Consider the following 56,613-nt stretch of genomic DNA (forward strand, 5'->3'; position numbering starts at 1 on the left):
TTCAAACGCAGAATCCACATGGCCGGCAGCGCGTAAAGGCGGGCACACAGGCGGCTGTTGTCCGGATTGAATGGCCGGCAGATACCTACCAGCACACCCAGCACACCGGCGAGCATAAAGTGCAGGCTCATCAACAACATACGCAACAGATAAAGCATCGACACGGCCTATCGAGACAAAAGGTGGCGCAGTGTACGGATGTGCACTGGATTCGGCAATTACCCCGGTAGAGGTAGGAGATGGCCGATGTTTTAGTGCATGTTTCAACATCTGCCGACACTGGCGGGCTAGAGCGGCTGAAGATCATTCGGTTTGAAGTGTAAGAAAAAGCCCGACTCAAGGTCGGGCTCTGGCGTATCAGATGTAAGGGTTTAGCTCAGGATATGCCCTTGGTCCTGGATGATTGCCTCGTCCAAGGCCTCCAGCAGTTCCTTACGCACCTTCAACTTGGTGTGCTTGTGGGCGTTCATATTAAGCTTCTTCAACTGACGCGCTGCTTCCAGCGCCGCTGCCTGCAACTCCTCCGGCGCGACCACCTTATCGAGGAAGCCCGCTTGCAGTGCACCCTGTGGGTCGAACATCTCGGCATTGATTACCGAGCGGTGAAACGCCGACTTGCGTAGCCGATCCCGCGCCAGCTCGATACCCGCGTGGTGCATGGTCATGCCAATCGCCACCTCATTCAGACCGATGCTGAACGGGCCTTCTACCCCAATCCGATAATCCGCTGACAACAGCAAAAACGCGCCCTTGGCCACCGCATGCCCAGGGCACGCCACAATCACCGGAAACGGGTGCGACAACAAACGACGCGCCAACGTCGAACCCGACGTCACCAGGCCGATTGCTTCTTTAGGGCCGGCAGTCATCACCTTCAAATCATAACCACCCGACAAAATCCCCGGCGTGCCGGTGATCACCACCACCGCCCGGTCCTTCTCCGCCTGGTCCAGCGCTTCATTAAAGGCACTGACCACTGCAGGAGAAATGGCATTCACCTTGCCGTTGCTCAAGGTCAGGGTCGCGATACCGTCTTCGAGGTGGTAGGCAATCAACTCACTCATGACGCGGTTCCTTGTAGGATTTGTTATAGAAGGCATGTTAATAGACGTGCATGCGCAGACGTTACCCACCACGCCCGCCCCGGTAAAGCACTGTGACTGACTGGCCAGTCAGACTTTTCCCGCACACAGGCGGCTGGAATGCCTGGGGCAGGGCGCAATGGCTGCCCCAGACGCGCGCCGCCGATGCCTGAGAATGGCACAATCACCACCCCTTGCCGGATGCGTCCAGCCATAACCGGCTAACCGCATGAAAATTCTGAAAAAAACCTTTGCCATCAGAAAGGCTTTCGACTACATTAGCGCGCCTCGACAGACTGAACTGGTTTGACGAGATACGGTGAAGTGTCCGAGTGGCTTAAGGAGCACGCCTGGAAAGTGTGTATACAAGAAATTGTATCGAGAGTTCGAATCTCTCCTTCACCGCCACATTCTGAAAACGCAAACCCCTGATTTTCCTAGAGGAAGTCGGGGGTTTGTGGTTTTTGGCGTCTGAAAAATTGCCATATGGGACCAATATGGGACTGGAGACTAATTTTTCGTGGTCAAAAGCCCTTCTATCTATTCCTTCACCATGCTTATGATTGGAAAATTCTCGGAGGGAGTATTGATCGATGCTGATGCATGAAGCAGGTGAAGTAGTACAGGTCGCGGGAGCTGAAAATGCTAACAAAAAGCTGCAGGAAGGCTGGACCTTGCTTGCTGTAACGTCCGCTGGCAATGGGAGTTCAAACGAAAAGACTTTTGTCTGGTACGTTCTCGGCAAGAGACCGGAGATGGGATCTAGTTATTTTGATCAATAGACATTTTTAGGCGTTATGAATGGGGCCTTTGATACGATGTCGCGTGGTGAATAAAAAAGCCGCCCTGGTTTAGGGCGGCTTTTCATTAGCTATTGATGAACTCGACTAAGTTCTCGAGCTGCTGCTTAAGCTCAGGGCAGAATCCCCCCTGAAACTGTACCGTACCCGTATTGAAAACATTCACAATGAAACCGTTGTACTTCGGTTCGGCAAAGAGATAGGCGATACCCGTTTGCTTCTCACTCGGAGTTACGCTGTATTTTTCAGTGATTTCTGTTTTTAATTTCTCGATGTTGTTACAGATTAAAGCCATATCTTCTTCCTTAGCAGGAGCTCAATTCGGGCGTTCTTGCCCTTCTTCAAGATATGGGTAATACATTTTTTTTCAAGTGGCCAAATGATATTGTCTGTTTGTACCAGCGCTCCCTCGCGTGTTTACCTAAGATTTATTGGATGATTTTCGGAGACTTTCAGCTCTTTGACGCCTGTGACAGCTCCAGTGCCAACTCCAGCATCCCCACCACATCTGGTCCGTCTTCGTTTATCCACGTCCCATAGTGTTGGCGGATCATGTTTCCATTGGTATGCCCCATTTGTTCGGCAATCCAATCGATTGATGCGATCCCTGTGGTTAGGAGCTGACTGGCGTACGTGTGGCGGCACTGGCCAGGCCCGCGATAGCGAACGCCAGCCGCAAGCAAATGAGTCTTGAAAAACCTATCACGCACCACGAAGTCGCTGACGTGCGGCAGGCCGCTTTTCGTATTCAGGAAGACGAAGTGCAGTTTGTGCTTCCGTACTGTCTTGTTGTCCCGCTCAACAATGTCGACGGATTCTGCTTTTCTGTTGCGGTTAAGGGCATCGATCTTCTGCAGCGCATCCCAAGCGGGTGCGAGCATGCGAACCTTGCGAGTCGATCTGCGGGTTTTCGTCACACGGTAAGCCCCCCGTACCTTGGATCGACGGAACGTAACCGTGCCTTGCTCCAGGTCGACATCCTCCCAGGCTAAGGCGATAGTTTCGGATACACGGGGGCCTGCCCATATCATGAACTGAATCATCAACAGCTCTTGCGTACGGTTAGTGTGGGTTTCGAGGATCTGTTTTATTTCGGCCCTGGTGAACGGGTCGGGTGCCTCGGGATCTGGTAGCCGCACCATCAAACCCTCAGTCGGGTCGTGCGCTACTTTCATTCTGGTGCGATACAGCCTAAACACTTGGCGTACGTTGCTGATTATGTCGCGGATGGTCTTGTTTTTGAGCGTTTTCGACAGGCTTCCCTGTATCCATTCCTGCAGGTCCAGGTGGTCGATGTTGTTGATCTGTATTTTCCCCCAGCGCGGTCTTACGTGGACCTCCGCCTTGTTGGCGTAGCCTCGATAGCTCGACGCGGCAACGCTGTTGGCTTTGATCTTTAACCACAAGTCCAGGTAGTGACCGAAGGTGTTTTCCACCAACTTGACCGAGTTGGGAAAGTGCCGTGCGTAATCGAACGTGCCGGTCTGGATTTCGTATTCAATGATGTCGGCCAGGCGCCGTGCCTGGGCCACGATTGCGGGTGTGTTGCCACCTGGGATTGTTTCCCTGCATTTCTCCCCGTTGTACTGAAAATAGATTCTCACGGATTTCCCGCGAGCTTCGACCCCACTCATGTAAACCCCTAACGCTGTGCTTGTGTATCGACAGTCTGACGATCGGAAACAAAAAGGCCCGTTTCCGGGCCAAGTATCTGGTAGCGCATTTTCTGGTGGACGCTGCTTACCGTTTAGGCTTGTGGCTACGTAGATGGGCGTTCTGCAGTTGGCGCAGCCGGCTGCATTTCAAGTGATTGCCCTGGGCTCGCCAATTGCCGCATTGGTCGCAAACGCTGGTGTAATCAATGTTCCAGGGAAAGCGCCGTGCTGGTGCTGCAGGACTATCAGACATTGCGTGATACGCCCCGGGTTGCCGGCTTGGCGAGTAGTTGGGCGACGACGGCGGCATCCGTTTCGCTAAGTTCGCCCAGGGTGCTGGCCATCTGGCTGAGGCTTTCAAGGCGGGTTCGTGATTCCGGGGTTTTGTGTACCAGGTAACCAATGACGGCCGCGCCGATAATCGCGGTGGCCACCAGGTGGCGTGCCGGTGTGGTAGCCTTCGCGCCGCTGCTTAGGTTCTGTGCTTGCATGGTATTGCCCTCTGTTGCGGTTAGGTGTCGGGGAGCTGCAACTCCTCGACACTGCTTCTTTTAAGGTCAGTCCTTACGGGCCAGGTGGATCACCAGGCCGTCAAAATCCGGCTCATGCTCAACGCATGACTGCCACTCCAACACCCTCAAAATCTGTTGCCTGCTGCAGTCGTCCACTAGGATTTCGCGCTGGCCACCGGCTGCCCTAACTTCCAGGATCTCCAACAAACCATCCTCCCCATATGCACCGGCCTGGATGATCGGTGCGCTCTCGCCGGTGAATTCCAGGCGGTCCTGCACGGACTGCAGCTTGCTTGTTTTGCCGTCGCCGGCATTGCCCATAAATACTTGGATCTGCATCGGTCTTGCTCTCCTTTACGCCTTGAATGTCCAGCACTTCACTGTGGTCGGCCGGGGTTGTGAACACGGGTTACGGCCGTTGAACGCAGCACGTACAGCGCTGTGTACGGCCTTGTTGCTGTCCAGAAACTTGCGGGAACGGGACTCTTTGAGCAGGTCGCGCAACGTGGCCACGTCGGCCAGCTTCTGTTTGTGTTCGGCGGCACGCTCACAGAATTCGTTGAGGTTGATAGCAATCACGGTGGGGTCGCTGCTGTGGTCGACCACCGGGTCTTCGCTCAAGGATTCGAGGTAGTCGTAAACCTCCCAAAACTCGGCCACGGCTGCATGGTCGGAGCTGATCGACGCCTGGCGCTCGATGGCCATCCGCACGATCTGGCGCTGTGTGGCGGCGACCTGAGGGTCACTCAATTTCAGTACCAGGCGAATGCCGTCCAGCAGCGAGAGCATTTGCGCGTGGTTTTTGCTGATGCGCTCCACGCGGATGTAGCCGCGCAGGTCATAGCCGCAACTGGTGCAATTGCCCTGGTCACTGGCATAGGCCGTGCTGCAGGCGAAGCAATGGGAGTGCAAACGACGCAGCTTCGATTCGTGTTCAGGCATGCGCTGGGCGAACAGCTCAAGCACCGCGGATTCCTTGCTCACGGCCCGCAACAGGAAGTGACTGAGGGTGCCGCCGTCCAGGGCGTTGAGTTGATCAGCAGCAGCACGGCTTTCCGGCGTGACGGTCGGGCGTACAAAGTGCAACTTCACAATCCGCGTCATGATCGCTTCGTGGGCGACCACGGCCGCGTTCTGGCTGATCGCGATCGTTCCCCTGAATGGAGGCTCATACGTTTCGTTGCCGGCCGTCTTGACGCCTTTGGTTGCCAGGGTGCCGCCGCCGTAGAAGTCTTTCAGCTCGTCCCATTCGAAGGTTTTAGCGTGTGCCCGATCATCGCCATGGCGATCCGCTTCCAGGAACACCACTGGCATGCCGGAGACCTGGCCCATCAGGCGAGAGCGCCCAGCCTTGGTGGATTTCATAGGGTCAAATCCTTCATAGCCTTCGCGGCCGAGTAGTTTCCAAAGGAGGTTCAAGAGGGTGGTTTTGCCGGCGCCGGCCTCACCTGTGGCTTCCAGGAAAGGGAAGGACTGATAGCGGGCGCGGATCTGTTCGCAGAACAACGAGCCAAAGAAGAACACCAGCGCGACGAAGCCCTGGGCGCCGAAGCATGTCCACAGCAATTGCACCCACTTCTCGTCAAAGCCCTTTGCTTCGCGCTGCAGCTTGATAGGGACGCCTTTCTGCAGGGTCTTCAGGCGCAGCTTGCCGAACTCGAAATAGTCTTCGCTGTTGACCTTGTAGGTGGTGCCGTCCTTGATCGCGATGTCACCGTAGACGTAGCAGGCGTATTCCTTGCTGTAGCCCACGTAGTCGATCGTTGAGACAGTTTTGATGCCGAATAGCTGATCTTTCATGAGCTTGTCGAGCTGCTGGCCACTGCCTGTGAACATGGCACCTGCCGCCATGCCGAGCAGTCGCTTTTTGAACTCGCTCGCGGCCGACAACTGGCCGCTGGTGAAGGTGTTTTTCACACTTTCGGAATCGTGGGGGAAGTCCACACGCATGTAGTACCAGGACTCGTCTGTTACCTCGTTTCGCTGGAAATACAGTGCCTGGGGGTAGCAGTTTGCGATCTCCACGACGCTGCCGGATTGCTGCAGCGCTTTTTCGCGCTGTTGCGCCTGGTTCAGCAACTGGTCGTCGTGATTCTCGCTGTCCTCGATGTCGGACATGGCTCGGTTGAATTTCTCCATGTCCAACTTGAACCAGTACAGGCGGCTCCCGAAGCCCAGGTGAAATTCCCCGCGCTTGTTCCAGTCGTACATGAGCAATGCCTTTTCCGCCGCGCTCTCGGCCAGCAGCAGCGCCCCCTGGTGGCGGGCCTGCTTTAGGTCGGTGGCGATCTGGTCGGCGCGTTTGGTTTCGTCTTGGATGAAGCCCCAGCGCTGATGAAGGTCGTTCCAATCTGACTTGCGACCGTCGCGTTGCGGGATCTGCGCTGACTCGCAGACGAAGCCCAGGGCACGTGCGTCGCGGACCCAACGCCTGGTGTAAGCGTTTGCGCTTGGCTCGTTATCCAAAGCCCAAACCAGCTTGGGCAGCTTCCCGCCTTCCCGGGTTTTAATCAGTGCCTTGAGCGAGTCACTAGGGAATGCGTTGGAGGACATTGCAGACACGGCCGCGATGTCGTGGTGCACCAGGGCGATGGCGTCGAAGATCCCTTCGACAATCCAGATCTCTTTGGCTTCCAGCAGGTCGACGCAGGGCGGGCACCACCAGACGCCGCGATAGCTGTCCTTGGACTTGAAGCGGGCCTTCATTTTGCCGAAGCGGTGCGGCTGATCGATCAGGCGTTCCCACCAACCGCCTTTTTCCAGGGCGAACCGCACAGTGGCGCTGCCGGCGTTGTGTTCAACCGAATAGAACGTTTCCTGGGTGAACCACCCCTGGATCAGCTCAAACCGAAACCGGACTGATCGATGCCCTGACCGGCTTCTTCAAGCGTTTCGCTGCAGGTGCGCTGCCCACCGAAACCACTCCACCCCAAACAGAGAGCAAACCCCCAATGGATGAAGCTACAGCAACGGCTCTGACGGCCCTGGTGGCGCAGCTGCTGGTTGTCGCTGCCGGCCTTCAAGCCGTCATTGAGCCCGCCGCCGCAGATGCACCTGAGCCTGATCAGGACCTGATTGATGACGTCAGCACGGCCGTGGACGACATCGTGGCCACCGCCGAGCAAGAGCGCGAATTCCGCCGCCAGAGCAAGGGCAACCAGTCCGTACTTGCCAAGCTGGATGAGCTGCAGAAGCAGTTCAGCGCCCTGCAGAACAACTCCACCGGTCGCCAGTTGCCGCGCAATCCTGGCCCGGTAACCACCGTCAAAAAGCGGGTGCTCTAACATGGCCTATTCACTGAGCGCCTTCGGCGCCCAAATGTTCGCGGAGCTACAACTCGCCATCGCGGAAAGCTATGGCGTCGACCTGGCTACCAAGATGTTCAGCGTCGACCCGACCATTGCCCAGGAGTTGAACGACGCCATCACGGCCAAATCGGACTTCTTGGAGCGGATCAACGTCATCCCGGTGACCGAGATCAAAGGTCAGAAGGTCTTCATTGGCGTGTCGGGTCCGGTCACAGGCCGCACCAACACCAAGACCACCGATCGCGAAGCCAAAGATGCGTCGTCGCTGGATCAGGACACCTACGAGCTGTCGTCGACCGAGTCCGATGTGGGCCTGCCTTACGCCAAGATCGACGCCTGGGCCAAGTTCCCGGACTTCCATCAGCGTTACTCCGCAGCGGTGCAGAAACAGATCGCGCTGGACCGCATTATGGTCGGCTTCCACGGCACCCATGCTGCCGTGCAGACCGACATCGAAAAATACCCGATGCTGCAGGACGTCAACAAAGGCTGGCTGCAACAGGCACGTGAACAGATCCCAGCCCAGGTCCTCAAGGAAGGCAAGGTCGCCGGCAAAGTCACTCTCGGCGCCGGTGGCGATTACGCCAACCTCGATGCCCTGGTGCATGACACCAAGCAATTGGTTGATGAGCGCCTGCGCGATGCCGGCGACCTGATCGCGATCATCGGCACCGACCTGCTGGCCGCTGACAAGGCCAAGCTGTATTCGAAGCAGGGCGACACCCCGACCGAAAAAGAGCGCATCGAAGAGGCCCAGGTGATCGCCACGTATGGCGGCTTGCCGAGCTTTAGCGTGCCGTTTTTCCCGGTCAACGGTGTGGTCGTCACCAGTTGGGACAACCTGTCGATCTACTTCCAGGACTCCAGCTGGCGCAAGCAGACCGTCGACAATCCAAAGCGCTCCCGCGTTGAGGACTACAACAGCCGCAATGAAGGTTATGTGATCGAGCAGCTGGAAAAGTTCGCCATGACCGAAAACGTGGAGCTTGTGGCGTGAGTCTGGCCCTGGCGCACAAGCGGCGCACCATCGCGCTGGGAGGCGCCGCCATTACGGCGGCTGCCGTCTCCGCAGCGCTTCCTTACTCGCCGGCGGAAGCCCTGAGCAGCCCCGCCAATGCACGCAAGCACCTGCTGCTGCAGGAAGCGGCATTGGACCAGGACCTGGCGCGCATCAGCGCAATCAATGGCCTGGCTGGGCGCCAGGCGCTTAAGCGCGACGAGCTGCTGCCCAAGTACCAGGAATACGTCCAGCGCTATTGCGAGTCGGGTTTGGTCTTCCCAAATCGCGTTGCGGTGCAGGTGTTGGTCTGGCTGTTCGATACCGCCCAGTTCGAAGACGCCCTGGAGCTGGCCGACGTCCTGATCGAGCAGGGCCAGCAGATGCCGGAGCGCTTCAAGCGCCGCGACATCCAGACCTTTGTCGCTGACGCCGTGTGTGAGTGGGCCTACGCCGAATACAAAGCCAATCGCAGCCCGGAGCCTTACCTCTCGGACCTGCTGCCGCTGGTTGATGGTGAGTGGCAACTGACGGAGCAGATCCCGAGCAAGTACCACAAGTTGATCGGCATACGCGCCATGGAGGCCGAGCAGTGGGAAACCGCGCTCAAGCACCTGGAGCGCTCGACGGAGCTGTACGCCCAAGCCGGCAACGACACCCGTATCAAAAGGGTCCGCAAGGCCCTGGAAAAACAAGCGGCTGATACCCCGGCCACCGAATAACCGACTACCCCCCCCAGCGTGGACCTGTGGAAGTGAGCCGCCCATTTATGGACCGTCCCACTGAAAACAGGCTCCCCGCCCTATTTGAGCGGTCAGCATGAGCTTTTCAGGTAAACCCACCACCCTGGTGGAACTGGCGATCGAGAATGACGGCTTTTGGCCGAACCTCGATGTGGCCGAGTTTCAGAAGGGCTATCGCCTGCCGGCGGAATACCTGGTGGAACTGCTGACGGCTGAATTGACCACGGCGATGACCGAGGTCAACAGCGACTTGGCCACGTGCAAAGCGCGTTGGCAGAACCAAGGTGTCACCACCTTGGAATCTGCTGACCCTATGGTGCTGCCCGAGCGCACATTTCAAGCAGCGACGTACAAACGTGCCGTTTACTGCAGGGCCAAAGCCAGCCTTTTGCCCCAGTTCGCAACCATCATCCGCCGCGAAAGCGCCGAAAACCTGGGCAAGGAATTGCCCGATCGCCCGGAAACCTTCCTGGCATTCAGCCAACAGGCCGTGCGCTCGTTGCAGGGCCGTGGCCGCATCACGGCGGCGTTGCTATGAACAAGCTCCGCGCCCTGACCACCTACCTGATCGGCCTCGACCTGGTGCTGCCCGAGCAGATCGACAGCTGGGCCGAGCAGGTCAACTTAGATTTGATCTGGAAAGACACCACCCAGGGCCTGCACATGGGCGATATGCGTTATCGCGCCGTAGTCGTGATCGAGCGATTTGCCGGCAACCCGGCGCTGTTGATGGCGCTCCTGGGCGGCTGGCTGGAAACCAACGATCCCGATCGGGACGACGACCTGCCGGCGCCGACGTTCGCCGTCGACCAGGTCACCCCGGACGAAGCAGATCTGGAACTGACCCTGGAGTTTGTCGAGGCGCAGCACTTGACCGAAGACCCCAACGGCTTGGTCGAGGCGTTCGGCAAGAAGTGGGGCCTGGTCGACTTCGACCTGTGGGTGGCTGTTCTGGTCGTGCCCCAGTTGCACGGTAATGACCTGGGCGTACTGGCTGGGCGCCTGGCCAACGCTGCCGTCAGCATTGCTGACAGTCCTATGCGCGTGGCCAGCGGCGCGGTATTGGCCCTGGGCAGTGTGCCCAAAGACAAAGAAGGCCTGCCCCTGCCATCGGCCGTCCGATCGGAACTCGACAAGGCGCGCTTCTCTGTCTCGCAAACCTACCCCGACTACCCGGGCGTGTTCTGGGGCGACGGCAACATGCTCGAGCCCACCATCGAGAACATGGGTACGGCCAAGTGGCTGGAAGACGAAAACTGGAAACGCATGGAATTTGCCGTCGCAAGCGGCATTGCCCGTGCGTTGAACGGATAGGAACCACATGGCCGATCGTAGCGCCCGCCTGGACTTCATCCTGGCCCTGACCGACAAGGTCACCGCGCCCCTGGGCAAGGTGAAGATGGGCTTTTCCGAGCTGACCGAGCAAAGCGAAAAGAACATCAAGACCATGGGCATGGGCCTGGCCGGTGTGACGGGCGCTTTTGTCGGCATCAACGAATCACTGCAGCCCGCTCTGGAGATGAACCGCGCCCTGGGCGAGGTCAAATCCCTGGGTGTGGCCGAAGGTGCGCTGACGGCGTTGAACCAAAAGGCCCTCGAATTCTCGGTGAACTATGGCGAGAACGCCCGGGATTTTGTCGCATCGGCCTACAGCATTGAGGGCGCTATCAAGGGCCTGACCGGCAGCCAGCTAGCCACCTTCACCAACACCAGCAACCTGTTGGCCAAGGCCACCAAATCCGACGCCGAGACCATGGGCGCCTACGTGGGCACCATGTACAACCTGTTTAAAGGCCAGGCTGACGCCATGGGCAAGGGCGAATGGGTTGAAAAGCTTGGCGGGCAGACGGCCCTGGCGGTGCAGTTGTACCGACATCGGCGTCAACACCATGGACAGCGCTGCAGCCGCGCAGCGCGCCCAGCAGACCATCAATGCGGCCATTCCAAGCCTGTCACCGGTACGCCCCAACGCCGTGCCCCAGGGCGGGCTGCTGACGAGCATCCAGAACAACAACAGCAGCCAGAGCAGGGGCATGCATGTGGAGAAAGTCGAGATCCATAACAGCAAGCCTATGACCTCTCTGGAGATGGAAAACATGGTTGCCATGTCGGTGGGCGGATGAGCGAGTACATCGATCTTTTGATTGTTAGCAATGACCTGGTGCTGGATCCGTCGCGTCAGCCGCTGCTGATTGATGACCGGGCCAGCATTGCCCAGGACATCGCTCACATGATCCGCGACAGCGGCCTGTTGGTCACCCTGGTGGCCGAGCGCGATCGGCTCAAGCAACGCGACTGTATCCAGCAGTTGGAACTGTTGGTGGAGGCCGACGAGCGCCTGGTACCGGGCACGGCGCAGATCACCCAACTGCAGCCTGGCCAGTACCTGGTCACGGCAACAACCCTGAAGTTCGGCAATATCGAGGTGACTTTGTGAGTGACGTAGATTTCAAGCAGGCGCTGGCCGACGCCGGCATTCCAACCACCGAGGCGGGGCTCCTGCAGGCGTGGGAAAAAGAGGTAGACGCCCAGGGCAGCAAATTGAGCAACACCAGCGCCTATTCGCCGTTCTGGCGGGTGGTGCGCGCCCTGGTGACCAAGCCGGTGCTATGGATCCTGGATTTTTTCGTGGCCACGGTGCTGCCCAACTTTTTCGTCAAGACCGCTGTAGACGCCTGGCTCGATATGCTGGCCTGGGCCGTCAACGTCGAGCGTAAGGGTGCTACCAAGGCCAAGGGCTTTTTGCTGTTCACCCGCGAAGCCGCCGGCGGCGCCCTGGAAGTGCCGGCCGGAACGCTGGTGCAGTCCGCATCAATCAACGGCCATATCTACCAGGTGGTGACCACGGCGGTGGGTATCTTCGCCGATGGGTTGATGCAGCTGCAGATCCCGGTCGAGGCGGTCGACACCGGCGCCGGTTTCAACCTGGCCCCGGGTTATTACGCGATCTTGCCGGTACCGGTGCCGGGCATTGCTCAGGTGGTGAACACCGACGGCTGGTTGACTACACCTGGTGCAGATCCTGAGCCCAACGACGAGCTGCGTTTGCGCACCCGCAACCAGTTTTCAGCGGTCAACCAGTGGCACACCGATGCGGTGTACCGCGCCATGATTTCGGCCTTCCCGGGTGTGCGCCCGGATGGCGTGTATTTCCAACATGGCGCGCCACGTGGTCCGGGCAGTGCAAACGCCTTTGTCCTGTTTGACGCGGACGTGCCGGCGGCGACGTACCTGGCGCAAATCAACGCGCATATCCGCGACCAGGGCAACCATGGCCACGGCGATGACCTGTCGGTGATGGTCATGCCTGAAACCCAGCACGCTGTGAAGTTGGAAATCTGGCCACGGTCGACATTGACCACTGAACAGCGTGCAACCCTCAAAGACAACGCCGCGCTGTTCGTGCGTGCGGCGTTTCGTGACAGCACCGCCACGGACTTCCAGCCGACCCTGACCTATCCCCAGTCGCGGTTTTCATTCAGCCGATTAGGTGAAGAACTTCACCAGCAATTCGCCGGCATCGAGTCTCTGCGCTTTGCCACGGCCGACATCATCAGCGAGCTGAACATTCCACGGATCCAGAGCCTGGAGGTGTTGTTGCGTGATTAAGATCAACTTGCCGTTCTGGCTCGATGGCGTCGAGCTGACCAAGCTCAAGGCTGCCGCCCAATCCTGGTGGGAACGCGTCGAGGGCTGGTTGCGCTGGCCGCTTCTGCAGATGGACGCCGACACCTGCCACATCACCGTGCTGGACCTACTGGCCTGGCAGCGCGATATCACCCGCTTCAAGGGCGAGCCTGAGGGCTTGTATCGACTTCGCGTCAAGCACGCCTTTATCAATGCCGTCGACGCCGGGAGCACAGCCGGCATGAAACGCATCCTGGTGCGCCTGGGCGTCGGTTACGTTGAGATCGAGGAGCGTCAGCCCGATCGGGATTGGGACGTGGTGTTGCTGCGTTTTTCCGACTCCCAGCTGTCGCAAAACCCTGAGCTGCTGCGCGTGCTGATCCAGCAATACGGCCGCACCTGCCGACGTTATGACTTCTCGACCATCACCCCGGTGACGGTGACCACCGCCATTGTCCATTTTCACGACGATCAGCAAACGCTGGTCGCCAGCCTGTAGGAGCCCCCATGGGAGCCAGCATTACCCTTGCAGGTGAAAGCCTGATTGCGCAGAAACAAGCCGCCGGCGCGGGGCTGAAAGTCACCAAGTTTATTTTTGCCAACTTGCCAGGGCTAGACCCCAGCAGCCCGGTTGATCGTGCCGCCGCCAAGCCCGCAGCGGCGCAGATTGTTTACACCTACGTGATCCCCGACGACAACGCCGGCTACGTGAACCCTAACCAGGTGGTCTACAGCTCGCAGATTGGATCGGATGTCGGTGACTGGGACTTCAACTGGATCGGCCTGGAAACTACCGAAGGCACGCTGTTCGCCGTGGCTTATGTGCCGATCCAGCAGAAGCGCCGCAACATCCCGCCGCTGCAGATCGGTAACAACCTGACCCGCAACTTCCTGGTGGTGTTCGACGGCGCGCAGGTACTGACCGGTATCACCATTGATGCCAACACCTGGCAGCACGACTTCACTGTACGCCTGGCCGGCATCGATGAGCGCGAGCGTCAGAGCAACCGCGATATTTTCGGCCGGGCCTGTTTCTTCGGCAGCTCGCTGCAGGTGGAAAAGCTTGGAAATGCGTACCAGCTCAAGCCGGGTACGGCTTACGTCGAGGGCATCCGTCTTGCGCGTTCGGCAGTGCTGGCCATCGTGCCGCCGGCACTGCCCACCACCGCGTGGTTGGATGTGTCGCTGCAGCGCGAATTAAACGACGTCGTCGCCACCTGGCAGGTGGTGTTTGGCGCGGGCAAAGTCGATTACACCGACAGCGCCGGCGCGCGGCATTACTGCGTGGCCATCGCTGACCTGGTTAACAGCAACACGCTCACGGATCGCCGATCGGTTGAAGCAATTGATGGACCATTGGTGACGCACTTTGCGGCCCGCGTTGGCGACTATCCCGATCTGCGCGCCCGGTCCACCACTAAAGAGGATGTGGATCTAGGCAACCTGCCCAAGACGACTCGCTGAACGCCTGGCTGGTGCAGTTCACCCTGTCGGAGAAACTGTCCAACCCAGAGCGGGTGGAGAACCGCCGCGCCGGCAACAAGGTTACGTCGCAGTCCGGCCCAGGTTCGGCCGTCGGCGGCGCCGCTGGTGGCGGTAGCGACGGCACCGGCAATCCCGAGGAGCTGAGCGGCTTTGAACGAACCTTGAAAAAGGTCGACAACTGGTTGGCTCCAACACCATGAAACTGCACCAAGTACTCACGATCAGCGGCACGCCTTACCCATTGATCAAGGGCGAAGTGCGGCTGGATATCAAGAGCCCCGGCCGGGCGACTTTCGCCGTACAGGCAAGCGCCCCGGTCAAAGGCCTGGTGACGCTCGATGTCGGCTACAACGACAGTCCTCTGCAGCGCCACTTCATTGGCTTTGTCGAGCGGTCGACGGCAATCAACAGCGTGCAGCAGATCCTGATCTGCCGCGAACTGGCGGCGATTCTGTCGCAGCCCATGCCGCTGAACCTGCGTCACGTCGACCTGCAGGGCGTGTTGGCCGAGGTCAGCGACAAGACTGGCCTGCGCTTCCGCGTGCCCGACAAGCCCTACGCAAAGGTCAAGGCCCCATTCTTTTATAGCCTGGCCGCCGGTTACCTGGCCATGGACAGCCTGGCCAGCGTGTTCAACATCCCCGACTTCATCTGGCAGCAGCAGGGCGATGGCGAAGTGTTCGTGGGCAGTTGGGTCGACAGCTTCTTTGGCATCCGCCCGCCGCTGCAGCTGCCCGTCGAACTGTTCGACGGTTACCAGGGCAACCAGAGCGCAATGATCGCGGCCCTTCCAGGACTGCGACCAGGTGCAACCATCAACCAGGGCGAAAGGATCACCAGCGTGACCCTTGCCGGCAACCAAATGGCGATCAAATGGACGACGCAATCCGTCGCAGCGTAGAGCGGCAATTCCCCGAACTCACCGGCGGCTACCACCTGCCACGCTTAGGCCGAGTGGTGGCCGTACCCGATGCGCCGACGGCGCCCGGGCTGTGCGACGACTTCCGGCCGCGCTTTGGCGTCGACGTGGAAGTGCTGCTACCCGATGGCGAGCCAGATCCCGCGCTGCCCATTCTGACTGGCCTGCCACTACCGGCGCCGATGGGGGGGCAAGAGGCGGGCATGTTCGGCTTCCCGGAGGAGGGCACCACCGTTGTGGTCAGCTTTGCATACGGCCTGCCACATAAACCCTTTATCACGCAGATCCTGCCCCACGGCCTGAGCTTGCCCCGGGTGCCGAAGGGTGACCAGGTGTGGCAGCACAGCGAGGCTTGTCAGCAGCGCGTCGACGCCGACGGCAACTGGCTACGCCAAACGGATGGCAAGATCCAGGACAAGGCGATCGAACGGGAAGTGGAGGCGATGCAGAACACTGAGAGCTTCCAGAGCCACACCAGGACGGTGGACGACCATTCAACCGAGTCGGTGGGTGGGATAAAGAAGGTCGAGGCGCTGGGTGCGCTCAAGTTGCTGTCGGGCGGATCTGCGAGCCTGGCGGCGGTAGATGATTTACACCAGGCCACGGGACGGGATTTGAACCTGGTGGTGGGGCAGAAGCACAACGCCAGGGTGGGTGGCGATATGGAGGAGCAGATTCAGGGCCTGCGTCGGAGTGTGGCGCAGGTCAGTCAGCGCCTGCAGGCGCCGAAAACGTGGGTTGGCTCCGAGGAGCTAAACATTCTGCAGGTAGTGCTGGACACGCTCCAATTACTATCGGAGATAAACGAGCAGATCGCAACTCATGCGCACGGCCCTACGCCGCCACCAAACAATGCGAGTGCGTTCTCTTTATTTGCATTAAGAACAAGTTCAGCAGCCCTCTTGGTTAGTGAGATCACGCTCTAAGTCTCCGGGCTGAATAGGCTTGAATTTAGCTATATCGTCGCGATGAATCTGCTCGATGTACTTAGATCCTTTCATTGATAAAAACCCATCGGTGGTTTCAAAGTAAGATATTGACCAAGCGAAGCGAGTGAAATCTGGAGACCTATAACCAGCGGCACTGCAGAGGTCGAGGTACCAGATCAAAGCGTAACGATAAACTGCAATAAGGTCGGCAGCGCTATCGCCTACAGTCCACCCCACATCTCCGAACCAGTCATAGGTCGAACTCTTGTCTTTTAGCGCTGCTAAAACATCCCGAAAAGAAAATCGCCTCATGATTTTTCTTAGCGCTGGGCATGTTTTGCCTAGATATAGATCCAGTGCATTGTCATACTCCTTTTCTTCAAAAAAGAGGTGAATATACTTGCGTGCATCTGAAAGCATGCTTTCGACTTCTTTGAATCGGTCGAGATTCAGCCTTGGTACGCCCTCTTCCGGCCTGCCATCGAAAAATATGAGATAAAGTTCGGGGTGCACATTGTGGGCCACTTCGAAGCGCTCCAGATAATTATGTTTTCCAGTTTTATCGAGATGAGCATAGAAATCATTCTTGTGAGAATAATATGATGTAAGCCTTATCTGAGCAGCTGTTTGCTCAGTTGAATGAAAGCTCGCAACGATTGCCGCTGCGGGGATAGCAACTGACAGCAATGCGAGTGGCAGTGTACTTATCGAGATAAAAGTTTGAAGACCTGGGCCTGTAAGAAGCAAGTCATAACCTTGCCATGCAATCAGACCAAATCCGATGAAATAAAATACCGGGATAAAAATACTTAGCCAGAATCCCGATTGGTGTAGCAAGCTTTCATTTGGCTTAAATCTGTAAAATTCCAGCAATTTCAAGCTTCGGCGACCACGCATACGTGCCAAGATAAATAACCCGGCAACAGGTATTAGTAAAGGAAAAATCAATACTGCAATTAATTTTGCAATTTCCAACTTGATAACTCCTTAAGGGCAGGGCGCCGGAAACTGAAGGATAACTTATTCATATATGGATAGCATTGTGAGATTAGGCCAGCCTGCACCACCAGGTTTGCGCATAGGCGCAGCCGTCGATTATCTCAAACCTGCTTAGTACGAACCCCGCTGTGGGCATAACGGATAGCTTTGCGTCGTATAGCGGCGGCAGCGGCTTGGGCTGCATCGGCATATCCGGGTGGATCTCAGCCAGATTCGTAGCCCGTCCCATTCGGTCGTCTTGCGCGCAGATCACTCGCACATCTCCCTTCATTGCTTGGTACCGGCGACGCTCTTCCGGTGACAGGTCCACACCTCGGACCCGCATGGGTGTAACCAACATCCGCATGACCTTGCTCCCGCTCACCAATGGTCTTGATGCTGAATCATCTGCATACACCAGCGGTTCTTCCGCCAACGCCACCATTTCGGCTAGGGTGCCTGCATCGATCGCGTGAGCATCGCGCAGCGCATAGGCTTGGTGCAAAAGCTCCGGTGATGCTTCTGGGGTGCCGGCAGAAGTGTTTAAACGTCCTGTAGGAGCTCGTACCACTCTGGTACGGTAATCAGCTGTATCTGATGCGCGACCATGTAATGTGCCCTTCTTCTTTCTGTATGTGTATACAGTCTTTCAGAAGTGGCTTGTTTGTATCGGCGTCTCCGACCAGGTGCGGCGCCTTTCGCGGGAAATCTGCACGCTTGGAAAAAAAACTGACCAGAGAATCACTTATCCCCCTCCCGCCGACGAGTCCTACCTATGTTTTTTGTGCAAAGGCCAATGTTGTGCAATCAGGCACACAGGCCAAGCCTGCTATAGGCTCGCAGGTGTGGATGTGCATTGCACGGTTTGCAAGGCTTTGTAGAAAAATGTCAAACAATTGCATAGTGTGCCAAGAAGCGTGATGGTGTGGGATATCCGTCAGAGCCCCGGCGCGCGTGATTCACAGGACGAAAAACTGGTAAAACAGAGTGTTTTTAAAATCATAACTGCTCCAATCGAAGCATTGTGAGTTGCTTCGGGAAAATGCTATTCGAGAGCTAGAGATCAAGCGGGGCAGTGCATACAGGCTTATTACAGAGCAATCAGCATTTCACAGTATTTCCGACTGTCCCAATGTTCCGATGGCTCTCACATGGCCCCTAAATGACGGGCCACACTTGTTTATTCATGTTCCCACTTCTCCGTGATTTCTGGTTCTGGTGTGCCGATTTTTTCACACCAAGCTTTCCATCGAATATCCCAGGTATGAACTTCTCCCATATTTTCTGTGTCTGGTTGAGGGAGGGAGAATTGACCAATTATTTCCATGTGTGTTTCGTCTGAGAATAGGACGTGAAACATCATTTCACCCTCTAGTGGTCGGTATTAATTTAGACTCGTAATAAGTTTGTTATGTTGTATATGCATACTATGAAGCTGATTGCAGATAGAAAAATTGGAGTGATAAGGTCAACCGAGCTTTTTGATATAGTAGCGGTGCGAGCAATTGTTGAGGCGAATGCTAGAGCTTGATTTTTTTTCGGAATGACGAACGTAAGGTTGTTAAGGGTTTCTACAGTGTGGGGTCTACCTAGTTGTTCTGTAGCTTTTCTATAGGTTAGTTTTATGGCACCGTTAGAATAGTTTTCAACCTCTGTGAATGAAACTCTAAACTTTTTGGGTTTTTCTGTAAGATGTATTTGGCGAAGGTTTAGTGGTGGTAGTGCTTTAATTAAGTAAGAGGGTTGCTTGCCAGTGTTTAGGTATCTTTTTATCTGTTTGTTAATTAATTTATATGTGCTCTTCAGGCGAAGTTGTGCATAATCTTTCTTCATTCTTTTTGTGTCTGTGGTTATCTGGTCGGAGTATATGTATCTCAGGAAAAAATAAATAAGTAGGGTGGATAACGACAGCCAGAGTTTAATTGGGCTTATGTTCCCTATTTTGATGATGCTGAGAAAAGAGCCGGATGGTTCGATTTTGAAATCAAACATAACTATAGAAATAATTATGCAGCATATTAACATTACGTTTCTTCGTAGTTTGTCCGGGCTGTCGTCCATGTTTTTCTCTATGGTTATATTTGATTTTCATATAAGTTATAACAATTTTAGCACGTGGTGGCAATATGTAACTACGGGTGTTCTCATTCAGCTATCGGGGCGCAGAGAGCTGATGCGCATTTGAATATCTATGGAGTCGCCTGACCTGGTCCTGATCCCTTGAGGCGCGCCAAACCTTGCTTTATATGCCCGGCGTTCTCACCAATCGCCTCTAAGGCCCCACGGACGTTTTCGCCTGTCTCTACCGAGCCCTGTTGCTCGAGGCGAAGCGTGAGTTCCATCAAGGCTGCTTCTAGGGCCAACTGATTTTGATACATTCTCTCAAGCATATCTGATAGCGAATATTCATGTGCCATACGAAGGCTCCTGTTCTTTACAACTCAGACTAGCCACCATTTCCAGGGCCTGCACATTTGACGGCTATTTTGGAACCAGAGCTGGGAAAAAGGTAATTTTGGTTAGGAAGGGTGTTAAACCTACTACAGCCCGCGTATTTCCTGGGTTTGACACATTACCCTAAGGGGTAATATTTGGTAATAGCAGAGGTAATATTTGCCGACGTGCCCGGTTTTGCTGGGGATTGAGCACATCAGGAATTACCCGATGAAAAGGTAATTACCTAACCTATGAATTACCAAATTATTACCTTTCTAAATATCGATCAAGCCATTGAAATTAAAGGGGTTTATGCTTTTTTATAAAGTGTATTACCAATATTACCTTTTTCCCATGCCTCAACATAAATCGGAAGACATGCCGTTTTTCAACCCATTCAACCCTCACGCACTAACTTGGTGCAAAACTCATGGGACCGCCATGGGACTGAGAATGCAGTTATTTGGGAGGGGGGGCATCGCTACAGCCCGCGTAAACCGGGTACTTGCATAATGAAAGTTCCTTTTCGGGTAGTTTCGAATCTCTCCTTCACCGCCACATTCGAAACGACAAGACCCCTGAAAACGTAAAAGTTTTCAGGGGTTTTGTGTTTTCAGGGGGCCAAAAAAGCCCATTTGGGAATATCCATGGGAACACGGGCTGCTGGAGTGGCCGTCTTCATTGATCCCAACTTGCTTCATTCCTCGGGCCTGGCGCTGAGACGCAACGTCTCACGTTCTCGTGGCTACCTCGTGCGCCCTGACCTGCAGCGTCTCATCTGAACCCGACTCCCGCCATCCTTGAGTACCCATCCCACCGCTCTAACAAAGGGTTATCCAGGTGTTTTTGCGGATCTGGCACCCACCTTGCTCTAGCTCCAGCACCCAGCCCGACTGGTCAACCAATAATAAAAAGAAGTGCCCGATGTCCTGCTCAATCGACTGGTTTTGGCCGCTGTGCAATAGCACTGTGGCCCCTGCCGGCGGACGGTTGCGGGGCGCCAGGACCAACCGTCTCAAGGAGATGTCGCGATGACCCTTTCGATCAAACCGCAACGCAGCATGCGTGCCGCTGTCTGGCACGGCCGCAACGATATTCGCGTCGAGGACGTTCCGCTGCCGATTTCTCCGCCTGCTGGTTGGGTGCAGATCCGGGTGCAATGGTGCGGGATTTGCGGGTCCGATTTGCATGAGTACGTGGCGGGGCCGGTGTTCATACCGGTTGACGCTCCGCACCCGCTGACCGGGATTAAGGGCCAGTGCATTCTCGGTCATGAGTTTTGTGGCGAGATCGTCGAACTCGGTGACGGCGTGCAGGGCTTCAGTGTCGGCGAGCCGGTGGCGGCCGATGCGTGCCAACATTGCGGCACGTGCTACTACTGCACTCACGGGCTGTACAACATTTGCGAGAACCTGGCGTTCACTGGGTTGATGAACAATGGTGCCTTCGCCGAACTGGTCAATGTGCCAGCCAACCTGCTGTACAAGTTGCCGGCGAACTTTCCGGCTGAAGCAGGGGCACTGATCGAGCCGCTGGCGGTGGGCATGCACGCGGTGAAAAAAGCCGGAAGCCTGCTCGGGCAACACGTGGTGGTGGTCGGTGCCGGCACCATTGGCCTGTGTACCATCATGTGTGCCAAGGCGGCGGGTGCGGCTCAGGTGATCGCTCTGGAAATGTCCGCAGCGCGCAAGGCCAAGGCCCTGGAAGTGGGGGCGACGCATGTGCTCGATCCCAACCAATGCGACGTTCTGGCTGAGGTACGACGCTTGACGGGTGGGCTCGGGGCGGATGTCAGTTTCGAATGCATCGGTAACAAACACACGGCCAAGCTCGCGATCGATTTGATCCGCAAGGCCGGCAAGTGCGTACTGGTGGGGATTTTCGAGGAGCCCAGCGAGTTCAACTTTTTCGAGTTGGTGGCCACGGAAAAGCAGGTACTGGGGGCACTGGCCTACAACGGTGAGTTCGCTGACGTGATCGCTTTTATCGCGGATGGCCGGCTCGACATCACGCCGCTGGTGACTGGGCGCATTCAGTTGGAACAGATCGTGGGTCAGGGCTTCGAGGAGCTGGTCAACAACAAGGAGCACAATGTGAAAATCATCGTGTCACCCGCTCGAGTCTGAAACGAGTGATGGGCGGCCTAATGCATTAAATCCACATTCAAAAAACCAAAACACCGGGCAATGCCCGGTGTTTTTTTATGCGTGCCGCTTTACTGTGCAGTTTTCAGCTTAACCACATCACCCGAAATCTTGGTGGTGTAACCGCTCAGCACCCACGCCCAAAACCATTTTTCCTGGATCTGAGTGTTGATCAGCGCATCGCCGCCTTTTGCCTTGATGGCAGCATCCTGGGCGCGAACGAAACGGCTGTTCTGGCCGATCGGGATGATGCCGAACAGCATGATGCCAGTGGCGCTGGCTTCGCTGTGACCCAGCACGGTGTATTGGCTGCTGTCGTATTGCGGGGATTTGATGGCGGTGCCGGTGCAACCTGCGAGGGCGAGACCAAGAACGGCTGCGGCAACTGCTTTACTGACGTACTTCACGGTGTAACTCCATGGACGAAATATCGAGATCCAATTCTCGAGGGGGCGCTACTCTAATTGCTCGGGCAACATATTGAAATCAATCGCCTGAAGATTTCATGTTCCGATACCTGCCTGTCATCGGGAAAACAGTCAGGAGAACAATGTGAAAGTCATCGTTTCACCCGCTCGACTTACGGCCTCCGTGACAAACCCAAACCTTAATGCCTATGCCGATGATGCACATCCGGAAAGTGCGCATGGCTGTGCTTCATCGGAGTGTGCACATGTACATGGCTATGCGGCATCGTGGGATCCCACTCAAACCCATGTTCATGCTGATGGTGCTCATCATGCACATGCCGATGCCCATGTTCCGTGGCCTCATGCTGATGATCGTGCGAGTGCCGCTCCGTCAGGTGCAGCCACACGCCAACGGCCATCAGCGCCGACGCAATCCAGAATGCCGCCGACACCGACTCACCCAACACCAGCAACGCAATCACTGCACCCAGGAACGGCGCCGTGGAGAAATAAGCCCCCGTACGCGCACTGCCCAGACCGCGTAGCGCCAGCACAAACATAACCAGGCTGATGCCGTAGCCCAGGAGCCCAACCAGCAAGATAGGCGCGAGCTGCGCCGCACCTGGAATCTGTGCCCCCAGATAAAGCGCGAGGCTGCAGTTCACCAGTCCAGCAACCAACCCTTTGGCGCCCGCGATAAATAGCGCGTCAGACGCGGACACCTTGCGCGTCAGGTTGTTATCAATCCCCCAGCACAGGCACGCAACGGCAACCGCAAACGGCCCCGTCCAATCGTGGTCCGTGCCGCCGCCGTCGGACCATGACAACACCACGCCGCCCAACACAATGGCGATCATCCCCAGGACGATACGTCGATCCGCGTTTTCCCTGAACACGAGCCAGGCGATAACGGCGGTCAGCACCGATTCAAGGTTGAGCATCAAGGAGGCGGTCGCTCCGGCAGTGCGTGTCAGGCCAAACATCAACGCAACCGGCCCGAGGATGCCGCCAAACCCAATGGCACCCAGCAACCAGGGCCACTCCGAGGACGTCAGCCCGGAAGGTTTCCAGCCGCGATCACGGATAAGGCGTAAGGCGGCGAGTCCTAGGCCGCTGCCGAGGTATAGCAACCCTGCGAGCAGGATGGGAGAGAGGCCCAGGCCGAGGCTTTTGGCGAGTGGGGTGCTGGCGCCGAAAAGGGCAGCTGCCGCAAGTGCGTAAACAATGCTGAGGTTCATGGGGCGCCTCCGAAAGTCAGGCCCATGGTACGCCGCTCGTTCAGGGTGTCCCTTGCGTGTTCAATAACGGCCCCACCGACCCAAACGGATAGCTGCCCATCCCAATCCGCAACGGTGCTATCGGGCTCGCCGCCGCACCCATCAGCAGTACGTTGTCGATAACAATGGTTTCTCCCGGCGCCCGGTTATCCGCCGCGACAATCAGGTAGTAAGTGCCGCTGTTTTTCACCGTGCCCTTCAACACCTGGCTGATGACTCCCACTATGCCGGTCGCATTGCCAAAGCCTTCCGCCTGCACATTGCTCTGGTCGTCCATCAGGATCAAATAAGGGTTCAGGGCGTATTTGCTGAACCCCAGGCACGCATTGACGCACCAGGAGTTAACGTCGATATGGAAGGGTGTGTCTTTGGTTAAGGCAACGCTGAACAATCGATAGTTCGAGGGTATCCCGTTGATCAGGATGCGCGGCTCGGCGGCGGTGATTTTCCACTGGGGCGGCCGCCAGCCTGGGTCGACCGGCATGGGCACCGCATGGGTGTTATGCATGGCCTCGGCGGGCGTTTGCGCTAACGGCGTGGTGCTGTTTTTGACTTGCTCTTCAAACAGTGTCGCCGGGTTGCTTGCACAGGCGGTGATCAACAAATAGCAGAGTGATAAAAACAGCATCCGCATGAGTACTTCCTTGTAGATAGATGGATAAACGGGACGGATTTGTTTGAGGTTTTACTCTATCGCGGTGTGATGGCAAAGGGCTTACAAATGCTGGTCATGAATTCTAAGACTTGTTAAGGTCGCCGCCTTTCCAACACGCCATTCAGAGGGATCTAAATGCATCCGGTGCTTCGCAAGACATTCGGCGGGCTTTCTGCCCAGTACTACATTCGCAATTTTCTGTTCGGGCTGATTTTTCCCGTGCTGATATATACCGCGCTTACCCACTCGAAAACCGGAGTGTTCACAATGGGTGCTCTGTTTTATTGCGTGGTCAACAGCGTGCTTTACCCCTACGCACGCTTCGTTTACGAAAGCATCATGGATTACATCTTTGGCAACAACGTGTTCTTCGTGAATGCGATTCTGATGCTGACCGTCAAGGTGTTCACCATGGCGATCTGCTGGAGCATGGCTATTTTCATTGCGCCGGTTGGGCTGGCTTACTTGTACTTCCACCACAGCAGTGCGGCGAATCGGGCCTGATTCAGCCCTGCGCAAGGCAGTAGATCTGGTAGCTGGCCAGACTGCGATTACGGTGTGACAGTCAACTATGATGTTGAGTGATGGTCCGTCATCGCAACATAGGTATCTACACATCTTTAGCCATCCCCCGGCGTAGCAGCTGTCGAGCCCCGGCGAGGCTGCGTCAGGGGGGGGGCAGACAGGCAGCAAACGCAGCCTCGCTGGGGCTCGACAGCTGCTACGCACCATCAATACCTATGGTCATCGCAGGCAAGCCAGCGCCTACCTTTGGCCTGCGCTATGTCAGATATGCAGCCACGCCAGGCTGCCCAGCACCACGGCTATGCCACCGGCCGTATACGACAGGCGTTTAAGCCATTCCTTACGCGTCAACAAGGTAATCGCCGCCAACGAAATCGCGATCTGAATCGCAGTCATCGCCTGGGCCCAGCGATGATGCTGGTGCAGCGCCTGATCTGACTTTTCATCCCATTGCTTTGACGTGGCTTCAAGCTTTTCGGCCTGCTTGCGCACGTCGTCCTTCTGGCCCTTGTAGCGCTCGATCTCTTCCTTGTAATGCACCGCGTCCACACCTGGAATGTGCGTGGCGAGTTCAGCGAGGTTTTGTCGGCTGGATTTGGCCTGGTAGTAATTCCACTGGTTGGCGGCTTCGGTCTTGAAGATGGCGGCGTTGTTTTTGTCCATCGCCGCTTCGCTTTCGGTGGAGCCGGCCTGGTAGCTGAGCATGGCGCCAAGGGTGGCCATGAGGGCGGTCATCACGGCGATGCGACTGGCGAAATTGTCCCCGCGGCCGTGGGCATGTTCGGTGGTGTGTTCGATGTGTTTTTCGTGGGGGCTGGGGACTTCGAAGGCTTCGGACATGGCGGCGTCTGTGAAGGGAATGAGGGAGTCTGATTCTTCACCAGCGAAGCTGTCTCAAGCCTGTACGTAACGCCGGATCAACCGCGCATACACCGCGATATTGATCATCAGCACCAGCGCGCCCAGCCCCAACTGGATCTGTGGGGTCAGCCCGGCGGGGTAGATGAGTGTGAGGATGTAATGCTCGATGAACCCACCGCCATAACCGTCCTGCCCGGCGAGATGACGAAACAGGTTTTCCCAACGGGTTAATGGGCAAGGCAGGTGAAACACCTCGACGGCCACGCCCCATGCAGCAGCGGGCAAGTGCAACCACATCACACTACGCCACTTAAGCGCGAGCAGGCCTCCGAACAGAACAAAGAGGATAAAGCACAGGTGAAACAGCACCAGGCTGTCGGCGGCTAGGCGGTAGAGCATCGCGGACACTTCGAAAGGGGAGGTGGATAGTCTAAAGGGTTGCTAGCTGACAAGCGTGGCCGTTATTGTGCTGAATCCTTTTAGTCCTTCCTCCAGGGTTCTGTAGTGATGAATGCACCGCGTAGCGCAGTCGGTCCGATCAAGGCCGTGATTTTCGATATGGACGGGTTGTTGCTGGACACTGAAGGCATCTACACCGAAGTCACGCAGATCATCGCCGAACGCTACGGCCGTACCTACGACTGGAGCATCAAGCAGCACATCATCGGGCGTGGCGCTCAGGATTTGGCCGACTACGTGGTCAAGGCGCTGGATTTGCCGATCACACCGGCCGAGTTTCTCGAGATCCGTGAACCGCTGATGAGCGAGCGCTTCCCCAAGGCCTTGGGCATGCCCGGCGCCGAAGCATTGGTGCGGCATTTGAAGGCACACAATATCCCGATCGCTGTGGGCACCAGTTCGTCGCGCAATTCGTTCGGCCACAAAACCACGTTGCACCGCGAGTGGTTTGGCCTGTTCGACACCATCGTCACCGCTGACGACCCGGAAGTCGGCGCGGCCAAACCTGCGCCGGACATTTTCCTCACCGCTGCCCGCCGCCTGGGCGTCGCGCCCGAGGATTGCCTGGTATTCGAAGATTCGCCCTTCGGCGTGACCGCCGCGAAGGCTGCCCACATGACTGCCATCGCCGTGCCGGATGAAGCCATGGCCGACAGCAAGTACCACCACGCCGACCAGATCATTCGCAAGCTCGCGGATTTCGACCTGGCCGCCTACGGCCTGCCGCCGCTCCCCTGACCAAAACGCGGTCAAAAAAATGTGGGAGCTGGCTTGCCTGCGATAGCGGTGTACCAGTCGATGTATCCAGTGACTGGCACCCTGCTTTCGCGAGCAAGTCGAATCGTCGCACCGCCGCTCCCACATTTGGTTTGCAGTGTTCCAACAATCTAGGCGCTGAAGCCACCATCGATAGTCAAGCTTGCACCGGTGATGTACCCAGCCTCCGGCCCTGCGAGGTAGGCCACAAAGCTGGCAATCTCCTCGACATGCCCATACCTGCCCACCGCCATCAACCCAATCAAGCTCTCGGCAAAATCACTGTTCGCCGGGTTCATATCAGTATCCACCGGCCCAGGCTGCACGTTATTGATGGTAATCCCACGAGGCCCCAGGTCTCGCGCCAACCCTTTGGTCAAACCGACCAGCGCCGCCTTGCTCATTGCATACGGGCCACCCCCGCCAAATGGCATGCGCTCGGCGTTGGTGCTGCCAATGTTGATCACCCGGCCACCTTCACCCATGTGCTTGGCGGCTTCCTGGGTCGCGATAAACACACTGCGTACGTTGATGGCCAAGGTCTGGTCAAAATCTTCCAGCTTGAAGTCTTCCAGCGGCGCGATGGCCAGCACGCCGGCGTTGTTCACCAGGATATCCAGGCTCCCGAAGGCTTCGACAGTGGCGTTGACGGCGTTGCGGATCGCGTCGGCATCGGCGCTGTCGGCATGAATCGCCAGGGCTTTGCCGCCTTCGCTGATCACGCTGTTCTGCAATGCTTCGGCCTTGGCGGCCGAGCTGACGTAGGTAAAGGCAACCGCTGCACCCTGTGCGGCGAGGCGCTTGACGATGGCGGCGCCGATGCCGCGGGAACCGCCTTGAATCAAGGCGACTTTACCGCTGAGGTCTTGTGTGGTCATGTCGATCTCCTAGCTGTTCAAGGCGGGATGCCTTGTTGTTGGAACCGAGTATCGACCTCACCCGTCACTGTCGGTAGACCGTGATTGCTATAGTCTGTGTAAGCCAAAAGTTTAGAGTGGATGGAATGGAAAGCTTTGGCAGTATCGAATGCTTTGTGCGCAGCGCCGAAGGGGGCAGCTTTGCAGAGGCGGCGCGGCACCTGAGCCTGACCCCTGCAGCGGTAGGTAAAAGCGTTGCCAAGCTGGAAGCGCGTCTCGGTGTGCGTCTGTTCCAGCGCAGCACCCGACGCTTGACCCTGACCGAGGCCGGCAAACTGTTTCTCGAAGAAGTCAGCGGTAGCCTCACCACCATCCAGAACGCCGTGGCCAACCTGGCCAGCGCCGAAGGCCGGCCGGTGGGCACGCTCAAGGTCAGCATGGGCCCGGTGTTCGGTAATCGCTATGTGGTGCCGCTGCTGGGAGCGTTCATGCGGCGCTTTCCGGACATCAGCCCGGACTGGCATTTCGATAACCGCCAGGTTGACCTGATCGGACAAGGCTTTGACGCGGCCATCGGCGGTGGCTTTGAGCTGCCCCAGGGCGTCGTGGCCCGTAAGCTCACGCCCGCGCACCGAGTGTTGGTGGCCTCACCGGATTACCTGTCGCAACGACCGCCGGTAGACACGCCTGAAGACTTGGCACGTTGCACGGGAATCCTGATCCGCTCACCACAAACCGGTCGCATCCGCTCCTGGCAGTTGACCAGCAGTGAAAGAGAGCAACGCCCGTTGGTGCTCAAGCCAAGGATGACCATGAGTGACTCCGAAGCCGCCTGCTGCGCCAGCGCCCAGGGCCTGGGCATTGCCTTGGTGAGTATGCCGATGGCTGTGCCGTTCCTCGACAGTGGCGCTGTGGTGCGAGTATTGCCCGACTGGTATGTCGACGACGGCAACATCTCCATTTACTACGCCGAACACAAACTGCTGCCCGGCAAGACCCGGGCGTTTGTGGACTTCATCATTGAGCAGTTCGCCGAGCAGCAACTGAGCCAGCGATTCAGTGCCATTTGATTGCACTCACACACCGCGTCGCGGCCATCGCAGGCAAGCCAGCTCCCACCTTGAAATGCATTCCCCTGTGGGAGCTGGCTTGCCTGCGATGGCCACACCTCGGTCTACCGGCCGAACTGGCCCGGCCAGCCAATGACCTTCTTCGGCCGCGGCGTCGCATACGTCCTGATCTTCGACGTCGACAACCCCAACCGTACCAAGGACTCAGCAATGGTCACCGCTGCAGTCACGCCATCCACCACCGGCACCCCGGTGCGCTGGCGAATCTGCTCATCCAGCCCGGCCATGCCGCCACACCCCAGGCAGATCACCTCGGCCTTGTCCTCGCGGATGGCCAGTTCGGCCTGACGCACGATAGCCTCCATCGCCGCCAACGGGTCTTCTTCCAGCTCCAGCACCGCCATGCCACTGGCCCGCACCGAGGCGCAACGCTGGTACAGACCTGCGAGTTTCAGGCGGTCTTCGATCAGCGGCACAGTACGGTCCAGCGTGGTGACCACCGAATAGGCGTGGCCCAGGAACATCGCGGTGCTGGCGGCGGCTTCGGTGATGTCCACCACCGGCACGTTGAGCAACTCCTGCAAACCTTCGCGGCCGTGTTCGCCGTAGCCGGCCTGGATCACCGCGTCGAACGGCTGGTCGTAGGCCATCACCCGGTCCATCACCGCGATGGCCGCCAGGTAGCTTTCAAAATTGCCCTCTACCGACTCCGCGCCGAAGTAGGGCGTGAGCCCGACAATCTCGGTGCCCGGCGCGGCCACGGCTCGTGCCTGCTGGGCGATGGTTTCAGTGATGGATTCGGTGGTGTTGACGTTGACCACGAGGATACGCATGGAATGTCCTTGATTAGTGACTGACGTTATCGACTGCAATGCTTTCGCCGCTGACATCGGCGTAGAACGGCTGGCGCTTGGCGATCAGCCCATACAGCAGCGCTGCAATACCGGCGCCAAACATCCAGGAAAACGGTGAGACGCTGGCGAAACCGGGCAGCAGGGCCAGGAGAATGGCGATCACTGCCGCAGGAACAAACGCCGCCACCGCACGTAAATTGACCCCGTGGCTGTAGTAATAAACACCACGGGGGTCTTCGCTATACAACTGCGGCACATCCACCTGGCTTTTACGGATCAACCAGTAATCGACCATGATCACCCCGTACAACGGCCCCAGCAGTGCGCCCAAGCCAGACAGGAAATACACGATCACCAGCGGGCTGTTGTAGAGATTCCACGGCAGGATCAATACGGCCACGGTGGCGCTGATCAACCCGGCGCGACGGAAGTTCAGGTACTTGGGCGCCAGGTTGCTCAGCACAAAGGCGGGCGCGACAAAGTTGGCCATGATGTTCACCGCCACGGTGACGATCAGGAACGCCAGGCAACCGAGTACCAGAAACACGGTATCAGGGATGGCTGCGATGATCTCGGTCGGGCTTTCGATCACCCGGCCATTGAGCTGGAATTGCCCGCCGCACAGCAGCACCGTGATTGCGGCGAACACCAGGATATTCACCGGCAGGCCCCAGAAGTTGCCGACCTGGATGGTCTTGCGGCATGGCGAGGAGCGGGCGAAGTCGCAGAAGTTGAGAATCAACGTGCCGTAGATCGACAGCCACAGCGCGCCGCCGGCAAAGATATTGCGCCACATCTCGCCACCGCTCAGCGGTTCACGGATCGACCAGGCGATGTTGCCGCCAGTTTGGAAATACATCCAACCGGCCAGTGAAGCCACCGTCAGCAGAATCACCGGCCCGGCGAAGCCTTCATAGCGGCGCACCATTTCCATGCCGTAGGCCAGGATCACCAGCTGCACCAGCCAGATCGCCACAAAACACGCCCAGCCGAGGGAGGACAGACCGAGGATAGAGTTGTGGTCATAGTCGGCAAAGCCTGGATGAATCGCCGTCAGCAATACGCGGAAAACCACGGAGGCCAGGTAGGTCTGGATACCAAACCAGGCAATCGCTATCACCGCGCGGATCAACGCCGGAATCTGTGCGCCATGAATGCCGAAACTGATGCGGCTGATCACTGGAAACGGTACGCCGGTCTTCTGCCCCATATAGCCCGACAAGTTCATGAAGAAGTACACCAGCGCCGCACCGATGCCGAGGGACAACAAGATCTGCCAGCCGCCCAGGCCCAATGCATACAAGCCAATGGCGAACGAATAGTTGGCGATGTTGTGTACGTCGTTGGTCCATAACGCAAAGATGCTGTAGCGCCCCCAACGCCGGCCTTCGACCTTGGTGGGCGCCAGGTCCTTGTTATGCAGGCGCGGGCTGAGTAACAGCGGGCCCGGCCGTGTGGCCTCGGGGTTCAGGGAGGAGGGCGGATCCAGTGCGATGTTATTCGAGAGGCTAGTACGCATTCCGGCAGGCTCCAGCACATCAGCAGTCGGGCCGCGGATGGCAAAGTGTATGTAGGTTTTGTATTTATTGTATACAAAGCGTATTTCACCTTAAGCCACATGCGTGCCAGTTTTCGATCTATGAAAACGGCGGATAATTTCCTTTTTGTAGAATTTTGAAATAACTAGCTGAATTAAAAGCGATATAAATTGACCGTTTGAACAGCTATTTATTTTTCTGTGGGAAAGCGACGGATCGCGATGGGAAACAGAGGGCGAGTAGAGGTGTTACGTTATGGTGCGGATCAAGGAGGATCGCACACATATATGGCACCGATGGTTACATCTTTGTGTACATTTTAGGGGTCAACACAAAACAAATGTGGGAGCGGGCTTGCTCGCGAATGCAGTGTGTCATTCACCGAATAAGTGACTGATACACTGCATTCGCGAGCAAGCCCGCTCCCACATTTTCATATCGCGCCAGGCATCAAGCCTTACTGATGATATTCCCCGCATGCAACCCACATTCCTTCTGCGTAGCCTCTTCCCACCACCAACGCCCCTCGCGTTCATGCTGGTTCGGCAACACCGGACGCGTGCAAGGTTCGCAGCCAATGCTGATGAAACCACGCTCATGCAAGCTGTTATACGGCAGCTCCAGCATGCGGATGTAACCCCAAACCTCCTCACTGGTCATTTGCGCCAGCGGGTTGAACTTGTACAAGGTGCGCTCCGGCGTAGAGAACGCCGTGTCGATTTCCAGTGCCGCCACCTGGCTCCGTGTACCCGGGCTCTGGTCGCGGCGCTGGCCGGTGGCCCAGGCATTTACGCCGGAGAGCTTGCGACGCAGCGGCTCGATCTTGCGCACGCCGCAGCATTCGCCATGGCCGTCCTTGTAAAAGCTGAACAGGCCCTTCTCTTTAACGAAGGGCTCCAGCTTGCTCTGGTCCGGTGAAATCAACTCGATGTCGATCTTGTAGAAGTCGCGCACCTGCTCGATAAACCGGTAGGTCTCCGGGTGCAGGCGGCCGGTGTCGAGGCTGAACACCTTGACGTTCTTGTTCAGCTTCCAGGCCATGTCTACCAGCACCACGTCCTCGGCGCCGCTGAAGGAGATCCACAGGTCATCACCGAACTGGCTGAACGCCAGCTTGAGAATGTCCTGCGCAGACTTGTTGGCGTAAGTCGTGGCGAGTTCAACGACGTCGAAGGCTTGGTTCATCAGGACGGTTTCCTACAGGTCAGTGGCGCTGAGCGCTCTATAGGGGAGCGATGGTATCAAAATCCGCCCTGCGTTGCGGCGGCGAGCGTGAGTCGCTAGAGTTCGGCAGTCCTTTTGCCCGCTCAATCAACAACATCTAAATGGGAGTGTCTTGTGGAAATTGCCTGCCTTGACCTGGAAGGGGTACTGGTTCCGGAAATCTGGATCGCCTTCGCCGAAAAAACCGGTATTGAATCCCTGCGGGCCACCACCCGGGACATTCCCGACTACGACGTGCTGATGAAGCAACGCCTGCGCATCCTCGACGAACACGGGCTCAAGCTCGCCGACATCCAGGAAGTGATCGCCACCCTCAAGCCGCTGGACGGCGCTATCGAGTTCGTCAACTGGCTGCGCGAGCGCTTCCAGGTGGTGATCCTGTCAGACACCTTCTACGAGTTCTCCCAGCCGCTGATGCGCCAACTGGGTTTCCCGACCCTGCTCTGCCACCGCCTCATCACCGACGAAACCGACCGCGTGGTGAGTTATCAACTGCGCCAGAAAGACCCCAAGCGCCAGTCGGTATTGGCCTTCAAGAGCCTGTACTACCGCGTGATCGCCGCCGGCGATTCCTACAACGACACCACCATGCTGGGCGAGGCCGACCGTGGGATCTTGTTCCATGCGCCGGAGAACGTGATTCGCGAGTTCCCGCAGTTTCCGGCGGTGCATACGTTTGAGGACTTGAAGAAAGAGTTCATCAAGGCCTCGAATCGGCAGTTGAGCTTGTAGGTCCTTCAGCGCGGCTGATGGCCTCTTCGCAGGCAAGCCAGCTCCCACATTTGAATGATGTGAACCCGATCAAATGTGGGAGCCGGGCTTGCCCGCGATGGGCATAGGTATCTACACATTTTCAATGTGAAATTGCGTAGCAGAGGGCTCCCTCAAGATGTGTGGATACTTATGCCGCGATGAGGCCAGCACGTTCACCGCCTAAACCCCTGCCAGCAAGCTCTCATAAGGAATGCGCAACCCCTCGTGCAAGCGCTTGATCATCGACAAGCTGAGCTTGCGCTTGTGGTTCAACACCTCTGACACCCGCCCACTGGTGCCGATAAAGGGTTCCAGATCGCGGGCGGTCATGCCCAGTTGCTCCATGCGAAATTTGATCGCCTCCACCGGGTCCGAAGGGGGCATTGGATAATGTTCGGCCTCATATTTTTCGATGAGTATTGCGAGGACTTCCAGCTCGTCACCTTCGGGTGAGCCGACTTCCGCTCCCCATATTTGCTCCACACGAGCGAGGGCTGCAGTTAGATCCTCTTGGGAATGAATCGGTTTGATGTTCATCACACGGTCTCCGCGTTGATCTGATCGTACTGCGCGTGAGTTCCTACGAAGCGTATGAACCCAAGCTGTCGCTGATAATCGATCGCCATGATTACTCGGTACTTGTTGCCACCGACGTTGAAGACAACCCTGCCACTTTTAAGAATGCTTGCTGTTCTAAGCTCTGCTTTGAGCGCTTGCGGCGTTGGGTACGTTGCTTTCTCCATATGGCGATACAGCTCGACCAGGGGTGTTTTTGCGTCGGAATAGGCGCAGTGGCTTTCCCAAAATATGCGTAGGGTGGAGAGAGCGATTATCCGCATCGCTGAAACCTCCCAATTTGGGAGATGATAGGTGCGGTTGGTTTGAGATGCAATCTCGGAAATAATTTCTGACGAGTAAGCAGTCGTTTCATGTGATCCCTCACAGACGGCCAGTGGACGGTCGGGGCTGGACGCTATCTACCAGCGCAAACTCCGTCCATAGACGTTCTGATTCAGGCTTTTTCCTGCCGACCAGCGCTGCACCCGAAACCTGGAGGGGCTTGGTTATTACAGGCCTTCCAAAGTGCGTAACAACACCCGCACCTTCGTCAGCGACTCCTGATATTCCGCCTCCCACTGCGAATCCGCCACGATCCCGCCGCCGCCCCAGCAGCAGACCTGACCCTCCTTGACCAGTAAGCTACGGATGGCGATGGAACTGTCCATCTCCCCCCTAACATCCAGATACACCAAAGAACCGCAGTACAGTCCGCGTCGAGTAGGCTCCAGCTCGTCGATGATCTGCATCGCACGGATCTTCGGTGCGCCGGTGATCGAGCCGCCGGGAAAGCTGCCCGCGATCAGGTCGAGAGCGTCTTTGTCGTCGGCCAACTCGCCGATAACGCTGCTCACCAGATGGTGGACGTTGGGGTAGCTTTCCAGGTTGAACAGCTCCGGCACGCTCACCGAGCCGGTGCGGCAGGTACGGCCGAGGTCGTTGCGCAGCAGGTCGACGATCATCAGGTTTTCGGCGCGGTCCTTGGGGCTGGCCAGCAGTTCGGCGGCGTTGGCGGCGTCTTCTTCGGGCGTCAGGCCACGGGGGCGGGTGCCTTTGATGGGGCGGGTTTCGACGCGACGCTTGCTGATATGCACGAAGCGCTCGGGCGACAGGCTCAGTACCGCGCCGTCGTCCGGCAGGCTCTGGAACCCGGAGAACGGTGTCGGGCAGGCTTCTCGCAGGGCGCAGTAGGCGACCCATGGATCGCCCATGCACGGTGCACGGAAACGCTGGGCGAAGTTGACCTGGTAGCAGTCGCCGGCCTGAATGTAATCCTGGATGCGCACGATGGCCTGACGGTAAGCCTCGGCGGTGAGGTCCGGGGCCATGGGGCCGTGAAGTTTGAAGGACGCGGGCGCGTCGATAGCGCCAGTGCTGAATAGCGCAATCAACCGTTGCTGCTCGCTATCGGCCAGTGCCGGATGAAACACCAACTGGCTGGTCTGCGTGTGGTGATCGCTGACCAGCGCCCAGGCATACAGCCCAAAGCGCGCATCCGGCAGGTGCAGGTCGTCTGTTGCAAGGTGCGGCATCTGCTCAAGGTGCCGACCAAAGTCATAGCTCAGGTAGCCGATCAGGCCTCCGGCAAATGGCAGCTCATACTCGACAGGCAAATCCGCCTCACCCAGCTGCGTGAGATTTTCCCGCAACCGTTGCAGGAAATCGCCACCGCTTTCATCAGGCGACACCGTCAACGTCGCTTGCGGCCAAGCGCTGAGAAGGTCATACCGCCCGCGTTCAGCCGCTGGCCGGCCACTGTCCAGCAGTACGGCACCAGGCGCGTGGCGAATGACCGCGAAATACTCGGCGGGGTTGGCCCGGTAGGGCAGCGGGTGTACGGAACAGGTCGACATGCGGGGTGGATCAGCTGTTGGCGTGGGGGAGGGGATTGTAGTCCCCACGAAGGGTTTGATCCTAGAGCGCAGTCTAAATGTGGGAGCGCTTAGCCTTCTACAGGCGGAATATGCCCAAACATCTCCTGCGCAAACTTAACCCGCTCCTCAGGAGTTTCTGTCACGCCGGCTGCCTTCAGTTCTTCCAGCCGCGCCTCCACCGCATGGGTGCGCAAGGTCAAACCACAGTCGTTGGCGATCTGGATATTCAGCCCCGGTCGCGCATTCAGTTCCAGGATCAGCGGGCCTTTCTCCTGGTCCAGCACCATGTCCACGCCGATGTAACCCAGCCCGCACAGCTCATAGCAGCCGGCTGCGAGCTTCATGAAACCGTCCCAGTTGGGCAGTTGCACGCCATCCACCGCATTGGTGGTGTCTGGGTGTTTGGTGATGATGTTGTTCAGCCAGGTGCCGCGCAGGGTCAGGCCCGTGGCCAAGTCCACCCCCACACCGATGGCGCCCTGGTGCAGGTTGGCCTTGCCGCCCGATTGGCGGGTCGGCAAGCGCAGCATGGCCATCACCGGGTAACCCATCAATACGATGATGCGAATGTCCGGCACACCTTCATAGCTGATGCTCTTGAAGATCTGGTCGGGCACCACGCGGTATTCGATCAGCGCACGATCACGGTGGCCGCCCAACGAATACAGGCCGGTGAGGATGCTGGAAATCTGATGTTCGATTTCTTCATGGCTGATGATCTTGCCGGACACCGTGCGATAGCGCCCTTCAAAGCGGTCCGCCACCACCAGGATGCCGTCGCCGCCGGCGCCCTGGGCCGGCTTGATCACGAAGTCGCTGCGCCCTTTGAGGATCTCGTCGAGCTTGTCGATTTCCTTCTCGGTGGAGATCACCCCGTACATTTCCGGCACATGGATGCCGGCCGCCAGCGCGCGTTCCTTGGTGATGATCTTGTCATCCACAATCGGGTACAGGCTGCGCTTGTTGTACTTGAGCACGTAGTCGGCATTCCGCCGGTTGATGCCCATGATCCCCCGCGCTTCCAGCGCTTTCCAGGTCTTCCAGAATCCGAACATTACTGATCAGCCTTCAAGAAGGCCTTGAATCGCACCAGCTCGGTCAAGCGGTAGCCGCGATACCGACCCATGGCCAGCATGAAGCCCACCAAAATCAGCAGGATCGCCGGGAAGGTGAACACAAAGTAGATCAGTTCCGGCACGCTCATGATCAGGTGTGCCAGGGATGCGGCGAACAGCGTACCAATCGCCACTTTCAGCGCATGGTTGGCGCCGCGCTCTTCCCAAGTGATGGACAGGCGTTCGATGGTCATGGTCAAAATCACCATCGGGAACAGCGCCACCGACAGCCCGCGCTCCAGCCCCAGTTTGTGGCTGAACAGGCTGATGGCCGCGATCAGCACCACCACAAAGGTCAACACCACCGACAACCTCGGCAGCATCTGCAGCTTCAAGTGTTCCAGGTACGACCTGAGCGACAAGCCCAGCGCCGTGATGATCGTAAACAGCACAATCCCGAAGCCCAGCTGCGTCTCGCGGAACGCCAGGGCGATCAGCACCGGGGTGAATGTGCCCAAGGTCTGCAGGCCGATCAGGTTGCGCAGGATCAAAATCACCAACACGCCAATCGGGATCATCACCATGATCATGAAGGTCTGCTGGGTTTGCAGCGGCAGGCCGTAGAGCGAGTACTCGAGGAAGTTGGCGTCGGTGTTCTCGTCGGTCAGCTTGGCCAGGCGAATCGCGTTCATTTCGCTGTTGTTCAAGCTGAAGGTCACCATGGCCTTCTTGCCGCCATCGACAGTGATCAGGTTTTCATCGCCTGTCCACCACAGCAGGCGGTCGGCGGGCAGGCCTTGTTCGCCGGTCTCCGGGTTGAAGTACAACCAGTCATTGCCGTTGAAGCTGCGCAGCCACAGTTCCGGGCTTTGCGGCTGGTCGGCGACCAGGCGGATGGTGTGGACTTTTTCCACCGGCACGTGGGCAATGGACAGCAGCAATTCGACGATCTTGGCTTTGTGCGGCGTCGACGGATCGCCCGCGAGCAGCAGTTTCACGTTGTCGTCGTTGAGGTTGTTGGTGCGCTTGATGGCTTCAGTAATAAAGGTCTCGACGTCGGCCGAGTGCTGGCGGATCGGCGCAAGCAGGGCTTCGGCGGCGATTTTCTCCGGGCCTTCGACGGCAATGCTGTCGCGGAAGGTGGGGCCCTTGACCTTGACCTTTTCGCCGCTGTAGCGCTTGGTCAGGACCAGGCGGTAATACAGGGTCTGGTTACCCTTGGCGCGGCGTGCCGACCAGGTGACCTTGCGGTTGCCGTCGGTGCGGTTGACGCTCACGCCGTAATTATTCGAGATGAAACTCTCGTTGAGGCTGACGAAGTCGCGGCTCAAGGGCGGCACGAACATCTGGATTTTCACGGGATCTTTCGGGTTGGCGACGAACTCGACCTTGGCGTCGATGTTCCACAAGTCGTCGGTGGCGTCCTCGGTAACGGGGATCCCCAGCACGAAGATCTGATAGGCGGTGACCGAAATACCCAGCACCACCAGGATGGCGATCAGGATTTTCAGGTGCAGGGTCAGAGAGCGCATTCGTTTTACTCGGCGGTATGAGCGTCGGCGGCGCAAGCGGGTTTGCCCGCTGCGTATTTAAGACTGGGGTCGACCAGCGCATCAAAGCGTTTCAGCGCTTCGGAGCCAATCAGCAGCGGGTATTGGAATGCGCTGCGGTCAGTCAAGTTCACTTCGATGCTGCGTAAAGCGGTGCCCATGCAGATATCCAGGGCTATCACTGGACGGGCGGTGTAGTTCTTGTCCTCATCGGGGTCGTAGTCACCGGCGCGGCGCTTGATCTTGCTGACGCGGGCCAGGGGGCGTTCGATGGGGTGGGAATGGGCGGTGTCGATGGCCAGGTAGAAGCGAACCCAGGATTCGCCGTTGCGCTTGAAGCGCTTGATGTCGCGGGCGCTGAGGGACGCGGTCTTGGCACCGGTGTCCAGTTTGGCGGCGACTTCCAGGTTAATGCCGGCCAATTGGGCGTATTCGTTGAGGCCATACACGGTCTTCTCGGCAGCGGTGCCAAGGCCTGGCATGAACAATAGGCAGAACAGGGGGAAGGGCTTGAGTCTCATAAATCCTGAGGCGGTGCAGTGCGATGTTTGATTCAAGGCGACTGGCATTACTGCGCAAGCTCCCTCGTGCGCCGTTTCATCTAGTGATGTCAGGCAAATACGGCGAGCATTCTAACATGATGCTTTTTTGGCGCCAGCGCTGGCAGGCGGCCATGCCCTGCACGAGTTCAGCAGCGGTTATTAGACGATTGTCGACAATGTTGATTTATTCTTTGACTATCTTGGTCTGATTGGCTAGTTTTTGCGGCATTGCTTTTAAAGGTGTCGACAATATGCTGGATCAGCTGGAATCCCCAGTGGTGGCGCAAGACGATTCCCAGACCATGTCCGAGAACGTCTTCCGACGTATCCAGGCCGCCATCGTCAAGGGTGAGATCGCCCCCGGCAGCAAGATCTCCGAGCCGGAACTGGCACGCACCTACGGCATCAGCCGAGGTCCGCTGCGCGAGGCGATCCACCGCCTGGAAGGCCAGCGCCTGCTGGTGCGTGTGCCCCACGTCGGCGCGCGGGTGGTGTCGTTGAGCCATGCCGAGCTGATCGAACTCTATGAAATCCGCGAATCCCTCGAAGGCATGGCCTGTCGCCTGGCCGCCGAGCGCATGACCGATGCGGAAATCGAAGAGCTGCGCCAGGTGCTGCACACCCACGAACGCGATGAAGCCTTCCAGGCCGGCCTCGGCTATTACCAGCAGGAAGGCGACTTCGATTTTCATTACCGGATCATTCAAGGCGCCGGCAACCGCACCCTGACCCAAATGCTCTGCGGCGAGCTGTACCAACTGGTGCGCATGTACCGCATCCAGTTTTCCGCCACCCCCAATCGTCCACGCCAGGCCTTTGCCGAGCACCACCGCATTCTTGACGCGATTGCCGATCGCGACGGTGAACTGGCCGAACTGTTGATGCGCCGGCATATCGGCGCTTCCAAACGCAACATTGCCCGTCACTTCCCAGGCGGTGCTACTGATAGAGGTGAGTCATGAGTTCTAACAATAAAAGCACCCCCGGCCAGCGTTTCCGTGACGCCGTCGCCAGTGAGCACCCCTTGCAGGTGGTCGGCGCGATCAACGCCAATCACGCGCTGCTGGCCAAGCGTGCCGGTTTCAAGGCGATCTACCTGTCGGGTGGCGGGGTGGCTGCCGGCTCCCTCGGCGTGCCGGACCTGGGCATCACCGGCCTGGATGACGTACTCACCGACGTACGCCGCATCACCGATGTGTGCGACCTGCCGCTGCTAGTGGACGTGGACACCGGTTTCGGCTCCTCGGCGTTCAACGTGGCGCGTACCGTCAAGTCGATGATCAAGTTTGGCGCGGCTGCCATCCATATCGAAGACCAGGTCGGCGCCAAGCGCTGCGGCCATCGCCCGAACAAAGAAATCGTGTCCCAGCAGGAAATGGTCGACCGCATCAAGGCCGCCGTGGATGCGCGCACCGATGACAGCTTCGTGATCATGGCGCGCACCGATGCCCTGGCCGTCGAGGGATTGGAATCCGCCCTGGAACGCGCCGCCGCCTGCATCGAAGCCGGCGCCGACATGGTGTTTCCGGAGGCCATTACCGAATTGGAGATGTACAAGCTCTTCGCGTCAAAGGTAAAGGCCCCGATCCTGGCCAACATCACCGAATTCGGCGCCACGCCGCTGTACACCACCGAACAGTTGAAATCTGCCGATGTTTCCATCGTGCTGTACCCGCTCTCGGCCTTCCGCGCCATGAACAAGGCCGCCGAAAACGTCTACACCGCGATCCGTCGCGACGGCACCCAGCAGAACGTGATCGACACCATGCAAACCCGCATGGAGCTTTACGATCGCATCGACTACCACACCTTCGAGCAGAAGCTCGACGCGCTGTTCGCAGCCAAGAAGTAACGAACGGCCTCCCTAATAAATTCAAGATTGGAGAAAGAACATGGCTGAAGCAAAAGTACTCAGTGGCGCCGGCCTGCGTGGCCAGGTGGCCGGGCAGACCGCACTGTCCACCGTCGGCCAAGCCGGCGCCGGCCTGACCTATCGCGGCTACGACGTGCGTGAACTGGCCGCCGATGCGCAGTTTGAAGAAGTCGCCTACCTGCTGCTGTATGGCGAGCTGCCGACAAAGACCGAACTGGCCGCCTACAGTGCCAAGCTGAGCAAGCTGCGCGACCTGCCGCACGCATTGAAGGAAGTACTGGAACGCATCCCCGCCGACGCCCACCCGATGGACGTGATGCGCACCGGTTGCTCGTTCCTCGGCAATATCGAGCCAGAGAAAGACTTCAGCGTGCAGCGCGACGTTACCGATCGTCTGCTGGCGGCCTTCCCGGCGATCATGTGCTACTGGTATCGCTTCAGCCACGACGGCAAGCGTATCGACTGCGTGACCGACGAGCCGACCATCGGCGGCCACTTCCTGCACCTGTTGCACGGCGAAAAGCCGAGCGAGTTGCACGAGAAGGTCATGAACGTGTCGCTGATTCTCTACGCCGAGCACGAATTCAATGCTTCGACCTTCACCGCACGGGTGTGTGCGTCGACCCTGTCCGACCTCTATTCCTGCGTCACCGCCGCCATCGGTTCCCTGCGCGGTCCTCTGCATGGCGGCGCCAACGAAGCGGCGATGGAGATGATCGAGCGGTTCTCGTCGGCTGAAGAAGCCGTCGAAGGCACCCTCGGCATGCTGGCGCGCAAGGACAAGATCATGGGCTTCGGCCACGCGATCTACAAAGACAACGACCCGCGCAATGAAGTGATCAAGGGCTGGTCGAAAAAACTCGCTGACGAGGTAGGGGACAAGGTGTTGTTCCCGGTCTCCGAAGCCATCGACAAAACCATGTGGGAACAGAAGAAGCTGTTTCCCAACGCCGATTTCTACCATGCCTCGGCGTATCACTTCATGGGCATCCCGACCAAGCTGTTCACCCCGATCTTCGTGTGCTCGCGCCTGACTGGCTGGGCCGCGCATGTCTTCGAGCAGCGCGCCAACAACCGCATCATCCGTCCAAGCGCCGAATACACCGGCGTTGAGCAGCGCAAGTTCGTGCCAATCGAACGTCGCTGAATGGGATGAACCTGAGGCACCGGTTTTCATGGTTGGAACCGGGTCAATGTGGGAGCCGGGCTTGCCCGCGATAGCGGTATTACTGTCGACACATGTGTTGAATGACAGTCAGTCATCGCGGGCAAGCCCGGCTCCCACAGGGACCGAGTTCATCCAGACCCCTGCAGCAGGTTCGTGCCGCCTAACTACCGTGACCGAGTCCTGACGATGAACACTGAATTTCGCAAACCACTCCCCGGCAGCCGCCTGGATTTCTTCGACGCTCGTGCGGCTGTCGAGGCAATTACCCCTGGCGCCTACGCCACCTTGCCCTACACCTCCCGCGTCCTCGCAGAAAACCTCGTGCGTCGTTGCGACCCGGCCACCCTCAACGCGTCCCTGAGCCAACTGATCGAACGCAAGCGCGACCTCGACTTCCCGTGGTTCCCGGCGCGTGTGGTGTGCCACGACATTCTCGGCCAGACCGCCTTGGTCGACCTCGCTGGCCTGCGCGATGCTATCGCCCTGCAAGGCGGTGACCCGGCGCAGGTCAATCCGGTGGTGCCGACCCAATTGATCGTCGACCATTCCCTGGCCGTCGAAGCCGGTGGTTCTGACCCGGACGCGTTCGAGAAAAACCGCGCCATCGAAGACCGTCGCAACGAAGACCGTTTCCACTTTATCGAGTGGACCAAGAAGGCGTTCAAGAACGTCGATGTGATCCCGCCGGGCAACGGCATCATGCACCAGATCAACCTGGAGAAAATGTCCCCGGTGATTCAGGTGCGGGACGGCGTTGCGTTCCCCGACACGTGCGTCGGCACCGATAGCCACACGCCACACGTAGACGCGTTGGGCGTAATCGCCATCGGCGTCGGTGGTCTCGAAGCTGAAAGCGTGATGCTTGGCCGCGCCTCGTGGATGCGCCTGCCGGAAAGTGTTGGCGTGGAGCTCACCGGCAAGCTGCAACCTGGCATCACCGCCACCGATATGGTGCTGGCGCTGACCGAGTTCCTGCGCAAGCAAAAAGTGGTCGGCGCCTGGCTGGAGTTCTTCGGCGAGGGTGCCTCAAATCTCACCTTGGGCGACCGTGCGACCATCTCCAACATGGCCCCGGAATACGGCGCTACGGCGGCGATGTTCTATATCGATCAGCAGACCATCGCGTACCTCAAGCTCACCGGTCGCGAAGACGAACAAGTCACCTTGGTTGAGCAATACGCCCGCCACACTGGCCTATGGGCCGATGACCTCAAAGGCGCGCAATACGAGCGTGGTCTCACCTTCGACCTGTCCAGCGTCGTGCGCAACATGGCCGGCCCGAGCAACCCGCACGCACGCGTCGCTACCCGTGACCTGGCGGCCAAAGGCATCTCTGGCCAGTGGGACGAAGTGCCGGGGCAAATGCCCGACGGCGCGGTAATCATCGCCGCTATCACCAGTTGCACCAACACCAGCAACCCGCGCAACGTCATCGCCGCAGGCCTCTTGGCGCGCAACGCCAACAAACTGGGGCTGGTGCGCAAACCGTGGGTCAAATCGTCCCTGGCTCCTGGTTCGAAAACCGTGGCCATGTACCTCGACGAAGCCGGCTTGACCACTGAATTGGAGCAGCTTGGTTTTGGTGTCGTGGCCTTCGCCTGCACCACCTGCAACGGTATGTCCGGCGCACTCGACCCGGTGATCCAGCAGGAAATCATCGACCGCGACCTGTACGCGACCGCCGTGCTCTCGGGCAACCGCAACTTCGACGGGCGTATTCACCCGTACGCCAAGCAAGCTTTCCTGGCCTCGCCGCCGCTGGTAGTGGCTTACGCGATTGCCGGCACTATTCGTTTCGACATCGAAAAAGACGTGCTCGGTCTCGACGCCAACGGCAAGGAAATCCGCCTGCAGGACATCTGGCCGAGCGACGAAGAGATCGACGCGGTGGTCAAGGCCTCGGTCAAGCCGGAGCAGTTCCGCAAGGTCTACATTCCGATGTTCGCGATCCACGAAGACACCGGCCCGAAAGTCGCGCCGTTGTACGATTGGCGCCCACAAAGCACCTACATCCGCCGCCCGCCGTATTGGGAAGGCGCACTGGCCGGCGCCCGCCCGCTCAAGGGCATGCGCCCGCTGGCGGTGCTGCCGGACAACATCACCACTGACCACCTGTCGCCGTCCAACGCGATCATGCTCGACAGCGCCGCCGGCGAATACCTCGCGAAAATGGGCTTGCCGGAAGTCGACTTCAACTCCTACGCCACGCATCGCGGCGACCACCTGACAGCGCAACGCGCGACCTTTGCCAACCCGAAACTGTTCAACGAAATGGTCGTTGAAAACGGCAAGGTCAAGCAGGGTTCCCTGGCGCGGATCGAGCCGGAAGGCCAGGTCACGCGGATGTGGGAAGCCATCGAAACCTACATGGAACGCAAGCAGCCGCTGATCATCATCGCCGGCGCCGACTACGGCCAGGGCTCGTCCCGCGACTGGGCGGCCAAAGGCGTGCGACTGGCCGGTGTGGAAGCGATTGCCGCCGAAGGCTTCGAGCGTATCCACCGCACTAACCTGGTGGGCATGGGCGTGTTGCCGCTGGAGTTCCTGCCGGGCACGGATCGCCATACGCTGAAGATCGATGGCAGCGAGACCTATGACGTTGTTGGTGCGCGCACCCCGCGTGCCACGCTGACATTGGTGATCAACCGCAAGAATGGCGAACGTGTCGAAGTGCCGGTGACCTGCCGCCTGGACACCGCCGAAGAAGTGTCGATCTACGAGGCGGGCGGCGTGTTGCAGCGTTTTGCCCAGGACTTCCTGGAATCGGCGGCGACTGCCTGAGGGGGAACCATGGCACACGTAGCGCAAATCAAGATCCCCGCCACCTACATGCGTGGCGGCACCAGCAAGGGTGTATTTTTCAGCCTCCAGGACCTGCCCGAAGCGGCGCAAGTACCGGGCGCCGCACGGGATGCCCTGTTGCTGCGGGTGATCGGCAGCCCCGACCCGTATGACAAGCAGATCGACGGTATGGGCGGTGCCACGTCGAGCACCAGCAAAACCGTAATCCTGGCCAAAAGCACCCGCGCCGAGCATGACGTGGACTACCTGTTCGGCCAGGTCTCCATCGACAAACCCTTCGTCGATTGGAGCGGCAACTGCGGCAACCTGTCGGCGGCGGTCGGCGCCTTCGCCATCAGCGCCGGCTTGGTTGACCCCGCCCGCGTGCCCCGTAACGGCGTGGCCGTGGTGCGCGTGTGGCAGGCGAATATCGGCAAGACCATCATCGCCCATGTACCGATCACGGACGGCGCGGTGCAGGAAACCGGCGATTTCGAACTGGACGGCGTGACCTTCCCGGCAGCCGAAGTGCAGTTGGAGTTCATGGACCCCGCGGCGGAAGAAGAGGGCGGTGGTGGCTCGATGTTCCCCACTGGCAACCTGGTAGATGACCTGGAAGTCCCCGGTGTCGGCACCTTCAAGGCGACGCTGATCAATGCCGGCATCCCGACGATTTTCATCAACGCTGAAGACCTCGGCTACACCGGTACCGAGCTGCAAGGCGCAATCAACAGCGATCCGAAAGCGTTGGCCATGTTCGAAACCGTGCGGGGCTACGGCGCGTTGCGCATGGGCCTGATCAAACACCTGGACGAAGCCGCGCAGCGCCAGCACACGCCGAAGGTGGCGTTTGTGGCCAAGCCTTCGGATTACGTGGCTTCCAGCGGAAAGGCGATCAAGGCCGACGATGTGGACTTGCTGGTGCGCGCGCTGTCCATGGGCAAGCTGCACCACGCGATGATGGGCACGGCGGCAGTGGCGATTGGCACTGCAGCGGCCATTTCCGGGACCTTGGTCAACCTCGCAGCCGGTGGTATCGAGCGTAACGCCGTGCGGTTTGGGCATCCGTCCGGCACCTTGCGTGTTGGGGCCGAAGCCACTCAAGTGAATGGCGAATGGATTGTTAAGAAAGCCATCATGAGCCGCAGCGCACGCGTCTTGATGGAAGGTTTCGTCCGCGTGCCCGGCGATTCTTTCTAACTGCCTGCACCGCTCCCACATGGTTTAGTGGTGCATTTCGCATATAGGCAGGCGCCAGACCTGCCGTAACCCGATCAACCGTGACCCGAGGACTACCCCCCACCCATTTTTTGGAGTACTGCCATGAGCGCCAACGTCGACCAGAACAACCGCCCCGACTACGACCAGGTCCTGCAGGACATCGCCGACTACGTCCTCAACTGCCGGATCGACTCGCAGGACGCATTGGACACCGCCCGTCATTGCTTGATGGATACCCTCGGTTGCGGCCTGCTGGCCCTGCGTTTCCCCGAGTGCACCAAGCACCTGGGGCCGATCGTCGAGGGCACGGTGGTGCCGTTTGGCGCGCGGGTGCCGGGGACGTCGTTCCGGCTGGACCCGGTCAAGGCGGCGTGGGACATCGGTTGCATCGTGCGTTGGCTCGACTACAACGACACCTGGCTCGCCGCCGAATGGGGTCACCCTTCGGATAACCTCGGCGGCATCCTCGCCGTCGCCGATCACCTGTCGCAAAAGCGCGTGGCCCATGGCGACGCACCGCTGACCGTTCGCACAGTGCTGGAAGCGATGATCATGGCCCACGAAATCCAGGGCGTGATTGCCCTGGAAAACTCGTTCAACCGCGTCGGCCTAGACCATGTGCTGTTGGTGAAAGTCGCCTCCACGGCCGTCACCGCCAAGCTGATGGGCGCCAACCGGGAGCAGTTGCTGGCGGCGTTGTCCCATGCGTTTGTCGATGGGCAGGCGTTGCGCACTTATCGGCATGCGCCGAACGCCGGGTCGCGCAAATCCTGGGCGGCAGGGGATGCGTCGAGTCGGGGCGTGCGGCTGGCAGATATCTCGTTGCGTGGCGAGATGGGTATTCCCGGCGTATTGAGCGCGCCGCAGTGGGGGTTCTACGACGTGCTGTTCAGCCACACCAACAAGGACCAGATGCTCAAGCCGGAGGACAAACGCGCGTTCAGCCTGTCCCAGCCCTACGGCACTTATGTGATGGAGAACGTGCTGTTCAAGATTAGCTTCCCTGCAGAGTTCCACGCGCAAACGGCCTGTGAAGCGGCGGTGACCTTGCATCCATGGGTGAAAGATCGCCTGCATGAAATCGAGCGTATCGTCATTACCACCCACGAGTCGGCGATTCGCATTATCTCCAAGGTCGGCCCACTGGCGAATGCAGCGGACCGTGACCATTGCCTGCAATACATGACTGCGGTACCGCTGGCCTTCGGCAATCTGGTGGCCGAGCAGTACGAAGATGAATTCCACGCCGCGCATCCCATCATCGATCAGTTGCGGGAAAAAATGGTCATCGTCGAAGACCCACGCTACAGCCGTGAATACCTGGAAGCCGACAAGCGTTCCATCGCCAACGCCGTTCAGGTGTTCTTCACGGATGGCAGCAGCACTGAGCAGGTGGCGGTTGAATACCCGATTGGTCATCGTCGGCGCCGGGTGGATGGCATTCCGTTGCTGGAAGACAAGTTCAAGGCCAACCTGGCGACGCGGTTTACCGGCCAGCGCAGCGCTGAGATTTTTGCGTTATGCAAGGACCAGGCGCGACTTGAGGCCACTCCCGTCAATCGGTTTGTGGACCTGTTCGTGATCTAAGCCGTAACAGGGTCAATGTGGGAACTGCGGTTCGACGCTCCCACATTGAATCGTGTTCACTCAAACCGCAGGATCACCCGGCGGTTGTGCTTGCTCTTCTTCTCGATCTTCTCGCAAAACACCCGGCCGATTTCTTCGGTGTTGATCACATGGGTGCCCCCACACGGCTGGATATCAATACCGGCAATTTCAATCACTCGGACCGAGCCCTGAATCACCGGCGGGGCCACGGCTTGTGTGCGGGTGATCTGTAGCAGAGTCGAGTATTCGGAAGCCGGCATCGACAGGGTTTTGACCGCGTGAGCCTGTTCAATCAGCGCATTCAGGTCGCGGGTGATGGTGTCTTTATCGAGGGTCATTTCCGGCAGGTCGAAATCCAGGCGGCCCTTATCCGCGCTGATGCTGCATCCCGTTACCGGTGCGTCGATGATCGAGCACAACAGGTGCAGGCAGGTGTGCATTTTCATGTGCTGGTAACGGCGATCCCAATCGAGTCCGGCGTCCACCTGCACCCCGGCAACCAGTTGCTCGGGGCAGTGTTCCACCTGATGCCAGATGATCGAGCGCAGCACCGGGTCGCGCACCGTGCCCGTCACTTCGACCCGCGTACCGTCCGCCAGTGTGAGGTGGCCGGTGTCGCCTGGCTGCCCGCCACCCGTGGGATAGAACAGCGTGTGCTCCAGGGCAATGCCGTGTTCGCTGACGGCAATCACCCGGGCGCTGAAAGCATTCTGGTAGGGCGCGCTGTCGAACAGCGCCAGGGTTTCCATGGTGTGCACAGACATGTTCAACCTCGCACGATCAGTGGGCTGGCTTGCAGCAGGGAACGCACCATTGCACTCAAGCCAGGAGGTGAGAGCAGGGTGATTTCAAATTCGGGGCCGCAGACCTTCAGGTTCAGTGGCAAGCGCGGCAATTGGTTGCCCGACTCCACCCGGTGCAACCGGAACTGCAGGTGGTGACGCTCTTTTACCGTGGGCTCCAGCATCAGGCCCTGCAAGGGGTGAAAGTCGGCGTCCAGCACCGTCACCTTGTGGCTGACATTGATCTCGCCAACCACATGTAACCGCTCATCCAGGGCGAAGGCGCCGAGGTAGTTGCTGTGGTCCGACTCATCGTTCTTTTGCAGTTGGATCTGGTTCACCACCTTCACTTTGGTGCCGGCGGGAACGTCCTGTGTGATCACGCAGGACGGGCTGATAAATACGTTGTCGCCGATCAGCACATAACCCAGCACGCGGGCGCCGGAGCCGACTTCGACGTTATTGCCCAGGCGCGGGTGACGCTTGCCGTCGGGGTTGTTGGCGATGCCACGGGCGCCCAGGGTGACGCCGCAGAGGATGTAGCAGTCGTTGCCGATCTCGCAGGTTTCGCCGATCACCGTGCCGTAGCCGTGGTCCAGCACGAAGCGTCGGCCGATCCGCGCTGCCGGGTGGATCTCGGCGCCGGAGAGCACTTTGCCCTGGTTGCTGAGCTTGAGCGCGATGCGGGAAAACATCCCGTTGGTCTGGTCGGGAAAATTCCACACCAGGTGCGCCAGGCGGTAATACAGCACCGCCTTGAACGAGGCGTAGGACTCCAGGATCAGCTCGCCGCGCCCACGCGATGCAGGATCGCGGTAGGCGTAGGCGATCAGGTCCTCGGCCACTGCCTGGGCAGCATTCTGGATCAACGGTGCCAGATGCGGTTCCAACTGTTTCATTTGCAAGGGTGTGAGGGTCTTGATGAGGTGAGTGATCAACTCATCGTGCAACTGTTGCATGTCGATAAAGCCGCCCATGGAGGCACCCCCGCATTCTGAATGGTTGGAAAACCGATTATTCGAAACTCGGCAGGTAGCTGTCGGCATTGTCGTAGACCATGGTCAACACCACCGTTTCGGGCGGCAGTTCGGGGGCGAGCTTGGCGATGGCCACCATGTTGGCGGCGGAAGACAGGCCCAGGCTGATGGCGTCGGTGCGCATGATGCGTTTCATCATGTCGATGCACGCCTGGCGCGAGACCTTGAGCATGCCGTCGATCACCTTCAGGTTGAGGATGCTCGGGATCAGGCCGATCGACAGGCCCTGGATGTGGTGCGGCGCATGCTGGTCTTTCAGCAGGTCGCATTCTTCCGGTTCCACGCCCATCACGCGAAGGGCTGGCCAGGCGGCTTTCAGCGTTTCGCCGATGCCGGTGATGTGCCCGCCGGTGCCGATGCCGCTGACAAAATAGTCCACACGAAGATCACCAAACGCACGGAGGATTTCCGGTGCGGTGGTGTCGCGATGGGTTTGCGGGTTGGCGCCGTTGCGCTGCTGGTTGAGCATCACGTAGCTGGGGTTTTCCAGCTGCAGTTCCATGCACTTTTCGCCGTGGGAATTGTTCCCCAAGCGACTGTCCGACAGCACCACCTTGGCCCCGTACAAACGCAGCAACTTCTGTTTTTCGGGGCTGTAGTTGTCGGGGATCACCAGCACGACTTTGTAGCCCAGCACATTGCCGGCCATGACCAGGCCAATGCCGGTATTGCCGCCGCTGGGCTCGATGATGGTTTGCCCGGAGTCGCGGATCAGCACACCCCGGCGTTCGGCGTCGAGGATCATGCCCAGCGCGATGCGCGCCTTGTGGCTGCCGCCCGGGTTGAGGGATTCCAGCTTGGCATACACTTCGATGCCCAGGTCTTCGGAAAACTGCGCCAGGCGCACGATCGGCGTATGGCCGATCACGTCGAGAATGGAGTTATGCAACATCAGTCAGCTCCCGGCTCAGTACAAAGGCATGTCGGGTTCGACGTCGCGAACCCAGTGTTTCATGCCGCCTTGCAGGACTTTGGTGTTAGCGAAGCCGGCTGCCAGCAAGGTACTGGCGGCTTGTTCGGCCCGGGTCCCGGCGTAGCAGATCAGGTAGTGGGTGTTGTCCCGACTGAGGCTGTCCAAGTGCCCATCCAGTTCGGCGAGGGGGATGTGCACCACGCCCGGCAATTTGCACACTTCCAGTTCGCTGGCGTCACGCACGTCCAGCAGTACGTCGGCGCTGCGTGGGTGGTCGAGCAGTTGCTTGAGCACGCGGGGCTTGATGTAGCGTTCTTCGGCCAGTGAAGGCTTGTTCGGTACGGCGTCGGCGCAGACCGCTGGTGTGTGGGGCTGGCTGTGGCGCAGTTCCGAGCAGCACGGGCAATCGGCGCGGCGCTTGAAGCGGATCTCGCTGAACTTCATCGCCAGCGCATCGAAACGCATCAAGCGGCCGGACAAAGGCTCGCCAATGCCGATCAGTAGCTTGATGGCCTCGGTCGCCTGGATCATCCCGACCACGCCGGGCAGTACGCCGATCACGCCACCGGCGCTGCAATTGGGTGCCAGTTCGGCAGGCGGCGCGCTGGGGAACAGGCAGCGGTAGCATGGGCCGCCTTTGTAGTTGAGCACGCTGATCTGCCCGTCGAAGCGGTAGATGGCGCCGTACACCAAGGGCTTGCCGAGTTGCACGCAGGCGTCGTTGACCAAATAGCGGGTGTCGAAATTGTCGGTGCCGTCGATCACCAGGTCGTAGGCGCCCACCAGTTCCAGGGCGTTGTCGGCATTCAGGGCGGTGTCGTGGGCATTGATCTGGATATGACTGTTGAGGTCTTGCAGGCGCTGCTTGGCCGATTCGACCTTTGGCATGCCCAACGTGCTGTTGCCGTGGACGATCTGGCGTTGCAGGTTGCTGCTTTCCACCACATCGAAGTCCACCAGCCCCAGGGTGCCGATGCCGGCGGCTGCCAGGTACAGGCTGATCGGCGAACCCAGGCCACCGGTGCCGATGATCAGCACCTTGGCTTTCTTGAGGTTCAACTGACCTTCGCGACCGACACCCGGCAGGGTGATGTGGCGCACATAGCGCTGTACTTCCTCGTTGCTCAAAGTGTCGACGTCGATGCCGCCCGACGTGGCGAGCAGTACTTCGATTCTGGCTTTTTCCGGCAGCCGTTCATCGGGATCAACCAGCGCCTCCTCAGCGGTAAACAGGAAGTGTTCCTTGAGCTGGTTGTTCTTCTCGTGAAACAGGTGCGGACGCAATTGCGGGTGGCTGCTGCAGAGGTTTTCAATGACTTCGCGCAATGTCGATCCGGTGCCCTCGAGGGTCGATTCCGGCAGCTTGGCCACGCGAACCAGAATGTCAGGGAAAGAGACAGCGTTCATGGACAACTCCGTGTGCAGGTCGTTGAAAGGTTTAAGGGCGAAATGCTTGCCGTCCCAGGCAAACAGCTTGGAGCCCAGGGCCTGGCCCTGGCGAACGTCTACCACCAGGTAGCTGACGGGGTAGATCGGCTCGCCCATGAACAGTGCCTTGTCCTGGTCTTCGTCGCTGAAATAGGCACCCACATCCGGATGGGAGTGGTAGATCACCACCACCGGGTTGTCGCTGCGAAACGCCTTGTTCATCAGCAGGGTGTCGGCCACCGAAAACGTGTAGCCATTGGCCGCGCTGCGCGGGTACATCTCAGGGTTCTTGCGGTGCAGCTCATTCTGGATATTGCTGCCCAGGTACACGCTGCCGTCGGCGAAGACAAAGCCACAGCACTCCTCGGGGTAGCTGCGGCTGGCGTGGGCGTAAATCTGTTCCAGGGCTTTTGGGCGGAGGACGTCCATGTTTCTCTCGCGTTGCTCATGTTGATGGGAAAGGAGGGTCAATTTTTCTTGGCCATGAGTTTCTCGATGGGCAATTTGGTAATCGCAAAGCCGGCCAGCAGAATGGCCGAATACAGCATCAGGTCGCGGGAAATCGCCAAGCCTTCGTACCAGGCACCGATGATCACCGCGAACACCGGAAAGATGATGAACACGAACGACAGGATGATCGGGCTCAAGCGCTTGAGCAGCATGAAGTACACGATGAACCCACCCACTGAAGCCACCAGCCCCAGGTAGAACAGGGCACTCCAGGAGCGCAGGGTGATGTCTTCGAATGTCGGCGTTTCAAACCACAAGCCGGCGACGAACAGCATCATCCCGGCAATGCCGATGGGCAAAGTGTTGTAGGTAATAACGCTGATGGCGCTGCCTTTTTGCTTGGTAATCACGTAGCACAAGGCATGCATGATCGCGGCGGTCAGGATCGCCAGGACGCCAAAGAACTCCGCGTGGTCCAGGTGCAGACCCTGGCTCTTGATGATCATGTAGAGGCTGCCGAAGCCGATACCGATGCCGACCACCTGGGAAAAGTAGATACGTTCGCGCAGGAACAGCGCGGAGAAAATCAGGATGAATACCGGCATGCAGCTGAATAACAGCGCTGTGAGGCCAGATGAGACATGCATCTCGCCGTAGTTGAGCAGGTAGTAGGGCACGCTGAAGTAGGACAAGGTCACGAACACGAAGAACCAGCGGCTCTCACGGGGAAACAGGATCGGCTCGCGACGCACCATGGCAAAACACAGGAACAGCGGGAAGGCGATGAGGAAGCGCAAACCGGCGGAGGTCAGTGGAGGAACGCTCTCCACGGCAATCTTGATCCCCAGCCAGGTTGTGCCCCAGCTCAGGCACACGATCAGGAACATCACGCTGGTGACCAAGCCAGCCAACCACTGTTTTTGGGTTTTTGTCTTGGCAGTGTTTTCGAGAACGGCGGACATTGGCATCGTTTATTGCTTCCCTGAGCCGGAATTGAACTCTATATTGAGCTTGTAATGAGTTGTAAAATTCGGCGATTGAACCCGTAAAAGCACACTATTAGGGCGAAAGATGGCTGTCAAAACAAATATTGACATGGTGTCAATTATGCGTGATGGGTTGTCCAACGGGCAGGGCGTGAAGTACAAGCGCCTGTCCGATGTCATGGAACGGGGCATCCTTGAAGGCTTGATTGAACCCGGACGAAAACTGCCGCCCCATCGGGTGCTTTCCGACAATCTTGGCGTCACCATCGGCACGATCAGCCGCGCTTACGGCGAGCTGGAACGCCTGGGGTTAGTTGTCGCGCGGGTCGGTGACGGCACGTTCGTGCGCAAGCGTGGAATGGAGCGCCAGCGCGATGAAGGTTTTCGCAACTTCAGCGAAGAGCCGCGCCAGTTTTTCGACATGAGCCGCAACATGCACATCCCGGGGCAGGAAACGCTGTTTCTGGCCCAGAGCTTCCAAACCCTGTCGACCAACGCCAAGTTCCTCCAGGACATCAGTGCCTACACCCCGGACGCCGGCCTGCCGCGCTACCGTGAAGCCGGTGCGCAGTGGCTGGTGCAGCGTGATTTTCATCCGATCCCCGAGCAAGTCATCTGCGTCAACGGCGGCCAGCATGGCTTGCTGTGCTCGATGATGGCGCTGTTGCGGGCCGGCGATACGGTGGTCACCGAACAACTGACTTACCCCGGCTTGATCACCGCCGCGCGCATGCTGGGTATCCGGTTGATCGGCCTGGAAATGGACGAAGAAGGTGTGCTGCCGAGCGCGCTGGATGAAGTCTGTCGTAATCACCGGGTCTCAGCGCTGTATTGCACGCCGACGATCCAGAACCCGACCACCGCGGTGCTCTCGGCGGCGCGTCGCGAAGCCTTGGTCAGGGTGTGTCGGGAACACAACCTGCTGATTCTTGAGGATGAGGCCCACGGGGTGCTGGTCGAAGACCGACCGCCGCCCCTCAGCCATTTCGCCCCCGAGCGTACGATTTTGATCAGTAGCCTGAGCAAGGCGGTGTCGGCCGGGCTGCGTGTGGGCTATGTGCATGCGCCGCCGGCGTTGGTCAGCCGTATTTCGGCGGCGCTGCGTTCTACCTGCTGGATGGCCACGCCCGTCACCCTTGAGCTGGCCACCCAGTGGATTGAAAACGGCACGGCGGAATACCTGTTGCGCCAGCAGATCAATGAGATCAGCCGGCGTAAGGCGCTGGTACGTGATCTTCTGGCGGGCCTGGAATACCGCACCCACCTCAACAGCCCGCATTTCTGGATTGAAGTGCCGGAGCCGTGGCGTGCGTCGGAAATCGAGGCGGAACTCAGGCAGAACAACTACTTGATTGCTACGGCCGAGGCGTTTGCCGTGGGGCAGACGGCAGTGCCGCAGTTTATTCGGGCGAGTATCTGTAATACGTCGGGGGATGATCAATTGTTGCGGGCGGGGTTTGATGCGTTGGCCACGGCGCTGGGGCAGGGGGGCGGGCGGTTTCATTTGTAGGCAGGCTTACCGAGTTATCGGTCTTCGCAGGCAAGCCAGCTCCCACATTTGACCGAGTTCCAACTTTGGAATGCACTCAAATGTGGGAGCTGGCTTGCCTGCGATAGCGTCAGTCCGGTCAATCGATTATTTGAATCGGCGCTCCACCCCTTTCTCCACCAAAATCTTCGCCGAAATCTCTTCCACCGAAAAATGCGTGGAATTGATATGCGCAATATTCTCGCGACGGAACAGATTTTCTACCTCGCGCACCTCGAACTCGCACTGGGCATAACTGGAATAGCGGCTATTGGGCTTGCGCTCATTGCGGATCGCAGTGAGGCGGTCCGGGTCAATAGTCAGGCCAAACAGCTTGTGCGAATGCGCGCGCAGGGCGGCCGGCAGCGTCAAGTGCTCCATGTCATCTTCGGTCAGCGGGTAGTTGGCCGCACGAATGCCGAATTGCATAGCCATGTACAGACAGGTCGGGGTCTTGCCGCAACGCGACACGCCCACCAGGATCAGGTCGGCTTTGTCGTAATAGTGAGTGCGGGCGCCGTCATCGTTGTCGAGGGCGAAGTTGACGGCCTCGATCCGCTCCATATAGTTGGAGTTATGACCAATGGAATGGGACTTTCCTACTGAATAGGAGGAGTGTTCACTCAACTCCTGCTCCAGCGGCGCCAGGAACGTCGAGAAGATGTCGATCATGAAACCATTGGAGGTTGCGAGGATCTCACGGATGTCTTGATTGACGATGGTGTCAAAAATGATCGGCCGAAAGCCGTCTTTTTCAGCCGCCAGATTGATTTGTTGTACCATGGCCCGCGCTTTATCCACGCTGTCGATATAGGGCCGCGTGAATTTGGCGAAGGTATTGTTTTCGAACTGCGCGAGCAGGCTTTGACCCAATGTTTCGGCTGTGATGCCGGTGCCGTCGGAGATAAAGAAAGCAGATCGTTTCATTTGAGCCCTGGGCCTTAAGCTGATGGCGAATCTTGGATATGATAGGCGCGATTTTGCCGTCCCGCAGTGGGCCGCATTCTCACTTATTTTCCAGGTCCAGGCCACAAGCGCTGGCGAATGCTCCTACTGAGCTGCCGGCGTCCTGAGCTTTTCCAACACAGTTAGTGGAGAGATCACCTTGGTAGAGTACGTAGTTTCCCTCGATAAGCTCGGCGTCCATGATGTAGAGCACGTGGGGGGCAAGAACGCATCCCTCGGCGAGATGATCAGTAATCTTGCAGGCGCAGGTGTGTCGGTGCCCGGTGGTTTCGCCACCACGGCCCAGGCTTACCGCGATTTCCTCGAACTGAGCGGCCTTAACGCTCAGATCCACGCCGCGCTGGACGCTCTGGACGTCGATGACGTCAACGCCCTGGCCAAGACTGGCGCCCAGATCCGTAAGTGGATTATGGAAGCCGAGTTCCCCGAGAAGCTCAACGAAGAAATCCGCGTCGCCTTCGCTACCCTGTCGGCTGGCAACCCGGACATGGCCGTCGCCGTGCGCTCGTCGGCCACCGCCGAAGACCTGCCAGACGCCTCTTTCGCCGGCCAGCAAGAGACCTTCCTGAACATCCGCGGCGTGGAAAACGTGATCCGCGCAGCCAAGGAAGTCTTCGCCTCGCTGTTTAACGATCGCGCGATTTCCTACCGTGTGCACCAAGGTTTCGACCACAAGCTGGTGGCCTTGTCCGCCGGTGTACAGCGCATGGTGCGCTCGGAAACCGGCACCGCCGGTGTGATGTTCACCCTGGATACCGAATCGGGCTTCCGTGACGTGGTGTTCATCACCGGTGCCTACGGCCTGGGCGAAACCGTTGTACAAGGCGCGGTCAACCCAGACGAATTCTACGTACACAAGCACACCCTTGAAGCCGGCCGTCCGGCCATCTTGCGCCGCAACCTGGGCAGCAAGGCCATCAAGATGATCTACGGCGACGAGGCCAAGGCCGGTCGCTCGGTTAAGACCGTTGATGTCGACAAGGCCGAGCGCGCGCGTTTCTGCCTGACCGACGCTGAAGTCAGCGAATTGGCTAAACAAGCGATGATCATCGAAAAGCACTACAAGTGCCCGATGGACATCGAATGGGCCAAAGACGGTGACGACGGCAAGCTGTACATCGTGCAGGCCCGTCCGGAAACCGTGAAGAGCCGCACTTCGGCCAATGTCATGGAACGCTACCTGCTGAAAGAAACCGGCACCGTACTGGTGGAGGGCCGTGCCATCGGCCAGCGCATCGGCGCCGGCAAGGTGCGGATCATCAAGGACGTGTCCGAAATGGACAAAGTCCAGCCAGGTGACGTACTGGTTTCCGACATGACCGACCCGGACTGGGAACCGGTGATGAAACGCGCCAGCGCCATCGTCACCAACCGGGGCGGGCGTACCTGCCACGCGGCGATCATCGCTCGTGAGCTGGGGATTCCTGCGGTAGTGGGTT

Annotated in this window: 53 protein-coding genes, 1 tRNA gene and 6 pseudogenes (2 of these 60 running past the window's edge); 30 read left to right on the forward strand and 30 right to left on the reverse strand. The window is 58.5% G+C overall.

The window, feature by feature from the left end:
* A protein-coding gene (locus JBO08_RS15270) for a 1-acylglycerol-3-phosphate O-acyltransferase (protein ID WP_065873932.1) crosses the window boundary here: on the reverse strand, positions 1-158 show its 5' end (the start). 565 nt of this gene lie to the left of the window's left edge; 158 of the gene's 723 nt are visible here — the first part of the coding sequence; it begins with the start codon at positions 156-158; its stop codon lies off the left edge, out of view.
* 213 nt (positions 159-371) lie between these two features.
* Positions 372-1,064 carry a crotonase/enoyl-CoA hydratase family protein gene (locus tag JBO08_RS15275; protein WP_065873931.1) on the reverse strand — a complete coding sequence of 231 codons (693 nt, stop codon included), beginning with the start codon at positions 1,062-1,064 and terminating at the stop codon, positions 372-374.
* A 336-nt stretch (positions 1,065-1,400) separates the two neighbouring features.
* Here JBO08_RS15275 and JBO08_RS15280 point away from each other — a divergent pair.
* Positions 1,401-1,490: transfer RNA gene (locus JBO08_RS15280), tRNA-Ser, on the forward strand.
* A gap of 185 nt (positions 1,491-1,675) precedes the next feature.
* Positions 1,676-1,864, forward strand: coding sequence for a hypothetical protein (locus tag JBO08_RS15285; protein ID WP_220074830.1), 189 nt, complete (start codon positions 1,676-1,678; stop codon positions 1,862-1,864).
* Between the two features lie 85 nt (positions 1,865-1,949).
* Here the strand turns inward: JBO08_RS15285 and JBO08_RS15290 are convergent, their stop codons facing one another.
* From JBO08_RS15290 to JBO08_RS15310, 5 genes are all read right to left on the reverse strand, one after another.
* Positions 1,950-2,177 carry a hypothetical protein gene (locus tag JBO08_RS15290; RefSeq protein ID WP_220074829.1) on the reverse strand — a complete coding sequence of 76 codons (228 nt, stop codon included), beginning with the start codon at positions 2,175-2,177 and terminating at the stop codon, positions 1,950-1,952.
* Between the two features lie 157 nt (positions 2,178-2,334).
* Positions 2,335-3,516 (reverse strand): site-specific integrase, encoded by a 1,182-nt coding sequence (locus tag JBO08_RS15295; RefSeq protein ID WP_220074828.1) that lies wholly within the window; start codon positions 3,514-3,516, stop codon positions 2,335-2,337.
* Positions 3,517-3,782: 266 nt separating this feature from the next.
* Positions 3,783-4,028 (reverse strand): hypothetical protein, encoded by a 246-nt coding sequence (locus tag JBO08_RS15300; RefSeq protein WP_220074827.1) that lies wholly within the window; start codon positions 4,026-4,028, stop codon positions 3,783-3,785.
* A gap of 66 nt (positions 4,029-4,094) precedes the next feature.
* The gene (locus JBO08_RS15305) at positions 4,095-4,388 is read right to left on the reverse strand and encodes a hypothetical protein (protein WP_069078051.1); all 294 of its coding nucleotides are present in this window, start codon (positions 4,386-4,388) and stop codon (positions 4,095-4,097) included.
* 15 nt (positions 4,389-4,403) lie between these two features.
* Positions 4,404-6,890 carry a toprim domain-containing protein gene (locus JBO08_RS15310; protein WP_258407137.1) on the reverse strand — a complete coding sequence of 829 codons (2,487 nt, stop codon included), beginning with the start codon at positions 6,888-6,890 and terminating at the stop codon, positions 4,404-4,406.
* An 8-nt stretch (positions 6,891-6,898) separates the two neighbouring features.
* On the opposite strand from JBO08_RS15310, the pseudogene JBO08_RS15315 reads away from it, so the two are divergent.
* The 15 genes and pseudogenes from JBO08_RS15315 to JBO08_RS15380 form a co-directional block, all read left to right on the forward strand.
* Positions 6,899-7,333: pseudogene (locus tag JBO08_RS15315) on the forward strand (capsid scaffolding protein); the annotation flags it as partial.
* 1 nt (position 7,334) lies between these two features.
* Positions 7,335-8,354 carry a phage major capsid protein, P2 family gene (locus JBO08_RS15320; protein ID WP_065909410.1) on the forward strand — a complete coding sequence of 340 codons (1,020 nt, stop codon included), beginning with the start codon at positions 7,335-7,337 and terminating at the stop codon, positions 8,352-8,354.
* Positions 8,351-9,076 carry a phage terminase small subunit gene (gene gpM / locus JBO08_RS15325; protein WP_220074826.1) on the forward strand — a complete coding sequence of 242 codons (726 nt, stop codon included), beginning with the start codon at positions 8,351-8,353 and terminating at the stop codon, positions 9,074-9,076. The genes JBO08_RS15320 and gpM overlap by 4 nt, the downstream gene beginning before the upstream one ends.
* 97 nt (positions 9,077-9,173) lie before the next feature.
* Entirely contained in the window at positions 9,174-9,635 is a 462-nt protein-coding gene (locus tag JBO08_RS15330) for a head completion/stabilization protein (RefSeq protein WP_220074825.1), read from the forward strand.
* A pseudogene (locus JBO08_RS15335) lies at positions 9,632-10,045 on the forward strand (phage tail protein); the annotation flags it as partial. The gene JBO08_RS15330 and the pseudogene JBO08_RS15335, both read left to right, overlap by 4 nt.
* A pseudogene (locus JBO08_RS15340) lies at positions 10,046-10,306 on the forward strand (DUF2586 family protein); the annotation flags it as partial.
* On the forward strand, positions 10,298-10,411 hold the full coding sequence (locus JBO08_RS28460; protein WP_405045937.1) for a DUF6890 family protein: 114 nt from the start codon (positions 10,298-10,300) through the stop codon (positions 10,409-10,411). The pseudogene JBO08_RS15340 and the gene JBO08_RS28460, both read left to right, overlap by 9 nt.
* A 7-nt stretch (positions 10,412-10,418) precedes the next feature.
* Positions 10,419-10,970 (forward strand): annotated as a pseudogene (locus JBO08_RS15345) (phage tail tape measure protein); the annotation flags it as partial.
* A 246-nt stretch (positions 10,971-11,216) separates the two neighbouring features.
* On the forward strand, positions 11,217-11,534 hold the full coding sequence (locus JBO08_RS15350) for a DUF2590 family protein (RefSeq protein ID WP_220074824.1): 318 nt from the start codon (positions 11,217-11,219) through the stop codon (positions 11,532-11,534).
* The gene (locus JBO08_RS15355; protein ID WP_220074823.1) at positions 11,531-12,706 is read left to right on the forward strand and encodes a baseplate J/gp47 family protein; all 1,176 of its coding nucleotides are present in this window, start codon (positions 11,531-11,533) and stop codon (positions 12,704-12,706) included. The genes JBO08_RS15350 and JBO08_RS15355 overlap by 4 nt, the downstream gene beginning before the upstream one ends.
* Positions 12,699-13,223 (forward strand): phage tail protein, encoded by a 525-nt coding sequence (locus tag JBO08_RS15360; protein WP_220074822.1) that lies wholly within the window; start codon positions 12,699-12,701, stop codon positions 13,221-13,223. The genes JBO08_RS15355 and JBO08_RS15360 overlap by 8 nt, the downstream gene beginning before the upstream one ends.
* Before the next feature lie 8 nt (positions 13,224-13,231).
* Positions 13,232-14,173, forward strand: a pseudogene (locus JBO08_RS15365) (phage tail protein); the annotation flags it as partial.
* A pseudogene (locus JBO08_RS15370) lies at positions 14,173-14,409 on the forward strand (DNA-binding protein); the annotation flags it as partial. The pseudogenes JBO08_RS15365 and JBO08_RS15370, both read left to right, overlap by 1 nt.
* The gene (locus tag JBO08_RS15375; RefSeq protein ID WP_220074821.1) at positions 14,406-15,110 is read left to right on the forward strand and encodes a hypothetical protein; all 705 of its coding nucleotides are present in this window, start codon (positions 14,406-14,408) and stop codon (positions 15,108-15,110) included. The pseudogene JBO08_RS15370 and the gene JBO08_RS15375, both read left to right, overlap by 4 nt.
* Positions 15,083-16,054, forward strand: a complete 972-nt coding sequence (locus tag JBO08_RS15380) for a phage baseplate assembly protein V (protein ID WP_220074820.1) — start codon at positions 15,083-15,085, stop codon at positions 16,052-16,054. Before JBO08_RS15375 ends, JBO08_RS15380 begins: the two co-directional genes overlap by 28 nt.
* On the opposite strand, the gene JBO08_RS15385 is transcribed toward JBO08_RS15380, so the two are convergent.
* Entirely contained in the window at positions 16,019-17,032 is a 1,014-nt protein-coding gene (locus JBO08_RS15385; RefSeq protein ID WP_220074819.1) for a hypothetical protein, read from the reverse strand. The genes JBO08_RS15380 and JBO08_RS15385 overlap by 36 nt on opposite strands.
* Before the next feature lie 2,192 nt (positions 17,033-19,224).
* Entirely contained in the window at positions 19,225-19,452 is a 228-nt protein-coding gene (locus JBO08_RS15390) for a hypothetical protein (protein WP_220074818.1), read from the reverse strand.
* Positions 19,453-20,532: 1,080 nt separating this feature from the next.
* Here JBO08_RS15390 and JBO08_RS15395 point away from each other — a divergent pair.
* Positions 20,533-21,597, forward strand: coding sequence for a 2,3-butanediol dehydrogenase (locus JBO08_RS15395; RefSeq protein ID WP_225930709.1), 1,065 nt, complete (start codon positions 20,533-20,535; stop codon positions 21,595-21,597).
* Positions 21,598-21,686: 89 nt separating this feature from the next.
* Here the strand turns inward: JBO08_RS15395 and JBO08_RS15400 are convergent, their stop codons facing one another.
* The 3 genes from JBO08_RS15400 to JBO08_RS15410 form a co-directional block, all read right to left on the reverse strand.
* Positions 21,687-22,022 carry a hypothetical protein gene (locus tag JBO08_RS15400; RefSeq protein WP_065881300.1) on the reverse strand — a complete coding sequence of 112 codons (336 nt, stop codon included), beginning with the start codon at positions 22,020-22,022 and terminating at the stop codon, positions 21,687-21,689.
* 200 nt (positions 22,023-22,222) lie between these two features.
* Positions 22,223-23,263 (reverse strand): DMT family transporter, encoded by a 1,041-nt coding sequence (locus JBO08_RS15405; protein WP_065881298.1) that lies wholly within the window; start codon positions 23,261-23,263, stop codon positions 22,223-22,225.
* A gap of 40 nt (positions 23,264-23,303) precedes the next feature.
* Positions 23,304-23,936 carry a hypothetical protein gene (locus tag JBO08_RS15410; RefSeq protein ID WP_220074817.1) on the reverse strand — a complete coding sequence of 211 codons (633 nt, stop codon included), beginning with the start codon at positions 23,934-23,936 and terminating at the stop codon, positions 23,304-23,306.
* 288 nt (positions 23,937-24,224) lie between these two features.
* Here JBO08_RS15410 and JBO08_RS28305 point away from each other — a divergent pair, with 288 nt between their 5' ends.
* Entirely contained in the window at positions 24,225-24,461 is a 237-nt protein-coding gene (locus JBO08_RS28305; protein ID WP_309304240.1) for a hypothetical protein, read from the forward strand.
* Between the two features lie 282 nt (positions 24,462-24,743).
* Here the strand turns inward: JBO08_RS28305 and JBO08_RS15420 are convergent, their stop codons facing one another.
* Positions 24,744-25,322 carry a DUF4337 domain-containing protein gene (locus JBO08_RS15420; RefSeq protein ID WP_220074816.1) on the reverse strand — a complete coding sequence of 193 codons (579 nt, stop codon included), beginning with the start codon at positions 25,320-25,322 and terminating at the stop codon, positions 24,744-24,746.
* Positions 25,323-25,376: 54 nt separating this feature from the next.
* Positions 25,377-25,742 carry a DUF2784 domain-containing protein gene (locus JBO08_RS15425; protein ID WP_065873915.1) on the reverse strand — a complete coding sequence of 122 codons (366 nt, stop codon included), beginning with the start codon at positions 25,740-25,742 and terminating at the stop codon, positions 25,377-25,379.
* Positions 25,743-25,850: 108 nt separating this feature from the next.
* Here JBO08_RS15425 and JBO08_RS15430 point away from each other — a divergent pair, with 108 nt between their 5' ends.
* Positions 25,851-26,540, forward strand: coding sequence for an HAD-IA family hydrolase (locus JBO08_RS15430; RefSeq protein ID WP_065873914.1), 690 nt, complete (start codon positions 25,851-25,853; stop codon positions 26,538-26,540).
* Between the two features lie 149 nt (positions 26,541-26,689).
* Here the strand turns inward: JBO08_RS15430 and JBO08_RS15435 are convergent, their stop codons facing one another.
* Complete coding sequence (locus JBO08_RS15435) at positions 26,690-27,436, reverse strand: 3-oxoacyl-ACP reductase family protein (protein ID WP_065946250.1); 747 nt, start codon at positions 27,434-27,436, stop codon at positions 26,690-26,692.
* 125 nt (positions 27,437-27,561) lie between these two features.
* On the opposite strand from JBO08_RS15435, the gene JBO08_RS15440 reads away from it, so the two are divergent.
* Positions 27,562-28,485, forward strand: a complete 924-nt coding sequence (locus JBO08_RS15440; RefSeq protein ID WP_065889830.1) for a LysR family transcriptional regulator — start codon at positions 27,562-27,564, stop codon at positions 28,483-28,485.
* Positions 28,486-28,589: 104 nt separating this feature from the next.
* Here the strand turns inward: JBO08_RS15440 and JBO08_RS15445 are convergent, their stop codons facing one another.
* The 3 genes from JBO08_RS15445 to JBO08_RS15455 form a co-directional block, all read right to left on the reverse strand.
* Positions 28,590-29,318, reverse strand: coding sequence for an aspartate/glutamate racemase family protein (locus JBO08_RS15445; protein WP_065873911.1), 729 nt, complete (start codon positions 29,316-29,318; stop codon positions 28,590-28,592).
* Positions 29,319-29,331: 13 nt separating this feature from the next.
* A complete protein-coding gene (locus JBO08_RS15450) occupies positions 29,332-30,858 on the reverse strand; it encodes an NCS1 family nucleobase:cation symporter-1 (RefSeq protein WP_220074815.1) in 1,527 nt (508 codons plus the stop codon).
* Between the two features lie 469 nt (positions 30,859-31,327).
* Entirely contained in the window at positions 31,328-32,062 is a 735-nt protein-coding gene (locus JBO08_RS15455; protein ID WP_065873909.1) for a phosphoadenylyl-sulfate reductase, read from the reverse strand.
* 153 nt (positions 32,063-32,215) lie between these two features.
* On the opposite strand from JBO08_RS15455, the gene thrH reads away from it, so the two are divergent.
* The gene (thrH, locus tag JBO08_RS15460; protein WP_049711978.1) at positions 32,216-32,833 is read left to right on the forward strand and encodes a bifunctional phosphoserine phosphatase/homoserine phosphotransferase ThrH; all 618 of its coding nucleotides are present in this window, start codon (positions 32,216-32,218) and stop codon (positions 32,831-32,833) included.
* A 201-nt stretch (positions 32,834-33,034) separates the two neighbouring features.
* On the opposite strand, the gene JBO08_RS15465 is transcribed toward thrH, so the two are convergent.
* The 6 genes from JBO08_RS15465 to JBO08_RS15490 form a co-directional block, all read right to left on the reverse strand.
* The gene (locus JBO08_RS15465) at positions 33,035-33,391 is read right to left on the reverse strand and encodes a type II toxin-antitoxin system HigA family antitoxin (RefSeq protein WP_065881286.1); all 357 of its coding nucleotides are present in this window, start codon (positions 33,389-33,391) and stop codon (positions 33,035-33,037) included.
* On the reverse strand, positions 33,391-33,693 hold the full coding sequence (locus JBO08_RS15470; RefSeq protein ID WP_065873908.1) for a type II toxin-antitoxin system HigB family toxin: 303 nt from the start codon (positions 33,691-33,693) through the stop codon (positions 33,391-33,393). The genes JBO08_RS15465 and JBO08_RS15470 overlap by 1 nt, the downstream gene beginning before the upstream one ends.
* Before the next feature lie 228 nt (positions 33,694-33,921).
* On the reverse strand, positions 33,922-35,265 hold the full coding sequence (pabB, locus tag JBO08_RS15475; RefSeq protein WP_220074814.1) for an aminodeoxychorismate synthase component I: 1,344 nt from the start codon (positions 35,263-35,265) through the stop codon (positions 33,922-33,924).
* Between the two features lie 89 nt (positions 35,266-35,354).
* The gene (locus JBO08_RS15480) at positions 35,355-36,341 is read right to left on the reverse strand and encodes an alpha-L-glutamate ligase-like protein (RefSeq protein WP_065873906.1); all 987 of its coding nucleotides are present in this window, start codon (positions 36,339-36,341) and stop codon (positions 35,355-35,357) included.
* A complete protein-coding gene (locus JBO08_RS15485) occupies positions 36,341-37,873 on the reverse strand; it encodes an inactive transglutaminase family protein (RefSeq protein ID WP_049711983.1) in 1,533 nt (510 codons plus the stop codon). Before JBO08_RS15485 ends, JBO08_RS15480 begins: the two co-directional genes overlap by 1 nt.
* Before the next feature lie 5 nt (positions 37,874-37,878).
* On the reverse strand, positions 37,879-38,412 hold the full coding sequence (locus JBO08_RS15490; RefSeq protein WP_065873905.1) for an ATP-dependent zinc protease: 534 nt from the start codon (positions 38,410-38,412) through the stop codon (positions 37,879-37,881).
* 272 nt (positions 38,413-38,684) lie between these two features.
* On the opposite strand from JBO08_RS15490, the gene JBO08_RS15495 reads away from it, so the two are divergent.
* The 6 genes from JBO08_RS15495 (at position 38,685) to prpD (ending at position 47,063) form a co-directional block, all read left to right on the forward strand.
* Positions 38,685-39,395, forward strand: a complete 711-nt coding sequence (locus tag JBO08_RS15495; RefSeq protein ID WP_065873904.1) for a GntR family transcriptional regulator — start codon at positions 38,685-38,687, stop codon at positions 39,393-39,395.
* Positions 39,392-40,285 carry a methylisocitrate lyase gene (gene prpB, locus JBO08_RS15500; RefSeq protein ID WP_049711986.1) on the forward strand — a complete coding sequence of 298 codons (894 nt, stop codon included), beginning with the start codon at positions 39,392-39,394 and terminating at the stop codon, positions 40,283-40,285. The genes JBO08_RS15495 and prpB overlap by 4 nt, the downstream gene beginning before the upstream one ends.
* A gap of 40 nt (positions 40,286-40,325) precedes the next feature.
* Positions 40,326-41,453: a 2-methylcitrate synthase gene (gene prpC / locus JBO08_RS15505; RefSeq protein WP_065873902.1), complete on the forward strand. Its 1,128-nt coding sequence runs from the start codon at positions 40,326-40,328 to the stop codon at positions 41,451-41,453.
* 207 nt (positions 41,454-41,660) lie between these two features.
* Positions 41,661-44,255, forward strand: a complete 2,595-nt coding sequence (acnD, locus tag JBO08_RS15510) for a Fe/S-dependent 2-methylisocitrate dehydratase AcnD (protein ID WP_065873901.1) — start codon at positions 41,661-41,663, stop codon at positions 44,253-44,255.
* A 9-nt stretch (positions 44,256-44,264) separates the two neighbouring features.
* A complete protein-coding gene (gene prpF / locus JBO08_RS15515) occupies positions 44,265-45,455 on the forward strand; it encodes a 2-methylaconitate cis-trans isomerase PrpF (RefSeq protein WP_065873900.1) in 1,191 nt (396 codons plus the stop codon).
* 123 nt (positions 45,456-45,578) lie between these two features.
* Positions 45,579-47,063: a 2-methylcitrate dehydratase gene (gene prpD / locus JBO08_RS15520; RefSeq protein ID WP_065881277.1), complete on the forward strand. Its 1,485-nt coding sequence runs from the start codon at positions 45,579-45,581 to the stop codon at positions 47,061-47,063.
* 56 nt (positions 47,064-47,119) lie between these two features.
* Here the strand turns inward: prpD and JBO08_RS15525 are convergent, their stop codons facing one another.
* From JBO08_RS15525 to JBO08_RS15545, 5 genes are read right to left on the reverse strand one after another with little or no spacing between them, the layout of a single operon-like run.
* Positions 47,120-47,848 (reverse strand): alanyl-tRNA editing protein, encoded by a 729-nt coding sequence (locus JBO08_RS15525; RefSeq protein WP_065873898.1) that lies wholly within the window; start codon positions 47,846-47,848, stop codon positions 47,120-47,122.
* Positions 47,849-47,850: 2 nt separating this feature from the next.
* Positions 47,851-48,843 carry a serine O-acetyltransferase gene (locus tag JBO08_RS15530; RefSeq protein WP_065873897.1) on the reverse strand — a complete coding sequence of 331 codons (993 nt, stop codon included), beginning with the start codon at positions 48,841-48,843 and terminating at the stop codon, positions 47,851-47,853.
* 37 nt (positions 48,844-48,880) lie between these two features.
* Positions 48,881-49,795, reverse strand: a complete 915-nt coding sequence (locus tag JBO08_RS15535) for a PLP-dependent cysteine synthase family protein (protein ID WP_065873896.1) — start codon at positions 49,793-49,795, stop codon at positions 48,881-48,883.
* A 15-nt stretch (positions 49,796-49,810) separates the two neighbouring features.
* Entirely contained in the window at positions 49,811-51,673 is a 1,863-nt protein-coding gene (gene moeB, locus JBO08_RS15540; RefSeq protein WP_065946243.1) for a molybdopterin-synthase adenylyltransferase MoeB, read from the reverse strand.
* Positions 51,674-51,711: 38 nt separating this feature from the next.
* On the reverse strand, positions 51,712-52,605 hold the full coding sequence (locus tag JBO08_RS15545; protein ID WP_175403055.1) for a DMT family transporter: 894 nt from the start codon (positions 52,603-52,605) through the stop codon (positions 51,712-51,714).
* Between the two features lie 160 nt (positions 52,606-52,765).
* Between JBO08_RS15545 and JBO08_RS15550 the strand changes: the two genes are divergently transcribed.
* Positions 52,766-54,190: a PLP-dependent aminotransferase family protein gene (locus tag JBO08_RS15550; RefSeq protein ID WP_220074813.1), complete on the forward strand. Its 1,425-nt coding sequence runs from the start codon at positions 52,766-52,768 to the stop codon at positions 54,188-54,190.
* Positions 54,191-54,316: 126 nt separating this feature from the next.
* Here JBO08_RS15550 and JBO08_RS15555 read toward each other — a convergent pair whose 3' ends face one another.
* Entirely contained in the window at positions 54,317-55,135 is an 819-nt protein-coding gene (locus JBO08_RS15555; protein WP_027603681.1) for a pyruvate, water dikinase regulatory protein, read from the reverse strand.
* A gap of 178 nt (positions 55,136-55,313) precedes the next feature.
* On the opposite strand from JBO08_RS15555, the gene ppsA reads away from it, so the two are divergent.
* On the forward strand, positions 55,314-56,613 hold the 5' portion of the coding sequence (gene ppsA, locus JBO08_RS15560) for a phosphoenolpyruvate synthase (RefSeq protein ID WP_065873892.1). It continues 1,076 nt past the right edge of the window; only the first 1,300 of its 2,376 coding nucleotides appear in the window; it begins with the start codon at positions 55,314-55,316; the stop codon falls past the right edge of the window.

The organism is Pseudomonas sp. LAP_36 (assembly GCF_019456785.1).
GTDB classification, from domain to species: Bacteria; Pseudomonadota; Gammaproteobacteria; order Pseudomonadales; family Pseudomonadaceae; genus Aquipseudomonas; species Aquipseudomonas tritici.

What these genes read in the sequence shown, in the direction of transcription:
- JBO08_RS15285 (WP_220074830.1), top strand. Translation starts at nt 1,676, where the DNA reads ATGCTGATGCATGAAGCAGGTGAAGTAGTACAGGTCGCGGGAGCTGAA.
- JBO08_RS15535 (WP_065873896.1), bottom strand. Translation starts at nt 49,795, where the DNA reads ATGTTGCATAACTCCATTCTCGACGTGATCGGCCATACGCCGATCGTG.
- JBO08_RS15465 (WP_065881286.1), bottom strand. Translation starts at nt 33,391, where the DNA reads ATGAACATCAAACCGATTCATTCCCAAGAGGATCTAACTGCAGCCCTC.
- JBO08_RS15330 (WP_220074825.1), top strand. Translation starts at nt 9,174, where the DNA reads ATGAGCTTTTCAGGTAAACCCACCACCCTGGTGGAACTGGCGATCGAG.
- JBO08_RS15300 (WP_220074827.1), bottom strand. Translation starts at nt 4,028, where the DNA reads ATGCAAGCACAGAACCTAAGCAGCGGCGCGAAGGCTACCACACCGGCA.
- JBO08_RS15430 (WP_065873914.1), top strand. Translation starts at nt 25,851, where the DNA reads ATGAATGCACCGCGTAGCGCAGTCGGTCCGATCAAGGCCGTGATTTTC.
- JBO08_RS15440 (WP_065889830.1), top strand. Translation starts at nt 27,562, where the DNA reads ATGGAAAGCTTTGGCAGTATCGAATGCTTTGTGCGCAGCGCCGAAGGG.
- JBO08_RS15450 (WP_220074815.1), bottom strand. Translation starts at nt 30,858, where the DNA reads ATGCGTACTAGCCTCTCGAATAACATCGCACTGGATCCGCCCTCCTCC.
- JBO08_RS15435 (WP_065946250.1), bottom strand. Translation starts at nt 27,436, where the DNA reads ATGACCACACAAGACCTCAGCGGTAAAGTCGCCTTGATTCAAGGCGGT.
- JBO08_RS15525 (WP_065873898.1), bottom strand. Translation starts at nt 47,848, where the DNA reads ATGTCTGTGCACACCATGGAAACCCTGGCGCTGTTCGACAGCGCGCCC.
- JBO08_RS15305 (WP_069078051.1), bottom strand. Translation starts at nt 4,388, where the DNA reads ATGCAGATCCAAGTATTTATGGGCAATGCCGGCGACGGCAAAACAAGC.
- JBO08_RS15395 (WP_225930709.1), top strand. Translation starts at nt 20,533, where the DNA reads ATGCGTGCCGCTGTCTGGCACGGCCGCAACGATATTCGCGTCGAGGAC.
- JBO08_RS15480 (WP_065873906.1), bottom strand. Translation starts at nt 36,341, where the DNA reads ATGTTCGGATTCTGGAAGACCTGGAAAGCGCTGGAAGCGCGGGGGATC.
- JBO08_RS28460 (WP_405045937.1), top strand. Translation starts at nt 10,298, where the DNA reads ATGCTCGAGCCCACCATCGAGAACATGGGTACGGCCAAGTGGCTGGAA.
- JBO08_RS28305 (WP_309304240.1), top strand. Translation starts at nt 24,225, where the DNA reads ATGGGTGCTCTGTTTTATTGCGTGGTCAACAGCGTGCTTTACCCCTAC.
- prpB (WP_049711986.1), top strand. Translation starts at nt 39,392, where the DNA reads ATGAGTTCTAACAATAAAAGCACCCCCGGCCAGCGTTTCCGTGACGCC.
- JBO08_RS15290 (WP_220074829.1), bottom strand. Translation starts at nt 2,177, where the DNA reads ATGGCTTTAATCTGTAACAACATCGAGAAATTAAAAACAGAAATCACT.
- prpD (WP_065881277.1), top strand. Translation starts at nt 45,579, where the DNA reads ATGAGCGCCAACGTCGACCAGAACAACCGCCCCGACTACGACCAGGTC.
- JBO08_RS15485 (WP_049711983.1), bottom strand. Translation starts at nt 37,873, where the DNA reads ATGCGCTCTCTGACCCTGCACCTGAAAATCCTGATCGCCATCCTGGTG.
- JBO08_RS15530 (WP_065873897.1), bottom strand. Translation starts at nt 48,843, where the DNA reads ATGGGCGGCTTTATCGACATGCAACAGTTGCACGATGAGTTGATCACT.
- JBO08_RS15295 (WP_220074828.1), bottom strand. Translation starts at nt 3,516, where the DNA reads ATGAGTGGGGTCGAAGCTCGCGGGAAATCCGTGAGAATCTATTTTCAG.
- prpC (WP_065873902.1), top strand. Translation starts at nt 40,326, where the DNA reads ATGGCTGAAGCAAAAGTACTCAGTGGCGCCGGCCTGCGTGGCCAGGTG.
- pabB (WP_220074814.1), bottom strand. Translation starts at nt 35,265, where the DNA reads ATGTCGACCTGTTCCGTACACCCGCTGCCCTACCGGGCCAACCCCGCC.
- JBO08_RS15495 (WP_065873904.1), top strand. Translation starts at nt 38,685, where the DNA reads ATGCTGGATCAGCTGGAATCCCCAGTGGTGGCGCAAGACGATTCCCAG.
- JBO08_RS15375 (WP_220074821.1), top strand. Translation starts at nt 14,406, where the DNA reads ATGAAACTGCACCAAGTACTCACGATCAGCGGCACGCCTTACCCATTG.
- JBO08_RS15425 (WP_065873915.1), bottom strand. Translation starts at nt 25,742, where the DNA reads ATGCTCTACCGCCTAGCCGCCGACAGCCTGGTGCTGTTTCACCTGTGC.
- prpF (WP_065873900.1), top strand. Translation starts at nt 44,265, where the DNA reads ATGGCACACGTAGCGCAAATCAAGATCCCCGCCACCTACATGCGTGGC.
- JBO08_RS15350 (WP_220074824.1), top strand. Translation starts at nt 11,217, where the DNA reads ATGAGCGAGTACATCGATCTTTTGATTGTTAGCAATGACCTGGTGCTG.
- JBO08_RS15410 (WP_220074817.1), bottom strand. Translation starts at nt 23,936, where the DNA reads ATGCGGATGCTGTTTTTATCACTCTGCTATTTGTTGATCACCGCCTGT.
- JBO08_RS15445 (WP_065873911.1), bottom strand. Translation starts at nt 29,318, where the DNA reads ATGCGTATCCTCGTGGTCAACGTCAACACCACCGAATCCATCACTGAA.
- JBO08_RS15420 (WP_220074816.1), bottom strand. Translation starts at nt 25,322, where the DNA reads ATGTCCGAAGCCTTCGAAGTCCCCAGCCCCCACGAAAAACACATCGAA.
- JBO08_RS15380 (WP_220074820.1), top strand. Translation starts at nt 15,083, where the DNA reads ATGGACGACGCAATCCGTCGCAGCGTAGAGCGGCAATTCCCCGAACTC.
- JBO08_RS15555 (WP_027603681.1), bottom strand. Translation starts at nt 55,135, where the DNA reads ATGAAACGATCTGCTTTCTTTATCTCCGACGGCACCGGCATCACAGCC.
- JBO08_RS15550 (WP_220074813.1), top strand. Translation starts at nt 52,766, where the DNA reads ATGGCTGTCAAAACAAATATTGACATGGTGTCAATTATGCGTGATGGG.
- moeB (WP_065946243.1), bottom strand. Translation starts at nt 51,673, where the DNA reads ATGGACGTCCTCCGCCCAAAAGCCCTGGAACAGATTTACGCCCACGCC.
- JBO08_RS15320 (WP_065909410.1), top strand. Translation starts at nt 7,335, where the DNA reads ATGGCCTATTCACTGAGCGCCTTCGGCGCCCAAATGTTCGCGGAGCTA.
- JBO08_RS15470 (WP_065873908.1), bottom strand. Translation starts at nt 33,693, where the DNA reads ATGCGGATAATCGCTCTCTCCACCCTACGCATATTTTGGGAAAGCCAC.
- JBO08_RS15490 (WP_065873905.1), bottom strand. Translation starts at nt 38,412, where the DNA reads ATGAGACTCAAGCCCTTCCCCCTGTTCTGCCTATTGTTCATGCCAGGC.
- JBO08_RS15455 (WP_065873909.1), bottom strand. Translation starts at nt 32,062, where the DNA reads ATGAACCAAGCCTTCGACGTCGTTGAACTCGCCACGACTTACGCCAAC.
- JBO08_RS15405 (WP_065881298.1), bottom strand. Translation starts at nt 23,263, where the DNA reads ATGAACCTCAGCATTGTTTACGCACTTGCGGCAGCTGCCCTTTTCGGC.
- JBO08_RS15390 (WP_220074818.1), bottom strand. Translation starts at nt 19,452, where the DNA reads ATGGCACATGAATATTCGCTATCAGATATGCTTGAGAGAATGTATCAA.
- acnD (WP_065873901.1), top strand. Translation starts at nt 41,661, where the DNA reads ATGAACACTGAATTTCGCAAACCACTCCCCGGCAGCCGCCTGGATTTC.
- JBO08_RS15275 (WP_065873931.1), bottom strand. Translation starts at nt 1,064, where the DNA reads ATGAGTGAGTTGATTGCCTACCACCTCGAAGACGGTATCGCGACCCTG.